General features: G+C 64.3%; 38 protein-coding genes. 19 read left to right on the top strand and 19 right to left on the bottom strand.

The window, feature by feature from the left end; genetic code table 11:
- Positions 1 to 544: 544 nt before the first annotated feature.
- The 5 genes from BM172_RS19430 to BM172_RS19415 all read left to right on the top strand — a co-directional run bounded on the left by BM172_RS19430 (position 545) and on the right by BM172_RS19415 (position 3,276).
- A complete protein-coding gene (locus BM172_RS19430; RefSeq protein ID WP_026634863.1) occupies positions 545 to 1,198 on the top strand; it encodes a DUF998 domain-containing protein in 654 nt (217 codons plus the stop codon).
- Between the two features lie 191 nt (positions 1,199 to 1,389).
- Positions 1,390 to 1,848, top strand: a complete 459-nt coding sequence (locus tag BM172_RS22310) for a hypothetical protein (protein ID WP_143096558.1) — start codon at positions 1,390 to 1,392, stop codon at positions 1,846 to 1,848.
- A 91-nt stretch (positions 1,849 to 1,939) separates the two neighbouring features.
- Positions 1,940 to 2,227, top strand: coding sequence for a DUF3144 domain-containing protein (locus tag BM172_RS19425; protein WP_197022856.1), 288 nt, complete (start codon positions 1,940 to 1,942; stop codon positions 2,225 to 2,227).
- A gap of 65 nt (positions 2,228 to 2,292) precedes the next feature.
- Positions 2,293 to 2,853 carry a hypothetical protein gene (locus BM172_RS19420; RefSeq protein WP_026634861.1) on the top strand — a complete coding sequence of 187 codons (561 nt, stop codon included), beginning with the start codon at positions 2,293 to 2,295 and terminating at the stop codon, positions 2,851 to 2,853.
- 54 nt (positions 2,854 to 2,907) lie between these two features.
- Positions 2,908 to 3,276, top strand: a complete 369-nt coding sequence (locus tag BM172_RS19415; protein ID WP_026634860.1) for a VOC family protein — start codon at positions 2,908 to 2,910, stop codon at positions 3,274 to 3,276.
- Positions 3,277 to 3,444: 168 nt separating this feature from the next.
- Here BM172_RS19415 and BM172_RS19410 read toward each other — a convergent pair whose 3' ends face one another.
- On the bottom strand, positions 3,445 to 3,999 hold the full coding sequence (locus BM172_RS19410) for a YaeQ family protein (RefSeq protein WP_026634859.1): 555 nt from the start codon (positions 3,997 to 3,999) through the stop codon (positions 3,445 to 3,447).
- A 1,500-nt stretch (positions 4,000 to 5,499) separates the two neighbouring features.
- On the opposite strand from BM172_RS19410, the gene BM172_RS19395 reads away from it, so the two are divergent.
- The 4 genes from BM172_RS19395 to BM172_RS19380 all read left to right on the top strand — a co-directional run bounded on the left by BM172_RS19395 (position 5,500) and on the right by BM172_RS19380 (position 10,611).
- On the top strand, positions 5,500 to 6,138 hold the full coding sequence (locus BM172_RS19395) for a DUF5671 domain-containing protein (protein WP_026634856.1): 639 nt from the start codon (positions 5,500 to 5,502) through the stop codon (positions 6,136 to 6,138).
- Between the two features lie 1,424 nt (positions 6,139 to 7,562).
- On the top strand, positions 7,563 to 9,128 hold the full coding sequence (locus tag BM172_RS19390) for an alpha/beta hydrolase (RefSeq protein WP_051548545.1): 1,566 nt from the start codon (positions 7,563 to 7,565) through the stop codon (positions 9,126 to 9,128).
- Positions 9,129 to 9,375: 247 nt separating this feature from the next.
- On the top strand, positions 9,376 to 10,029 hold the full coding sequence (locus tag BM172_RS19385; RefSeq protein ID WP_026634855.1) for a hypothetical protein: 654 nt from the start codon (positions 9,376 to 9,378) through the stop codon (positions 10,027 to 10,029).
- A 102-nt stretch (positions 10,030 to 10,131) separates the two neighbouring features.
- Entirely contained in the window at positions 10,132 to 10,611 is a 480-nt protein-coding gene (locus BM172_RS19380; protein ID WP_143096557.1) for a hypothetical protein, read from the top strand.
- Between the two features lie 132 nt (positions 10,612 to 10,743).
- Here BM172_RS19380 and BM172_RS19375 read toward each other — a convergent pair whose 3' ends face one another.
- The 3 genes from BM172_RS19375 to BM172_RS19365 all read right to left on the bottom strand — a co-directional run bounded on the left by BM172_RS19375 (position 10,744) and on the right by BM172_RS19365 (position 13,585).
- On the bottom strand, positions 10,744 to 11,883 hold the full coding sequence (locus BM172_RS19375; RefSeq protein ID WP_218154630.1) for an NAD(P)/FAD-dependent oxidoreductase: 1,140 nt from the start codon (positions 11,881 to 11,883) through the stop codon (positions 10,744 to 10,746).
- A gap of 98 nt (positions 11,884 to 11,981) precedes the next feature.
- Positions 11,982 to 12,788: a pirin family protein gene (locus BM172_RS19370; RefSeq protein ID WP_245778727.1), complete on the bottom strand. Its 807-nt coding sequence runs from the start codon at positions 12,786 to 12,788 to the stop codon at positions 11,982 to 11,984.
- Positions 12,789 to 12,976: 188 nt separating this feature from the next.
- A complete protein-coding gene (locus tag BM172_RS19365) occupies positions 12,977 to 13,585 on the bottom strand; it encodes an FMN-dependent NADH-azoreductase (RefSeq protein WP_026634851.1) in 609 nt (202 codons plus the stop codon).
- 94 nt (positions 13,586 to 13,679) lie between these two features.
- Here BM172_RS19365 and BM172_RS19360 point away from each other — a divergent pair, with 94 nt between their 5' ends.
- Entirely contained in the window at positions 13,680 to 14,054 is a 375-nt protein-coding gene (locus BM172_RS19360) for a winged helix-turn-helix transcriptional regulator (protein WP_026634850.1), read from the top strand.
- Positions 14,055 to 14,081: 27 nt separating this feature from the next.
- On the opposite strand, the gene BM172_RS19355 is transcribed toward BM172_RS19360, so the two are convergent.
- Both BM172_RS19355 and BM172_RS19350 read right to left on the bottom strand, forming a co-directional pair.
- Positions 14,082 to 14,363: a YkgJ family cysteine cluster protein gene (locus BM172_RS19355; protein WP_231504179.1), complete on the bottom strand. Its 282-nt coding sequence runs from the start codon at positions 14,361 to 14,363 to the stop codon at positions 14,082 to 14,084.
- A 240-nt stretch (positions 14,364 to 14,603) separates the two neighbouring features.
- Positions 14,604 to 14,798 (bottom strand): hypothetical protein, encoded by a 195-nt coding sequence (locus BM172_RS19350; RefSeq protein WP_026634849.1) that lies wholly within the window; start codon positions 14,796 to 14,798, stop codon positions 14,604 to 14,606.
- A 262-nt stretch (positions 14,799 to 15,060) separates the two neighbouring features.
- On the opposite strand from BM172_RS19350, the gene BM172_RS19345 reads away from it, so the two are divergent.
- Positions 15,061 to 15,411, top strand: a complete 351-nt coding sequence (locus BM172_RS19345) for a YkgJ family cysteine cluster protein (protein WP_051548543.1) — start codon at positions 15,061 to 15,063, stop codon at positions 15,409 to 15,411.
- A gap of 38 nt (positions 15,412 to 15,449) precedes the next feature.
- Complete coding sequence (locus BM172_RS22595; protein WP_177218843.1) at positions 15,450 to 15,602, top strand: hypothetical protein; 153 nt, start codon at positions 15,450 to 15,452, stop codon at positions 15,600 to 15,602.
- 56 nt (positions 15,603 to 15,658) lie between these two features.
- On the opposite strand, the gene BM172_RS19340 is transcribed toward BM172_RS22595, so the two are convergent.
- The 8 genes from BM172_RS19340 to BM172_RS19305 form a co-directional block, all read right to left on the bottom strand.
- A complete protein-coding gene (locus BM172_RS19340) occupies positions 15,659 to 15,871 on the bottom strand; it encodes a cold-shock protein (protein ID WP_026634848.1) in 213 nt (70 codons plus the stop codon).
- Positions 15,872 to 16,109: 238 nt separating this feature from the next.
- Positions 16,110 to 16,598 carry a PhzA/PhzB family protein gene (locus BM172_RS19335; protein ID WP_026634847.1) on the bottom strand — a complete coding sequence of 163 codons (489 nt, stop codon included), beginning with the start codon at positions 16,596 to 16,598 and terminating at the stop codon, positions 16,110 to 16,112.
- Between the two features lie 161 nt (positions 16,599 to 16,759).
- Positions 16,760 to 17,608 (bottom strand): PhzF family phenazine biosynthesis protein, encoded by an 849-nt coding sequence (locus BM172_RS19330; RefSeq protein WP_026634846.1) that lies wholly within the window; start codon positions 17,606 to 17,608, stop codon positions 16,760 to 16,762.
- 5 nt (positions 17,609 to 17,613) lie between these two features.
- Complete coding sequence (locus BM172_RS19325) at positions 17,614 to 18,243, bottom strand: pyridoxal 5'-phosphate synthase (protein WP_051548541.1); 630 nt, start codon at positions 18,241 to 18,243, stop codon at positions 17,614 to 17,616.
- A gap of 3 nt (positions 18,244 to 18,246) precedes the next feature.
- On the bottom strand, positions 18,247 to 18,612 hold the full coding sequence (locus BM172_RS19320) for a hypothetical protein (protein ID WP_177218842.1): 366 nt from the start codon (positions 18,610 to 18,612) through the stop codon (positions 18,247 to 18,249).
- On the bottom strand, positions 18,609 to 20,468 hold the full coding sequence (locus tag BM172_RS19315) for an anthranilate synthase family protein (RefSeq protein WP_026634844.1): 1,860 nt from the start codon (positions 20,466 to 20,468) through the stop codon (positions 18,609 to 18,611). The genes BM172_RS19320 and BM172_RS19315 overlap by 4 nt, the downstream gene beginning before the upstream one ends.
- Positions 20,465 to 21,091, bottom strand: coding sequence for an isochorismatase family protein (locus tag BM172_RS19310; protein ID WP_026634843.1), 627 nt, complete (start codon positions 21,089 to 21,091; stop codon positions 20,465 to 20,467). The genes BM172_RS19315 and BM172_RS19310 overlap by 4 nt, the downstream gene beginning before the upstream one ends.
- A 37-nt stretch (positions 21,092 to 21,128) precedes the next feature.
- Positions 21,129 to 22,547 (bottom strand): class II 3-deoxy-7-phosphoheptulonate synthase, encoded by a 1,419-nt coding sequence (locus tag BM172_RS19305; RefSeq protein ID WP_051548539.1) that lies wholly within the window; start codon positions 22,545 to 22,547, stop codon positions 21,129 to 21,131.
- A 201-nt stretch (positions 22,548 to 22,748) separates the two neighbouring features.
- Here BM172_RS19305 and BM172_RS19300 point away from each other — a divergent pair, with 201 nt between their 5' ends.
- The 5 genes from BM172_RS19300 to BM172_RS19280 all read left to right on the top strand — a co-directional run bounded on the left by BM172_RS19300 (position 22,749) and on the right by BM172_RS19280 (position 28,822).
- Entirely contained in the window at positions 22,749 to 23,795 is a 1,047-nt protein-coding gene (locus tag BM172_RS19300) for a methyltransferase (protein WP_051548536.1), read from the top strand.
- Between the two features lie 205 nt (positions 23,796 to 24,000).
- The gene (locus tag BM172_RS19295) at positions 24,001 to 24,330 is read left to right on the top strand and encodes an antibiotic biosynthesis monooxygenase family protein (protein WP_035323086.1); all 330 of its coding nucleotides are present in this window, start codon (positions 24,001 to 24,003) and stop codon (positions 24,328 to 24,330) included.
- Positions 24,331 to 24,424: 94 nt separating this feature from the next.
- The gene (locus BM172_RS19290; protein ID WP_026634840.1) at positions 24,425 to 25,651 is read left to right on the top strand and encodes an FAD-dependent monooxygenase; all 1,227 of its coding nucleotides are present in this window, start codon (positions 24,425 to 24,427) and stop codon (positions 25,649 to 25,651) included.
- Between the two features lie 56 nt (positions 25,652 to 25,707).
- A complete protein-coding gene (locus BM172_RS19285; protein ID WP_051548534.1) occupies positions 25,708 to 27,375 on the top strand; it encodes a flavin-containing monooxygenase in 1,668 nt (555 codons plus the stop codon).
- A gap of 640 nt (positions 27,376 to 28,015) precedes the next feature.
- Positions 28,016 to 28,822, top strand: coding sequence for a PAS and helix-turn-helix domain-containing protein (locus BM172_RS19280; protein ID WP_026634839.1), 807 nt, complete (start codon positions 28,016 to 28,018; stop codon positions 28,820 to 28,822).
- On the opposite strand, the gene BM172_RS19275 is transcribed toward BM172_RS19280, so the two are convergent.
- Together BM172_RS19275 and BM172_RS19270 are read right to left on the bottom strand one after the other, a co-directional pair.
- Positions 28,819 to 30,339: a glycoside hydrolase family 30 protein gene (locus tag BM172_RS19275; RefSeq protein WP_231504178.1), complete on the bottom strand. Its 1,521-nt coding sequence runs from the start codon at positions 30,337 to 30,339 to the stop codon at positions 28,819 to 28,821. The genes BM172_RS19280 and BM172_RS19275 overlap by 4 nt on opposite strands.
- Before the next feature lie 76 nt (positions 30,340 to 30,415).
- Entirely contained in the window at positions 30,416 to 32,806 is a 2,391-nt protein-coding gene (locus BM172_RS19270) for a winged helix-turn-helix domain-containing protein (RefSeq protein ID WP_026634838.1), read from the bottom strand.
- 146 nt (positions 32,807 to 32,952) lie between these two features.
- Here BM172_RS19270 and BM172_RS19265 point away from each other — a divergent pair, with 146 nt between their 5' ends.
- Positions 32,953 to 34,131, top strand: coding sequence for a Vgb family protein (locus tag BM172_RS19265; RefSeq protein ID WP_051548532.1), 1,179 nt, complete (start codon positions 32,953 to 32,955; stop codon positions 34,129 to 34,131).
- 387 nt (positions 34,132 to 34,518) lie between these two features.
- The gene (locus BM172_RS19260) at positions 34,519 to 34,971 is read left to right on the top strand and encodes an RICIN domain-containing protein (RefSeq protein WP_026634837.1); all 453 of its coding nucleotides are present in this window, start codon (positions 34,519 to 34,521) and stop codon (positions 34,969 to 34,971) included.
- A 143-nt stretch (positions 34,972 to 35,114) separates the two neighbouring features.
- Here the strand turns inward: BM172_RS19260 and BM172_RS19255 are convergent, their stop codons facing one another.
- The 3 genes from BM172_RS19255 to BM172_RS19245 form a co-directional block, all read right to left on the bottom strand.
- Entirely contained in the window at positions 35,115 to 35,999 is an 885-nt protein-coding gene (locus tag BM172_RS19255; protein WP_026634836.1) for an EamA family transporter, read from the bottom strand.
- 283 nt (positions 36,000 to 36,282) lie between these two features.
- Positions 36,283 to 38,730, bottom strand: coding sequence for a TonB-dependent receptor (locus tag BM172_RS19250; protein WP_026634835.1), 2,448 nt, complete (start codon positions 38,728 to 38,730; stop codon positions 36,283 to 36,285).
- Positions 38,731 to 39,012: 282 nt separating this feature from the next.
- On the bottom strand, positions 39,013 to 41,529 hold the full coding sequence (locus BM172_RS19245; protein WP_428844772.1) for a glycoside hydrolase family 3 protein: 2,517 nt from the start codon (positions 41,527 to 41,529) through the stop codon (positions 39,013 to 39,015).
- Positions 41,530 to 41,953: the final 424 nt, after the last annotated feature.

Raw genomic sequence — 41,953 nt, 5'->3', positions numbered from 1 at the left:
CTTCCACGTCGCTCTCCGAACTTGGCGTTGGCCGCTTATCCCATACAGGAAGGCAGGGTTTGTCCACTCCCTCGTAGGTTGGGGTGAGCCAGAGGCGAACCCCAACATCGCCACCTCCAAGCGCCCCGCACCGTTGGGGTTCGCCCTTGGCTCACCCCAACCTACGGTTGCGTTCGAGTATGCTCCGCCGACGGTAGCCGAACGGGCAGCATGTGGCGACGGCGACCGGTTCGCCGCTCGTGCAACACCAGCAACCCGACAGCCGCGCCTGGAACGGCGACCTGGCCCCGGAGATCAATCCGACGCTCGCACGCATCACCGCTTCGCCGGGGGGAGGAGGGGGTCGAGGGTGTTTCGTTGCATTGGGATTATGAGGTGGTGGTGGGAGTATCCGGAGAGTGTGAAGGGGTAGATCTTTGAAAGCGTCGGGCGCAGAGAAGAAGAGCATGCGCAGGAACGCCATGTCGTCGAAAGCAGAGCGCTGAAAGCGACAGCAGGTCGAAGAGAAGTTTCCCAGAAAACGCAAAAGCCAGGAGATTCGACTATGGCTACAGAGAATGCCGGGAAAGCGCCACGCTCAACGTCTAGCGTCTTTGCAACCACCGCTATGGCCTTTTTCGGCTACGCCGCGATAGCTCTTTTGACACTGCACTTTCTGCGGCCCGATTACGCCCCGGCAACCAATTTCATCAGCAACTACGCTGTGGGTCGGTATGGCTGGATCATGACAAGCTGGTTCATTGCGATGAGCTGCGGTTTGTTAATGCTTGCAGCGGGGCTCTATACCAATGGCTTGCGCTCCATTATCGCCCGCTTGGGGATATTTCTGCTCGTCATCGCGGCGATTGGGCTGGTCGTCTCGGCCATATTTCCCACGGATGCACCCGGCGCGCCTTCTACTCCAACGGGAGCCATCCACGACATGAGCTTCCTTGTGAATGTGGGAAGTATCTTCCTCGCAAGCGTCCTGCTATCCGTGAGTTTTGGCGCGCACCCAGCGTGGCGCTCCTATCGGCGAACCGCTTGGATACTGACTTCTCTGATATTGCTCGGATTCGTCGTCCAGTTCCTCACCCTCCACAAGGGGATGCCATACGGCCTCGCGAACCGGTTTTTTGTCGTGGTGCTATTCGCGTGGCTGTTCGCCGTGTCGTTTCGATTGCGAGCGTCACCGCGAGAGCTCCCAGTCAATCAGTAGTGGGCCACGAGCGGGGCATCAAATGAATCTCCTGAGATGTCCGCTTCCGACCCGTAGCGGACACTCCCGACGAGGCCGGAAAGGAGGAGGGATGGAACTGAAGGCAGATGGGGCCATGTCATGGAGTTCGCGATCCTCCTCGTGAACGAAGGTCAGGCTGAGCGATACCTTTCGGGAGACTGGTGAGGCCAATGCAGAAGGCGGGTATCGAGGAATCCGGCGCCACTCTGAGAGTGATTACGATTGGACGCTGGATTGCGTTTCTTCCGGCTGCCTGGCTGGCCGGATATGTACACCATTGGATACTGCGAGCCTTTGGCGTGTCGTTGAGCAGCAATATCGTTGCTGTCAGCGACAGTGATCTTCTTGCCTTCGGAATTGCCGGGTTTCTCACGCCAATTTGTGTGATTGCCGCCGGGACATTCGTCTGCCCGATCAAGAACAAGGCCTTGCCCGTGCTGGCTCTCTGTGCGGCATTTCTTGTGGCTGGAGCAAGGGACCTGAGTCGATCGATTGCCTCAGGGCAACTCTGGCACCCGCTTGGCCTGCAAACACTTTTTATTGTGGCTGTGCCGGCCCTGATCGCCGTCATCTACGTAGTGGTGTTGTGGCGATCAAGCCGATCTCACAGTCGTCGCAGTGATGAGTGAACATCTAAGGTCGGCTTCCGGCCCCGAGCGGACACTTTCGGTAGAGTCCGTCCCGTATGATTTATCGTCCGTCGAAGGAGATCGTTTGGCTATGGATACCGATAATGACTTTTACAATCGCGCAGATGCTGTAATTCGCTTAGCGAATGATCAGCTCGCGGAGGTTTCGCGCGGAAAGGTCAGTGCCTCGTGCATGTATGCCTCGTCCCGCTTCAGCGCTTGGTTGAGCGCTTGCGGTTTCGAGTCGGGTGAGGACATGGCGGCCGCAAAGCAGGAAACGATTGAGTACTTCGTCAAACAATTCCGATCCATGTTGGAAGAGAACCTGGATGACTACATCGATAACTTTAAGACCTACATGGACCGGAAGGTTGGCTGACATTCGCTTGATTTCGTAGCGTCCGCTTTCGACCCACGGCGGACATTTCGGAAACGGGGAGATCCATGAGTATTGAGGATGTTATAAGCGCCGAACGACAGCGCTACGTGAACTTCTACGTCGAAGCCAAGGCGGGGCTCTCCGCAAGCCGGGAGGACGTCGTTGGAGAGTTGCTGATTTCAATCAACAACGACCAGATCCCTTATCCGTATCGCTACGTTCGTGCCGACTTTGTGTCAAAGGGCGACAATGGCCAGCCACAGGTGAGTGAAGTCCGGATCGATGCCGACCCCGCATTTGAAGCACGCGGCTACAACTTCGGAGCTTTTCAGGTGGAGGTTCGTCCATTCACTTGGTCAAGTGTTCAGGTTGTATTCGATAAGCCTCCTCAAAACCTCCAGCAGATCGAAGGTTGGATCACCCGCTGGCTGGATGTTGAAGACTGCGGAGCCATGAGCCAGGACGGACTTAGCGGCGCTGTTCACTCGTTCAGTCAAATTGAGTCGAACGGACGATTGTGGTTCCTAACGGGCGACTTCGGAACGGCACCAGCCGATGCCTTGATTCAGTTCATCGAGCTGATCGCGTCACAGGGGATGTCCCGTATCGCGCTGAAAGCGGGGTAAGGGAATGTCCGCTTCCGATCCAAAGCGGACGCCATGGGAGAGAGGAGAAGAGCTATGTTTGATCATGTCGTGTTCGGAGTCAGTGACTACGAAGCGAGCAAGGCATTCTTCATTAAGGCTCTCGAGCCCCTCGGCGTCGAGATCGTCAGTGAGCGACCCGGTGGTATCGAGCTCAGTTCGGACGGTAAGGTGTCGTTGTGCTTACTTCAAAGCGATGAGAAGCCAGCGCATCTCCACCTGGCGTTCGTAGCCAGTCATCGCGATCAGGTCGACGCTTTCCACCGTGCGGCTATAAATGCAGGTGGTAAGGACAATGGCGCGCCTGGTCTCCGGCCGAACTACAGTGGCAAGTACTACGCGGCTTTCGTTATCGGTCCGGACGGGCACAACATCGAAGTGGTTTGCCACGAATCGGAGAGCTGATGCGTGCAAATTCGGAGAGGGGGGCGGAATAAACGGGTTGGGTTCTTGAGGGTTATCTTTGCGCCTCTGATGTGGTGATCTAAGCGAGAGGGCAGTTACTCCGCTGGAACCTGTAAGGTCCGCTTTCAACCCACGGCGGACGTTTCAAAACGGGGCAGGGGCACTTTCTCAAGCGACAGCGTACTCACCCTTGCGGATAGCCGGACGGATCGGCAGCGTGAGGTCGCCGGCGATGAGCTGCAGTTCGCCGTCCTGGATCAGGCATTGCAGGCGCATGCTGCGCTCGCACAGGGCAGCCAGTTGCTGCATGTCGGCGTGGTCGATGGCGAGCACGCTGAGGTTGTCGTGGCGGGTGAGCGTGCTGGCGATCTTGTTCCACCAGACGTCGACGGCATGGCCGCCATAGGCCAGCACCACGACGTGCCGCGACTGGTTGCAGGCTTTGCGCAAGCGTGTTTCATCAGGCAGGCCGACGTCGATCCACAGCTCGATCTCGTCGGTATAGGCCTTGCGCCACAGGGCCGGTTCGTCGGTGTCGCTGAGCCCCTTGCCGAACTCCAGCCGTTCGTCGGCATACAGCGTGAACGCGAGCAAGCGCGCCATCAATCGCTCCTCGGTTTCCGACGGATGCCGGGCGAGGGTCAATGCGTGGGTGGCGTAGTAGTGCCGGTCCATGTCGCTGATCGACAGTTCGGCCTTGTGGATGGTGGCGGTGAGGGCCATGGGGGCACTTGAGTGGGCGTAAAGCGACCATTTTACGCGGCTTTGCCCCGGGCGCGGAAAGGCACCGGGGGCCATGCTTGGGCCGCCCGTCTTGCGGCCATGCCAGGAGATTGGCCGTAGTCGTCCGTGGAATGCAGAGTCGGGCTTACGCCGTTGTCTGTGTCGCCAATTTCGCCCGCTGTTCCGATCAACCCGCCGGCGTGGGATAACGAGCTAGCATTGGTCCGCTTCCGACCCATAGCGGACATTCGCGAACTGAGAGAGAGGGGCCTATGGCTGGACCTGACTATCTAGTTGCCCATGCCTGCTTCAGGTGCTGCAAGAGCTTCAAGACACATCCTCGGAGGGATGGCAACCCGACATGCCCTCAATGCGGCGGACCGATTCACATTATGGGTCGATCATTTCGTGCCCCGAAGCAGCGCGACAGAGAGCAGTGGGAGAAAGTGCGACGCCTTCATCAGGCCGGCTTTCGGTTCTTCAGTTACCGCAGCACATCTGGCCCTGCATTGCCGTCCAGGCTCGCAGACGTTGAAGCGTTCATAGCTGAGAATCCGTCGCACCCATTGCGGGTCGCAGTGGCAAGGTAATTCGATAGGTCCGCTTTCGACCCGAAGCGGTCATATGTGCCTCCATGGGGATCGCGCGTCATGCCCGAGAGTAACGATAAGCGGACGTTGGGAGTCTTCGAGATTCTGGCTGCTGGACTCGCGCCAAGCGAAGCATTCCGCAAGCTTTTCGAACGCGGTTACGTGAGCACCGCCCCAGCCCTTGTGCACTTGTTATACGCAGAGCTCCCTGATCTTTCAGAGTCGGTGATGCCCGCCGTAATGGCCTGGAACAGGGGGACGCGAGCGGACCGAGCCGGAATCGGACTCACGGATGATCGTCTTGATCAGATCATCGGTGACTTCATAGCTTCGGCAGTGCACCGCAGGGAAGCGACAAACCGCTTAGCGGACAGGGAATGATCGCTTGTGGCCGAGAGCGGACATTTTGCGCAAGAGGCGGCCTGCGGTACTCATGTCCGCTTTCGACCCAAAGCGGACCTAACCATGAACCTTTTGGCCAGCATGAGAATGGAAATTCGCATGAAGTGGAATGTGGTACTGGCGGACGTTCTGATAGTGGTTGCGCTTTGCGGGCCGCTGTATGGGTTTGCCTTAGAGCGCAGCTACCAGATGTCACTTCCTCGATCACCGGAACTAAAGACCGGGCACGTAATCCCTCGAAACAACCATGGCGTGGTCGTTTACTACTCCGAGGACGAGGTGTCCAAGCTACGAGCGCTTTGGGTGGGTGGAGCACTCGTTGGTATCGTGGCTGGACTGATACACAAGTACAGCAAGTGACCGCTTTCGACCCAGCGGGGACATTACACGGGCGGTGCGCCAGCCGAGGAAAAAGAAGCCAGACATCCGCCACAATAGTCGCCGCGTATCGCTCGAATTGCAGTTCAGATTTAGCTCGATATCACTCAACCACGGAAGAGGAATGCGCATGCCTAGCGGCACTCAGGACTTGGAGCGATTTGTACGCAGCTCGCTGATGCGTGGATGTACTCGGAAAAGCGTCGAAACCGTGCTCCTGGATGCAGGCTGGACACCGGAACAGGTGCGCGGCGCCCTCTCAGGCTTCGCTGATGTGGAATTCACGGTACCGGTTCCCAAGCCACGACCCTACCTGTCAGCGCGCGATACCTTTATCTATCTCGTGCTGTTCACAACGCTCTACCTGAGCGCTTATCACTTCGGAAGTCTGCTGTTTCAGCTGATCAACCGTACCTTTCCGGATGCCGCGATGCCCTACAACAATGGGGTATCGCAAAGCATGCGGTGGTCCGTTTCCTCCATCGTCATCGCTTTCCCCGTTTTCCTCTGGATCTCCGGCAGGATCCGCGGCGAGATCGCACGAGAACCCATCAAACGGCAATCCGCGGCGCGCCGCTGGCTGACCTACCTGACGCTGTTCGTTGCTGCGGTCGTGGTCATCTGCGATCTGATCACCTTGGTAGATGGTGTGCTCGGCGGCGAAATCACGGTGCGCTTTGTGCTTAAGGTGCTGGTTGCCGCGGTGATAGCTTGTACCGTGTTCGGTTACTACCTTTGGGATCTGCGCAGCGACGAGCGTGTCGCATGATGCCCCGCCATGGAGTGCGATGGTTGGCGATCGCGGCATCGGTTGGCATGGCTGCGGCCGTGGCGGCCGGCCTGTTTGTGGTGGGCTCTCCCATGCACCAGCGTGCGCTTCGATTGGATGGGCGCAGGGTATCGGACCTGAGCCGCATCTCGTTGCAGGTCATGAGCTATTGGTCGCAACATAAGTCCTTGCCGCCTGACTTGACGGTGGTCGATGCGGGGGGCGGCCACATCGGCGATCCAGTCAGCGGCGCAGCCTACGGCTACGTGGTGACTGGCCCAGAAACCTATCGGCTATGCGCCGATTTCGATGTGCCATCCGAGTCGGAGGATAGGGGGCATGAGGGTTACATCCCTCCGTCTAGCGAGCAACGCTGGCACCATCCACCTGGAAGGCATTGTTTTGACATGGATAGAAAGTCCGTCGGGACACCTACGTTCTGAATTTGGTGCGCCGACAAGAAAGGCTTGGTTCCGGGGCTAACCAGCGAGCTTTGCGCCATTCATTGCTACCCGACATGTCTGCTTCCGATCCGGAACGGGCATCGCCGCCGATAAGATCGATACTTCAAAGGAAGGGGATATGGGGTTTCCGCTGCAATCGAAGAACCTTCGTCGCCTGAATCAGGTGAGGTCCATTCTGTACATTCTGATGGTCGTGATTGGCTTTGTGGTCTTGGGTATTAGCTTGTTGAGGGACCGCTAGGGCGACGTCGGGCTTGGATAGCTTGCTGTCCATGGACAAGCCAATGACGAGGCTCACTTTCGACCCAGAGTGGCCGTCGCCAGGCATGCCGTATTGTTCAATTCTGGAGAGGGAATGCTTCCGTACTTGCCGTTGATACTGGGGGCCTTGGCATGGTCAGCAGGCGGAAGCGTGATCTTTGCGAGGCTGGCGAAGCGGAACGGCCGTCGCTGGCCGATGCTTCCTCCGCTGTCTAGCCTCTCCATGTTGAGCCTTTCAGAAACACTGCTACTGACAGCCTTCTTGCTGATGGCATTCGGCGGTTTTGCGCTGACCGTGGTTCTGACAACACCATGAGCTTACGTCTGTTGCCGCGTACACACATGTCGTCATCGAGACATCTGGGGATACTGGAGCGCCTTAGACGAAGAATGTCCGCGTCCGGCTGAAGTCGCAACCCAAAAGCAGACATCAAAGAGCGAATGAACGCAGAAGGTCATAGATGAACCTAACTGCAGCCATGACGTTGGGTTTCACGGCGATCGTCAGTCGCTGGTACTTGATGCTATTAGCAGGGAAGGCCTGGAGCCGATGGGCGGCTGACGGACATCCGCCTGCGCACCAACGAAACTCGCCATCGTGGACAGGCTGCCATCGACGACTGCCCCTCCGTGACAAAAGTGCCTTGACACGAAGAAATCCCCTCTGGAAGCTGCGCTATCGCCATGGGAGGCTTACGTATGCTGCGCAGGTATCCGCTTGGGTCGCTCGCCACTACGCTGTCGTTATGGCTGGTGTGCATCGCGTTTTCGCCTCTCAGTCTCGCCGCCTCGCCGAAAGCTGGTGACATCGTGGTCCAGACTGGTGTCGCAAAGGCCGCGGATGGAACCTCCGTTCCGTATGAAGTAGGCACGCTCTACGTGCCGGAAAATCGTCAATCGCCAACCAGCCGGCTCATTGGCGTAGGCTTCGCGCGTTTGAAGGCGAAGACGCCTACCGGTGCGCCCCCGGTGTTCTGGCTTCCCGGTGGTCCTGGCCTGAGCGTGCTGGATGCATTGGACAGCCAGGATCCGTCCGCCCGTGCGCGACTGGCCTCATGGCTGACCTATGCCAGCGTCGGCGACCTGGTCGTGATCGAGCAGCGCGGCTATACCGTGCGCGGCGAGAAGCTTGAGATCACGGCCCCTGCCCAGCCGCTGGACCGCCCAAGCAGCACCGAAGCGGACATCGCGAACATGGTCGCCCTGGCAAAGGCTGCGGTGGCCGCAAACCCGGGCAAGGATCTCGCCGGCTACACCATCGCGGCCTGCGCCGAGGACGTGAACGATTTGCGGCGCGCGCTGGGCTACGACCGCATCAGCCTGTTCGGCGGCAGCTTCGGTTCCCAGTGGAGCTTCGCGGTGATGCGCCTGCATCCGGAGATCGTGGCGCGCGCCGTACTGTCCGCAGTCGAGCCGCTGGACTTCGGCTATGACATGCCCTCGCAGGTGTTCGCCTCCATGCAGCGGATCGCCTTCGATGCAGACAAGGACGCCGGGTTGGCGCCGTATCTCCCCAAAGGCGGCCTGATGGAGGCGATCCGCACGCTGGAACAGCGTTTGGCCAAGGCGCCCGTGCGGGTGGAAGTAAGCGGTGCGGATGGTAGCCGGCAATCCGTTGTGCTCGGGCTGTTGGACTTCCAGGGAGCGCTGCTGGAGGAAGCCAGCGACGCGGAAAACTGGCCGGCCTTCGTCCTGTCGCAGTATTACGGCCACCACGAGGAGTGGGCGCGCGAAGCCATCGAAAACCGCAAGTCGCAACCCGTCAAGCTGATCGGTCCGCTGATCGATACCAGCCTGGGCGCAACGCCCCAGCGCGAATACCTGCTGCGCAACGATGCCGGTGTCGCCATGCTGGGCACCTATGGCTTCGCCAGCTACATGGCTTCGGCGAAGGACTGGCCCACGCCGGACATGGGCGATGCGTTCCGCGCGTTCGCGCGCAGCGATATTCCCGTGTTGCTGGTGCATGGCGATTGGGACACCTCCACGCCCATCGAAAACATGCTGACGCAACTGGCGTACTTTCCCCGTGGCCACGGCGTCGTGGTGCATCGAGGCGGCCACGACGGCACGTTCTACCAGTTGCGCAATGAGCCTGCGGCCAAGAATGCGGTGTATGCGTTTCTTCGGACGGGCGATTTGGATGGCCTGCCGTCGGAAATCACTTTGCCTGCGCCGACATTCAAAGTCCCGGCATTTCCAGCCCCAGCGCGGATCGATGCTCGTCGCAGTGCCGATCATGCGGTTGATGGTGCGCATCTTTGATTGGGATCCGTGGGCTGGCCGGTGGTGTCGAGCTGAAAGAGGCGTCGCTCGTTCTTCATTCGCCAACGGGTGTCGATGAAACGCTGAAGCGAGGCAGGAGTTACTGGCAGTGAAGGTTTGATGGAGGTTGGCCTCCGAACCGAAGCGGACGCTTGCTCTCGAACATGGCGTTCGACGTCAGGTGGAAATCCATTTCCGAACCAAAGCAGACATCGCGCCCTTTAGATTTCCCACATGGAGACTTGGCATGAGCTGGATCGACCGGCTGAAATCGTCGCTTGGAGCTAAGGACGGGAAAGTCGCGCACAAGACCATGGATACCGGCTCGATCCGCTATTCGATGCCGACGATTGCCGCCGACGACATAGCCTTCGTTGTTCCCACAGAGGCCGCATTCCAGGGGGCGCCGCAGTTTCATGAAGATGAGTGGTGTCAGATTGAATTCTTGCCGGCGGGTGCCCTGGACGAACTTCAAACCACCCTCGCCGCGTACAAGGTCTTTGAACAAGCCCATCGGCTGCAGCATGGCTGGTCCGAAATATTTGTCCGCAAGCTGGAAAGAACCCCGCTTATCGAGGGGGCCGACGCTGTCCGCAAACTGGCCGATTTGTTCGGGACCACGCCGATCAACTCACCTATCCTGACGACGACGTCTCGGCCGCTTGGGCAAGTCGATGGCGGTTTTGCCTTGAGGCCGTCGTCTGATGTGCTGCTCTACGGTTTGGCGGATGAGCGCGGCATCCCGGCGCTTGGAGCTATGGTCGATGGAGACGACATGCAGCTGTCGCAGGTTTTCTCGCAACTGCATTCCTCTTTCAGGCTCATCCTGGTCGACTGGCGACAGCAGCTTGCGCTTTGCTCGGTCGAAGCCGACGGCAACTTTGGCGTCTGGAGGCCATGAGCCATAAGTCTGCTTTGCATCCAGAATGAACACTGAGAATGTTGTCTACGCAGCAAGGAACGGGCCGGACGTCTCGGCCACCGGTCAATGAAGGAATGCCTGATGAGTGCTGGAGATGCCGTACCTGACGGTGGAAATGTGGGCGTCGAGAAGGGATACCGCGCCTTTGTTCCGATGCTCATGTTTATTTGCTTGAGCGTTTTGGCCCTGGTTACGTGCGTGCAGAGGATTTCGGACACATTTCTGTTCTCGGCCGACTTTACGGTCGAAGACTCGTATCGAGTCTGTCAGCAACCGCTCAACAACCGCTGCGTCACTCACTATCGCATTAAGAGATTGGATGGAAGTACGGGCGACTTCGTTCCGTTCGGAGACCAGTTTGGCGAGGGGATGCTCGACCCCGATGTTCACGTAGCGAAGCGGCAATACAGCTTCTCTTACGAGATCGACGGCATGGGCAGGCGGTGGCCGTATCTATGGACACACATCCTGGCCTTTTTGGCAGGAACTGCTGGCGTAGTCTTATGGTTCCGACTCAAGGGCCCTTGCTATCTGGCTGCCTGGTGGAGAAGGGAGACTTGATTGCGGCGTGAAGTGCCCGACCCATAGCGGACGGTCGAACTTTAGGTGGCTCGGGGAGATAAGACGCGAGAATTACGGTCGACCCGGTTATCGGCGAGTACGCCTTCATCCCCTCATAGACCGCAACCCCACTTACACCCCCAACACCTTCCTGTACTGCGGCACCAACATATGCGCCGACTTGGCCATGCGCACGAACGCTGGCCAACGCACGACACCCACACCGGGAAGGTGGACGACGCCATGGCGGCTGCCCAGCGTCACGGCCATTTTCGGATTGCCCGTCTGCGGCTCGTACGCCTTGAGCTTGCGCGCTCCGCTGGATTGAGCCAGTACGGCACCTATGTTGTGCGTAGCAACTTTGACGTGGCCGTTGATATGCCAGGCCATCTTGTTCTCATCCAGATCGGTGATGTCACCCAGCGCGAACACGTTGGCGTGGCCGACGACCTGCAGCTCGGGCGTCACGCGGATGCGGCCGCCTGCGTTCAGCACGGAAGAGAAATGTGCCTGCATGTAGCCGGTGTTCGGCTTGCCGCCGATGCACCAGATCAGCAGGTCGTAGGCGATGCTGCGGCCGGTGTGCGTAAGGGCTTCGCCGCTGGCGCCGAAGACGTCTGTGCTGCCGCTGCCGGCCTTGTCCAGGCGCTCGTTGGTCAGGATGGTTACGCCCCGCTCCCGCAGGAATCGGGCAGCGTGTTCCGCGGCCGCTTCCGACGTACCCGCCAGCAGGCGTGGGCCAGCTTCCAGCACGGTGAGGGTTTTCTGCGGATGGTTCTCGATGATCTCGCCAGCCACCTCGACACCGATAGGACCGCCGCCAACGATAAGAATGCGCTGCGACTCGGCGATACGGTCGCGGTAGCTCCGATAAAAAGCCTTGCGCTCATCGATCGACGAACCCTCGATGGCTCGCATCAGCGGATTGGAAAACACGCTGCCCGTCGCCAGCACGGTCACCTGGCCGCTGACCAGCTGCTCACGGCCGTCCTGCAAGCTGACGATGCCGCCATCGGCGCGTAGCTCGGTGAGCCTGCCGCGAAGGTGGCTGACGCCGGGCAAGGCGGCCTTGAAGGGAATGATCGCGCCGTCGGCAAACCCGGGTTGCACCAGGCTGCGCGGCGCCGACATCGGCACCTCGAAATATTCGTTGGGGTCGACCAGGGTGACCTGGTGCTTCGGCGACAAGGCCTTGGCCAACAGGGCGCCCGCCATGCCGCCGCCATAAATGACGACCTGTGAAACGGTGAGAGCGTTAGTCATGGAAAACATCCGGAAAGCGGGTGCGGATTGCCGGCCCTGTGGACTTCGGCATGTCACGTGTGAGTGGTGATTCGAAAGTTGGACAGCTGCACCGAAGTGCCGCTGCCTCAACGAAAGACGGGGATCGTTCCCGACTCGGTGCGCCGATCTCCGGCTTCCTGCAGCTTCCGCGCAAGCTCGGCGATGCGGCGCTCGCCGTTTGCCAACGCTTGCGCCGAGGTGTGGACCGAGTAATAGCCCAGATGCAACGGATGCGGGTGCGGCACGGCCGAACCCAGCACGAATACGGCATCCGTCGCGCCCGACGCTTCGAGCTCGATCGCTGCATCGCCGGATTCGAATACGACCATCTCGCCTGCTTCGATGCGGCCATCGGCCAGCAGCGATCCCTTGGCCAGCGCCAGCCATCCGACGGCGTGGCCCTTGGGCGGCTGGTAGGTCCAGCGCTCGCCGGCACGCAAGGTGACCAACAGATAGTTGATGCCTTCCGGCGCGGGAACCGGGCTGTGCACGCCAGCATGCTGGCCAACGATCACATGCGCGGGGCCGGCCTGGGGCATGTCCTTCGCCTCGATATAGCGGCTGACCGGTTCGCCGTTCTCCAGCTCGGCCGGCAGGGACAGCCAGAGCTGGAAGCCCTGAATGCGCGGCACCTCGTCCGGCGTCATTTCCTTGCCGTGCCACACGCCACCGCCGGCACGCATCCACTCGACGCCGCCGTAGCCGATGGTGCCGGTGCCATTCGCCGGGTCGTTGAAGCGCATGCGGCCTTCGGTGAAGACCGTGACAGTGGCGATGCCCGAGTGCGGATGCAGCGGCATCTCTTCCATCATCCGCAGCGTGGCGCCGCCGGCGCTGAAAATGTCGAGGAAGACGAAAGGCTTCAGCAGCTGCCCAAGGTCAGAGGGGCTCATCAAGCGCGTGATGGGGCCGCCCGAGTCATGGCCGCGCGTGCGGCGCGCGATGCGCCGCGGTGCCGTCGTGGATGCATTAGAAGTAGTCATGATGGTCGTACTCGCGGATGGCAGGGCGCGCCGCCGCAGCGGCGAAGTGGTCGTATGAAGGCCGATGCGGCATGCGCGCCCTGGATACGTTCGCTGCGTCAGGCGGCGAGCTTGGCCACGTCCGCCACGGCCGCATCGATGGCAGCGCTGCGGCTTTCCGGTCCGAACGCCAGGCCTTCGGCGCGGATAAAGCTGACGTCGGTGATACCGAGGAAACCGAAGAATCCACGCAGGTAGGTTTCCTGGTGATCCAGCGCAGCCATGGGCGAACCCTCGCCATACATGCCGCCGCGCGAGGAGGCCACGATCACCCGCTTGCCGCCGGCCAGTCCTTCGGCGCCGCTGGCCGTGTAGCGGAAGCTCTTGCCGGCGACGGCCAGCCGGTCCAGCCAGGCGCGCAGCTGCGTGGGCAGCGAGAAGTTGTACATGGGCGCGCCGACGACGATGACATCGGCGGCCAGGAAGTCGTCCAGCCACTGGGCGTTGCGGGCGGCATCCTGCCGCGTCGCGTCGTCCTGGGGCTCGACACCCTGGAACGCCATGAACTCGGCGGCGGACAGGTGGCCGGCCGGCTCAGCGGCAAGATCCTGATGAATGACCTCGGCGGCGGGTTCGGCCGCGAGCAGTTGCTTGACGATGGCGGCCGTCAGCTGGCGGCTCACCGACTGTTCGCCCAGGATGCTGGCGTCGATATGAAGAAGCTTCATGGCATGTCCTCGGTATAGAATTGTTACCAGGACTACCAATGTAACTATCATCAAAAACGTGCACAATACGGCACATCAGAGGTACCGAAGTATCATGGATGTGACTAATCACCCCCACGACCTCCAAACCACCGACTGTCAGAAGGTCAGCCAGGTGCTCGCCCGGATCGGCGAGAAGTGGAGCGTGCTGATCATCATGTTCCTCGCGGAGAAGCCCCGGCGCTTCAGCGAGATCAAGCGCGCCATCAATGGCATTTCGCAGCGCATGCTGACGCTGTGCCTGCGTGGCCTGGAGCGCGACGGGCTGGTCAAGCGGACGGTTTTCGCCGCGATGCCGCCGCATGTGCAGTACGAACTGACGCCACTGGGGATCTCGCTGACGACGCCGGTGGTCGCGCTTGGCAGCTGGGCGTTCGAGCACATGGCGGATATCGATGCGGCGAGAGCTGCGTTCGATGCGGAGAATTGAAGAGTCGCGCGTGGCTCTCCGCGCGGATCAGCGCTCGAATCGCTCGCGATACTCCGCGCGCACCGACTTGCAGTACGGCCCTCCCATCACGAATCGCCGGCACTCCCCCGGACGGCTTTCGTAGATACCGCAATTCATGCGGTTGCCGTTGAGGGCTACGCACCACCCCTCTTCATCGCGCTGCATGACGCGCATGCCATTCGCCAGGTGCGTCGTCAGGTGGGGAGGAACGTTGTCCTCCGGTTGCAGCACCACCGTAAGGCGGCAGCACACCGCGTCGCATGACGAGCATCGCGCTGCGTCGCTCACGAGGCGTCGCGCCGGAAGATCGCAGGCTGGTGCCGGCTTGAACGAGTCGCAGCGGTCTTGAGGGGAGAATCTTGGGTCACTTTTTTCCTTGAAGCGAGGCATCCAGGTCGCGGCTCGCGCGCATGACCAGTACCCCATGGGCCTTGTTGCCTCATCGGGTGTGGTCACAGCGACAGGTGAGCGTGCAAAGACCTTCGTGCTGCGTAGCCCTGGAGGGGCTCGCGGATACTAGACCGCCGCTTACTTCTGGCGCGGTCCGCGGCTGGAGGTCGGCATGTTGGGGGACTTGCCGGAGTGCGCGGGATCGCGCTTGAAATGAGCCGACTTGACGTACTTGGAGGCCCCGCTCCGCTCCGTGGTGTCCTTGGGTGCGGGCACGCTGGCGTAGGCCGAGTGGATATCGGCCACAGTAAAGGGCTTGGTGGGTTGGGTCATGGCGCTCTCTGAGCAGAAGGAATGGCCGGCATCGCGTGGCATGCCGGAATACAGATCGCCGAGCCAGAATGGCTACTCGGGGTTACCGGGCGATGTCTGCTTCTCGGAGAGCGGCTTGCTTCGCGCACGATCGGCGATGCAAGTATCTCTGACAGGCGGAGTAGCGCTTGCACCGCAGCATAGCTTATCGGCCATGTTGCCGTAGAACCGCTTGCCGCCGCCAAGCCTGCTACCCTGCGTCCGAAGCCGGGAGGCACTACGCATGAGTTCGCCAGCCAGGCCCGCCAGCACCGCAGCACACTGTTCCGCATGCCAGGCCGTCTGTTGCCGCCTCACGGTCGTGCTGCAGCCGGAAGAGCCCATGCCGGGGCATCTCACCGCCATCTCGCCCGAAGGCCTGCGTGTGATGAAGCATGCCGAAGACGGCTGGTGCGTGGCCCTGGACAGGACCCGCATGAATTGCGGCATCTATGAGAACCGGCCTTCCGAGTGCCGCCGGTTCGTGATGAACGGTCCGTATTGCAGGTCCATCCGCGCCGAGTTCTATGCCGCCGGCGCACGGCACGAGCCTTCCGCCCAGGTTTTACGGCCTTTCGACCCTGCCAGCGGGTAAAGTCGACCACCGATCCCTCACCACCACGGAACCATCCCTTGGCAAAGACCAACTATTCCTTCGAAAAACGCCAGCGCGAACTTGCCAAGAAGAAGAAGCAGGACAGCAAGCAGGCCAAGAAGATGGCGTCGCGCGACGAGGCCAAGCCTGAGCCCGCCAACGCAAAAACAGCGCCCGACGAACAGGCCTGAAAAGAAAAAGCCCGGCGCAAGGCCGGGCTTTTCTACGTACTGACTGGCAAAGGCGATCAGATCGCCTGCACCTGGTCGGCCTGCAGGCCCTTCTGGCCCTGGGTCACGACGAAGGACACCTTCTGGCCCTCGACCAGGCTCTTGAAGCCATTGGACTGGATGGCGCGGAAGTGCACGAACACGTCGTCACCGCCCTGGTCGCGGCTGATGAAGCCAAAACCCTTGGCGTCGTTGAACCACTTCACGGTACCGGTTTCTGCCTGGGACATCTTTTTTCTCCTTGGAACGAATAAAGCCGCATGGGGCGGCGGAAGAGCTGGTCGCAAGGAGGAAGGGGTACCACGGTGTAGTAAAGCTTCTATCTAACATCGGGCCACAATTCATGCTGACCCTTGAAACTCAGCCCGCGTACGATAGAGAGCATTGCGCCAAAGTGCAAATCGCGGGCGCCCGGCCCGTTCAGGACCGGCGCCGCTCAGGACCCCTTGCGGCCCTGCCGGCGGGCTCTCAGGCTGGGATTCCCTCCCGCTTGATGGCCGGAAACGGGATCCCCAGGGCCCGCATCTGCTCGTAGGGGTTCATGAACTCGCGGCCCTGCTTGATCCTGCCGTTTTCCATCAGGAACGAATGGATGAAGTGGTTGCGGTAGATGCCCGGCGGGTAGCCGGGGAACAGGATCTGGCCCTCGCCGTCGCATTCGACCCAGAAACGGTTCGGGTCCTGGGTTTCGAAGATCTCCACGTTGAGCCATTGCCAGTCGGGGAAGCATTGGAGCGACCAGGCGCCGTGGGCTTTCAGGGCGTCGTGGCCGTGGGCGGCGATCGGGCCGCCGGTGTCGTTGGTCCACAGGCCGCCGGAGCCGTCTTCGGTGAACAGCTGGTAGCGGGTGAGGCGAGATTCGCCGCGGCGGCTGAAGTAGTCCTCGATGACGCGGCGGTGGAGGATGCGCAGTTCGTGGTCAGTGGTGAAGGGTGGAGCCTGGTTGGTGTGGGGCATGGGACCTCCTCTCATCAATGCATCTACTTCCGAAAAAGAATCCTTCTCCCTCCGGGAGAAGGTGCCGGCAGGCGGATGAGGGTCCGGGCGAAGCGGTGCACGCCGCCCTTGCGCTCCGCCCGCACCCTCACCCCAACCCCTCTCCCGGAGGGAGAGGGGCTCTATTGAGCCTTCCAGCGCAGCAGCTCCCCGCGTGCCACCACCGTGGCCGAACCGGAGACCTCGATCGGCCCGATCGCATCGATCGACCCTTGGACCGTCGCCCGCATCAGCGAAGGCCGGCCCATCTCGACGCCCTGCAGAATGTCGATGCCGGTGCCGAAGCGCAGCAGCCCGTGGCGGATCAGGTGCAATGCCAAGGGCCCCGCCGCGGAGCCGGTCGCCGCATCTTCGGCAACGCCATAGGCGGGCGAGAACATCCGCATCCGCCAATGCCGCCCTTCGCCGGCGAAGCAGTTGACCGCCACGTCGGGCAGCGTCGCCAGCACCCGCAGGTCCGGCTTCACCGCCGACAGCGCCGCGATCGTCGGCAGGCCGACGAATACATGCCGGGGCCCGTTGCGATACACCTCGACCGGCAAGGTCGAGCGTTCGAGGCCGAGCCCGTCGATCAGCACCTCGGCATGCTCGTACGGCGACCAGGTCGGCACCGGCTGCCGCATCGAGGCCGCGCGCACCACGCCTTCGCGGTCGCGCTCCAGCTCGAACGGGATCGTCCCCATCGCCGTCGCCATGCGCAGCGTGCCGCGGTGCCCGCGCTGGCCCAGCACGATGGCCGTGCCCAGCGTCGGATGCCCGGCAAACGGCAGCTCGTTGACCGGCGTGAAGATGCGCACGTGCACGTCGGCATCGGCCGGCGGAGGAAACACGAACGTGGTCTCCGACAGGTTGAGTTCCCGCGCGATCCGCTGCATGTCCTGCGCTTCCAGGCCCTGCGCATCGAAAAACACGGCGACCGGATTCCCTTCCAGCGGGTTCTCGGTGAACACATCCGCCACGGCATAAGGCATCGCTTTCAAGGCTGCAGCCTCCGCCACTGCCAGCCCTGCCCGGCGCGGTCGTAGCGCAGGCGCTGGTGCAGGCGATCCGCTGCGGCGTGCCAGAACTCGATGTTCTCCGGATAGATGGCGTAGCCGACCCAGCCATCGGGCCGCGGCAGGCCCAGCGAGGCGGCCAGCAGCGCATTCGCTTCGTCGCGCAGCGCGGCCTCGTCGTCCAGCGCGGCGCTCTGCCGCGACACGAACGACATCGCATTGGTGGTGAGCGGCCGCCGGCCCCACAGCGCATCGGAGACCTCGGCCGACACCAGCCGCGTGGGACCGGCCACCGTGATCTGCTGCTTGGTCTCGCGCCAATACAGCACGCCGGAGGACCAATGCGTCTCGTCGATCTCGCGTCCCTTCTGGCTATGCCGGTGCGTGGTGAAGATCAGCGCATCCGGCCGCACCTCGATCACGTGCACCATGCGCGCCGACGAGCGACCCTGCGCGTCGGCCGTGGCCAGCGCCATCGCGCCGCACTCCGGCACGCCCAGCTCGCGCGCCTCGTCGAACCAGGCACGGATGGCGCCCATCGGATCGGCCGGCGGCGCACCGAAGAGGCTCGACTCGCGCACCGCCACCGTGGCGACTTCATACTCGGCCATGGCTCACGGCCCTCCCTGCGGAAAGCCGACCGGCGCATGGCCCGGCGCCGGCGCGCCGATGCCGAACCATGCTGTCGGCAGCCCTTGGTCGATCAGCGCCTCGACATCGAAACTGGAGCGCCAGGTCGGCGGATAGCCGATCAGCTCGGTCGCGCGATTGGGCGGCAGCGACTGGCTCATCGCCTCGTGGTGTTCCCACAGCACCACCGCGCCCCACAGGTTGTTGGCCGGATCGGACATCCAGAATTTCATCCGCATGCCGGCGATCGTCTCCCACGGCGCGACACCTTCGCCGTGCAGATAGCTGCGCAGCGATTCGATCGTCTGCGCCGAGCGTTCGAGATTCCACCAACTAATCGTAGCGATCATGACGAGAGCACTCTCTTGACGTTGGACGCGATGATGTCCACGCCGCGCCGCGTCAGCAGCGATTCGGCGTGGAACTGGATGGAGGCGAAGCGGTCGCCGCGCAGGGCGTGCACTTCGTTGGATGCCAGGTCACGGCTGACCTCGACATGGCCAGTGCCGTTGACGGTGATCGCGCTCGCCTCGCACTTGGCCACGAACGAGTTGTAGAAGCCGACCCACTCGCGGCTGCCGAACAGGTCGATCTCGCGCTGCACGCCCTGGTTCGGCTCGGCGCGCGGCACCAGGTCCAGGCCCAGCTCCAGGCACAGGATCTGGTGGCTGAGGCACACCGCGAGGAAAGCCTTGCGGCGCGCGAGCAGCTCGCTCATCGCCTGGCGCAGGCTGGCCACCCGCCGGTCGCGGTGGTCGCGCGGATCGCCGGGCCCGGGCCCCAGCACCGCGACATCGCAGTCGCTGTCGAACAGATCCGGATCCGTGCAGCTCTTGATCGTCACCTCGAGCCCGATGGCCTCCAGCTGCTGGGCCAGCATCGCGGTGAACGCATCTTCGGCATCGATGATCAGCGCCCGTCGCCCGCGCAGCGACGGGTCGACGCAGATCCGCTTGCTGCTGTCGGTCAACCAGAAGTTGGCCACGTCACTGTTGCGCCTGCCCAGCGCCGCCTGCACCGCCGGCACGCCGGCGAAGCTCCGCGTGGCCTGCACGCCGAGCGCCGCCAGCAAGGCCCTGGCCTTGGCGCGTGTCTCCTCCGCTTCGGCATGCGGCTGCGAATGCCGCACGATGGTCGAGCCGACGCCGATCTTCATCGCGCCATCGGCCGCGATCTCCGCGGTACGGATCAGGATGGCGGAGTCGAGCCGTTCGCCGCCCGCGGCGTCGTTGCCGATCAGGGCGATGACACCGGCATAGAAACCGCGCCCCTCGCGCTCCTGCCGCGCGATCACCCGGCAGGCGTTCTCGATCGGGCTGCCGGTCACCGTCGGCGCGAACAATGTCTGCCGCAGCACGATGCGCGCCTCGGCCTGGGTGCGTCCCTCGATGTAGTACTCGGTATGCGCCAGCCGCGACATCTCTCGCAGGTACGGCCCGCGCACGGTGCCGCCGGCGGGGCAGAAGTGCGCCATCATCTTGAGCTCTTCGTCGACCACCATGTAGAGCTCGTCGACTTCCTTCTCGTTGGTGAGGAAGTCCAGCACGCCGTCGAGGGTGGGCCCGGTCGACGGATAGCGATAGGTGCCGCTGATGGGGTTCATGGTGGCGACGCCGTCCTCGACGCTGACATGCCGCTCCGGGCTGGCGCCGATAAAGCTGCGCTGGCCGGTATGCACCAGGAAGGTCCAGTAGGCACCGGATTCCTGCACGGCCAGGCGGCGGAAGCCAGCCAACGCCGTGGTCAGCGAGTAGTCGTGCAGCCGCGCCCGATAGGTCCGCTTCAGCACGAAGTTCGCCCCTTCGCCGCTGCCGATCTCGTCGGCGATGACGCGGCGGACGGCCTCCTCGTAGGCTTCGTCCTCCATGTCGAACGCACCTTCGCAGAGGTGCAGCGCGGCCTCGGGCAAGCTGGCGAGTACATCGTCCAGCACGTGCGTCTCGCGCTCCTGGATCTCGATCGCGCACAGCCGCTCGCCGTCGTCGATGCAGGCGAAGCCACGCTCGCGCAGCTGCGCATAGGGGATGAGCACCAGCACGCCTTCCCCGGCACTGCCGGTATCCGGCAGGTCGACGAAGGACTCGCACCGGCGCGCCTTGCCGGCGAAGACCTCCAGCAGGCGCGGGCCGCTGCCGTGATCGCGCACGATCAGCGCAAAGGCGGCGTCCTGCAGCTGGCCGCTGACGATCCGCTCGAGCAGGCTCATTGCACGATCTCCGCGGTGGTGAGGACCACGGCGCAGCAGCGCGCCGCGTGCTCCAGCGCCATCAGGTGCCGCTCCAGCGAGAAGTCGGCGGTGGCGTCGGCCACGACGAAGGTCTCGATGTCGTGCGAGAACGATTCCAGTGCGGTGGTCAGGATGCCGATATGCGCATAGACGCCGCCGATGACCAGCTGGTCGCGCCCGTGCGCACGCATGCGCGCCTGCAGATCGGAGCGCCAGAACGCGCTGTAGCGCCACTTCTTGAACACCCAGTCACGGTCTTCCGGCGCAAGCTCCTCGATCACGGCGCGATCCTCCGGCGCCACCTGCATGCCATCGCCCCAGAAGTCGCGCAGCAGGCCGCGCTCGTCGCGGCTCATGCCGCCCGGCTGCGCCGTATAGGCCACCTGCATGTCGTGGTCGAGCGCGTAGTCGCGGATGGCGCGCAGGTTGTCGATCAGCGGCGCATCCAGCCCGGCCTCGCGCAACGGCCGCAGGAAATAGCGCTGCATGTCGTGGATCAGGAACACCGCGCGCGCCGGATCGATGGTCCAGCGCGGGATGTTCCGCGGCAGCTGCCCGGACGCGGGCAGGGTATAGGCGCTGATCGCGGGAATCCCGGTCATGGCGTGTGCAAACCTCAAGTGGATGGGATGGGCCGGTTCAGATGACAGCGACGGGCCGGGGGCCGGCAGCGGCGCGCCCGGTCACTTTCGGCGCCGCGCGGGCGACCTTGGTGATCAGCATCGCCAGCTCCATTGCCTGCTCGTAGTTGAGGCGCGGATCGACCGTGGTCTTGTAGGCACGCGACAGATCCTGCTCCTGCAGGCTGCGCGCACCGCCGAGACATTCGGTGACATCCTCGCCGGTCATTTCCAGGTGCACGCCGCCAAGCCGCGTGCCCTCGGCGCCATGGATCTGGAACGCGGCTTCGAGCTCGGAGCGGATATTGTCGAAGTGCCGGGTCTTGATGCCGGTCGGCGTGGTCTCGGTATTGCCGTGCATCGGGTCGACCACCCACAGCACATGCCGGCCGGCGCGGCGCACCGCGGCGAGCAAGGGCGGCAGCGCTTCAGCGATGTGCTTGCAACCCATGCGGGTGATCAGCGTCATGCGGCCCGGCTCTTCGTGCGGGTTGAGCACTTCGATCAGGCGCAGCAGATCCGCCGGCCTGGTCGAAGGACCCACCTTCATTGCGACGGGATTCTGCAGGCCGCGGAAGTACTCGATATGCGCGCCGTCGATGTCGCTGGTGCGCATGCCGATCCACGGCAGATGCGTGGAGAGATTGAACCAGCCGCGGCGATGCGGCACGCGGCGCGTCACCGCCTCTTCGAACGGCAGCAGCAAGGCCTCGTGCGAGGTGTAGAACCCGGCGCTGACGCGCTCGGTGCCGACCTGTCCGCCCAGCGTATGCAGGAACCGCCACGAGTTGGCGATCTCCTCGACTTCCCTGCGGTACTCGATCGCACGCGGCGACTGGTCGATCCAGTCGAGCTGCCAGTACTCCGGATGGCGCAGATCGCCGAAGCCGCCTTCGAACAGCGCGCGCGTGAAATTGAGCGTCAGCGCGGAGAACGCATAGGCCTGGAACATCCGCTCGGGATCCGGCCGGCGCGCCGCCGCATCGAACGCAGCCGCATTGACGATATCGCCGCGGAAGCTCGGCAGCGTCTCGCCGCCCACGGTTTCCCGGTCGCTCGAACGCGGCTTGGCGTACTGCCCCGCGAAGCGGCCCACGCGGATCACCGGCTGCTTGAGTCCATGGCCGAGGATCAGGCTCATCTGGAACAGCACCTTCAGGCGATTGACGATGGTGTCCGCATCGCAGTCGCCGAAGCTCTCCGCGCAATCGCCGCCGTGCAGGAGAAAACGGCGCCCTTCCTGCGCATCCGCCAAGGCGCGCTTGAGTTCCTGGATCTCGCCGGAGGTTACCAGCGGCGGAAGCTTGCCAATCCGGCGCGCGACGTTTTCCAACTGCGCGCGATCGTCATAGCACGGCTGCTGCTGCGCCTCGCGCAAACGCCATGAAGCCGGCGTCCAGCTTCCGTTCTCGCGCATGCTGCCTTGTGGACTGTTCATCTCACCGACCTCCGTGTTCGACGGGCATGGACTTGCGGCGTGGTGAAGCCTTGCATCAGCGAGCGGGCAAGCTAACAAAACCCATCCGCGCAAAGAACCGTAGAAAACCCGTAACCGCAGCGGCGCCATGTGCATTACGTTGCGCCCGCCAGCTGTCGCAGCTGGCTCACGCCATCGCCCATTCAAAACAAGGAGCGCCACATGTCCACGCAAGCCGAAGCCGTGCGCGACGAACACGCTGTCGCCGAGGTTCCGCCGCATTACCAGCTGCTGCAGATGATCACCGGATACTGGTTGACGCAGTCCATCTACGTCGCCGCCAAGCTCGGCATCGCGGACCTCGTCGCCGACGGCCCGCGGCATGTCGATGAACTGGCGCGCGCCTCGGGCAGCCAGCCGGACCTGCTCAACCGTGTGTTGCGCGCGCTGTGCAGCGTCGGCATCTTCACCACGCACGGCAAGGACAGCTACGGCCTGACGCCGCTGGCCGACCTGCTGCGCTCGGACCTGCCCAACAGCATGCGACCGCAGGCGATCATGCACGGCGAAGAGCAGTACCGCGCCTGGTCCGATGTGCTGCACAACGTCAAGACCGGCGAGATCGCCTTCGAGAAGGAATTCGGCAAGACCTACTTCGGCTACCTGGCCGAGCATCCGGAAGCGGACCGCGTCTTCAACGAAGCGCAGGCCGGCTACACCAAGGAAGTGGCCGGTGCCGTGGTCGACGCCTACGACTTCACCCCGTTCGGCACGGTGATCGATGTCGGCGCCGGCTACGGCCCGATGCTGCTGAAGCTGCTGGCCCGCTATCCGCACCTGCGCGGCATCCTGTTCGACCAGCCGCATGTGGCGGAGGCGGCGAAGGCGCGCATCCAGGCGGCGGGGCTCGGCGGCCGTTGTCTTGCCGAGGGTGGCGATTTCTTCGTCTCCGTGCCGTCCGGCGGCGATGCCTACATCCTGTCGCTGCTGCTGCACGACTGGGACGAGGAGCGCAGCGTGACAATCCTGAAAAACATCCGCCGCGGCATCGCGCCGAACGGCCGCCTGCTGGTGGTCGAGCTGGTGCTGCCGGAAGGTGAGGCGCCGTTCTTCGGCAAGTGGCTGGACCTGCACATGGCGGTGCTGCTCGGTGCGCGCGAGCGTACGGCCAACGAGTTCCGCGAGCTGTTCGCCGCGTCCGGCTTCAAGCTGCAGCGGATCGTCCCGACGTCCACCGGCATGAGCATCGTCGAAGCGGTGCCGGTCTGATCGCTCCTTCGCAACTCACAGGCGATGTCGTCGTGCCGTCAACGCGCCGGTGCAGTGATTGCGCCGGACAAATTCGGCGACACGACGAGTCCGTAGAAATTACCGATGTGCTTCGCGCCACCGATCGCTACCGTCGCTGACGCCCGGCATCGAACGACCTGCCGGGCTCCCTCGCTGCATCCAACCGTTCCTCAAGGAATCCATCATGAGCAAGAAGCAAGCCGTCATTCGCGCCGACGAGACCGTCACCTTCATCAGCGTCTTCGACGTGGAGCCGGAGAAGCAGCAGCAGCTGATCGACGTGCTGAACGAAGGCGCCGAGAAGGTGATCAGCAAGCGCCCGGGCTTCATCTCCGCCAGCATCCTGGCCAGCAAGGACGGCACCCGCGTCGTCAACTACGCGCAGTGGAAGTCGCTGGACGACGTCAAGGCCACCCGCGAAGACCCCAACGCGGCGCCGTTCGCCAAGCGCATGGCGGAACTGGCCAAGGCCACGCCGAACGTGTTCACCGTGTCGTCCATCCACACGGCCTGACCGCGCTGCCGGCGGACACCGAAGCGCCGTCCTGCTTCGGTGTCCGCCGGACCGGTGCGCCGCCTCCCGCCCCTTGCCATCGAAGAGAGTCCGCATGAACTCATCCGGGTATCAACCGAGGATCCTCATCGCCGGGGCGGGCATCGGCGGCCTCGCCTGTGCGCTGGCCCTGCACGCGAATGGCTTTCGCAACGTGGTGCTGCTGGAATCCGCGCCGGCCATCGAGCGCGTCGGGGTCGGCATCAATGTGCAACCGGCGGCGGTGGCGGAACTCAGCCTGGTCGGGCTGGGCGAGGACTTCGAGCGCAGCGGCATCCGCACGAGCGCCATCGCCTACCTCGACGAGGCCGGGCGGCAACATCGCAGCGAGCCGCGCGGTACCGCGGCGGGGCATCGCTTCCCGCAGTACTCGCTGCATCGCGGCGACCTGCAGGCGATGCTGTTGTATGCGGTAAGGGACCGCCTCGGTCCGGAAAGCGTGATCGGCGGAGCACGCGTGATCGCGTTTCACGACTGGGGCAGCGGCGTGACGGTGCGGCTGGCGTCCGCGCTGAGCACTGGGGTCGAAGAGATCTCCGGCGACATCCTGATCGGCGCGGATGGCATCCATTCGAACGTGCGCCGGCAGCTGCACCCGGGCGCCATGGATGTGCGCTCCGGCGGCCTGCAGATGTTCCGCGGAGTGACGGAGCTGCCGTCCTTCTTCGATGGCGAAACCATGATCGTCGCTAACGACCCAAGCAAGCGACGGCTGATCGCCTATCCCATCTCGGCGCGGCATGCCCGGCAAGGCCGCGCGCTGGTCAACTGGGTCTGCATGATTCCCGACGAGCTGCTGCCGCCGTCGCCGAGCACGGCATCGCTCGAACCTGCTTCGCCGCGCGAGATTCGTGCCCAGTACGCCGGCTGGAGCATGGGCGCGTTCGACCTGCAGGCGCTGCTGGCCGGCAGCGCCAAGGTGATGCGGCAGACCATGGTGGATCGCCCGCCCCTGCCATGGTGGGGCCAGGGCCGGGTGACCCTGCTCGGCGATGCCGCGCATCTGATGTATCCGGTCGGTGCGCACGGCGGTTCGCAGGCCATCGTCGACGGCTTCGTGCTGGCGGAAACGCTGGCCGCCAGTGCCAGCCTGGTCGACGCCTTGCGCGACTACGAGACCCGTCGCCAACCGGCCACCGGCAACATCGCCCAGGCCAATCGCGACCGCGATGCCGCGGAACGGTCGCTGGCGTCGACGGCGGGCGCCGACAAGGCCGCGGAAATCGAGCGCATCACGCGCACCTACAACGCAGTTGCCGAGCAGTCCTCTCGCAGCGGCTAGGCAACCCTCTCCCGTGCTGCACGCAAGGCCAAAGCCTTTTCCAAGGAGGTAGTGTCGTGGACATTCGTCAGAAATCTGCAGTGGACGCCATCGTGATCGGCGCCGGCATTGCCGGCATCTATGCGCTGCACAAGCTGCGCAATGAATTGAAGCTGGAGGTGCGCGGCTTCGAGAAGGGCGCGGGCGTAGGCGGCACCTGGTTCTGGAACCGCTATCCCGGCGCCCGCTCGGATACGGAAAGCTACGTCTATCGCTATTCGTTCGACCCGGAAACGTTCGAGGGCTGGCCGTGGACGCAGAAGTATGCGTCGCAGGAGCAGATGCTCGCCTATTTGAATGCCGTGGTGGACCGGCACGGATTGCGCCCGTCGATCCAGTTCGATACGCGGGTCACCGCGGCGACGTTCGACGAGCAGCGCGGCGTGTGGTCCGTGCAGACCAGTGACGGTGCCGTGGTGGAAGCGCGTTACCTGATTGCCTCCGTCGGCGTGCTGTCGAAGTTGAACGCGCCGGCCATCGCGGGGATCGATCGTTTCGAAGGACGCCAGGTGCACACGGGTGCGTGGCCGCACGACCTGTCGCTGGAGGGCAAGAAGGTCGGCGTGATCGGGACGGGCTCGACCGGCGTCCAGTTCATTCCCGCCGCCGCGGCCGTCGCCAGTCGCCTGACCGTGTTCCAGCGCTCCGCGCAGTATTGCGTGCCGGCGGGCAGCGATCAGGTACCGGCGGAATTCATCCAGGATTACCGCGCGAACTTCGACGGCTACTGGGATCGCCTGCGCCAGACGCGGATCGCCTGCGGTTTCGCCGAGGCCGCGATCCCCGCCATGTCTGTCTCCGCCGAGGAACGCCACCGCGTGTTCGAGGAGCATTGGCAGGCCGGCAACGGCTTCCGCTTCATGTTCGGGACGTTCTGCGATATCGCCATCGATCCGGCTGCCAACGAAGCGGCCTGCGATTTCATCCGCGGCAAGATCGCCGGCATCGTCAAGGACCCGGCGACGGCGGCCAGGCTTTCGCCGACGCAGGCCTATGCCAAGCGCCCGGTCTGCGCCGACGGCTACTACGAGACCTTCAATCGCCCGAATGTCGCGCTGGTCGACCTGAAGGCCAATCCCATCGTCGAGGCGACCGCACGCGGCGTCCGTACCGCGGACGGACGGGAGCATGAACTCGATGTGCTGGTCTACGCCACCGGCTTCGAGTGCGTCGAAGGCAGTTATCGCGAGATGGCCATCCGCGGCCGCGACGGCGCCCTGCTGGTCGATCATTGGGGCTCGCGCCCGTGCAGCTATCTCGGCATCAGCGTGCATGGCTTCCCCAACCTGTTCATGGTGCTGGGGCCGAACAGCGTGTTCAGCAACCTGGCGCCGGCGATCGAGACGCAGGTGGACTGGATCGCCCACCTGATCGATCGCTCCGAACAGCTCGGCCAGGTCGTCATCGATACGGACTCGGCGGCGGAACAGGACTGGACCGGCCAGTGCGAACAGATGGCGGCCTACACGCTGTTCCCGCAGGTGAAGTCGTGGATCTTCGGCGCCAATATCGACGGCCGGCCGAACCGTGTGCTGTTCTTCTTCGGCGGGCTGGCGGCTTATCGGGAACGTCTGGCCGAGATCGCGGCCAACGGGTATGCCGGTTATGCGTTCGCGCCCGCCGAGGCGACTATCCTGGCCGCGTCGAACGATGCGGTGCTGTCGCCTTCGCCCTGGCTGGCCTGATCGTTCCCTAGCCGCACGGCAGACCTCGAAGGCCATCGCGACCGTGCGTCGCGATGGCCTTTTTCTTTGCGCGTAGCTTGCGCGGCAGCGCCCCGATCGACGCATGCCGGCGAGCGCTGCGCGAGCTGGATCGATTCGAATCCGGAACGATGAAGTCGATCACTTCGTTACACGCCACTTTCACACCGCCATTAGTCATAGTCGCCCAATTCATTAGCGGCCCAAGCCGTTATTCACTGGTAAACGCGCGCTCGTGAAGAGTGCGTCGAGGAGAAGGCTGCACGCGTATAAAAATCAGGCGGGCGCTTATTTTTGCAACAAGGCAACGGTTAATCGCGTCACGAAACCGAAACTGGTTTCGTGTTTACTTCCGGATCCCAACCGTGGCGTAAATACATCGATGTCCGTACTCGCGATTGCGCACGGCAGTCCGCGGGCAAACGGCTTCGCGCAAAGCTCGGGCGGCCGCGTGCTGGTGCATTTGGCCGTAATACAAATGACAGATAGGCGCAGGCTTTCCTGACGCGTATAACCGCTGCGCCATGAAAAGGAAGATCACGACCGGCAGGTATTTTATTCCGAATAAAATGCAGGCCGCGGCGATTATCTAATTACGCCATCGATACGGAAGGAGCCACCCATGCCGCAGGCCATCAGCAGCAATTTAGCGTCCATTATCGACCAGATCCCGGGCGCATGCGGCTGCAAGGACGAGCAGTCGACGTTCCTTCATGCGAACCAGGAGTTCAAGGCCATTGCCGGCCTGCGTCCGGAAGACTCCATCGCGGGGCTGACCGATTTCGACCTGCCGGGCGAAATGGCGGTGCATGCGCAGACTTTCCGCGAGCAGGACCAGTATGTCCTGCAGCGCAAGACCGCGATGACCACCTTCAACGTGTATCGGATGAAGTGCGCGCGGATCAACGCCTTCCTGGTGACCAAGAAACCGTTCCTGGACCAGGAGACGCAGACCAGCGGCGTGCTGTTCCACCTGACCGACATGTCCGCCCTCAACACCGGCCTGCTCGGCCCGTACCGCAGCAACGCCCCGCGCATCTTCAACGACCTGAGCCATCCCGGCGGGGTGAGCTATGTGATCGCCGGCGGCGACACGGACCTGGACATCACGCGGCGCGAGTACGAAGTCCTGTTCTACATGCTCCGCGGTGCCACCGCGAAACGCATCGGCGATTTCCTGTCGATCTCCTCGCGCACCGTCGAGCAGTACGTGACCTTCCTCAAGGAGAAGTTCAACGTGGTCACCAAGCAGGACCTGATCGAGAAGGCGATCCAGCTGGGGTATTACTACGTGATGCCGGAGTCGGTGTTTCGCACGGTGACACGCCCTGCGACCGTGCATTATCCACGGCACGAATCCATCGGCAGTCTTCATGCATTGCGGGGCGGCGACGCGGGCGATTCCCGGCGTGCATCGCGGCAGGGCTAGCCGCCTTTCAGCCAGCGGAAGGCCTGCCTGATCAACGAACCTGCCCGATCCGGATACCACACGAAGGTGCCCACGCTACGCCCCGGCATCGCGTATTCGAATCGCGTCTGCCCCTCGGCCACCGAAATGGTGCGCGGCGTGGCGTGCGTGTTGACCACGATCAGCACCAGCGTCCCGTTGGCCTCGTTGAGGAACGCCACATTGGCAAAGCCCTTCTCGGCGTCGGTGTCGGTGGACTTCACCCGCACGGCGCCGGGCGGGACGAAGCGGCTGAAGTGCGCCAGTGCGTAGTATTCGTCGTTGCGCGTTACCGCGCCGGTTCTGGAATCGATCGTCACCACGCCCTTGCACAGGTCGCAACCGCCGAAATGCGGCCCGTGGGCTTCGTCCAGCGCCAGGTTCCAATAGATCACGCCGCGCGCCCATTGCTTGGTGCCCAGCACCAGCAGGTTGCGCGTGAACCAGATCAGCTCGCCGTTGACGCTGGAGGCCCAGTCGCCGCCGGAGCACTCGGTGAGATAGACGTCCTTCTGCGGAAACGCGCGATGCACCTCGCCCTGCGCGTACTGGCTGCCCTCATAGCAATGCCAGGCCACGCCGTCGATGTAGCGCGCCGCATCGGGATTGCCCAGCACCGCCAGCGGCTGCTCGGGATGGCTCCAGTTATGGTCCCACTCCAGGATGTGCGTGCGCGGCTTGCGGCTGGCCAGCTTCGGGCCCAGGTACTGTGCGATGACCCGCGCGCGCGTCTGTGCGTCCATCTCCATGCCCGGATAAGTGACCGGCGTGAAGCCGGGTTCGTTCTGCAGGGTGAGGGCGAAGATCGGGATGCCGAAGCCGCGGAAGGCGTCGAGATATCGGACCAGATAATCCGCATAGGTGCTCTCGTACTGCTCCAGCAGCTCGCCACCGATCAGGTTCTCGCTGGTCTTCATCCATGCCGGCGCACTCCACGACGAAGCGACGATCAGCAGGCCGGGATTGACGGCCAGCGCCTCGCGCACGGCCGGGATCACTTCCTGCTGCAGGTTCGGCGTGACATTGAAATGCGCCAGGCCCGGATCGGTCGCACCAAATGGCACATCGTCGAGCGTATAGGGCTGCAAGGAGAAATCGGATGCGCCGATGGTCAGGCGCAGCATGTTGAAATTGAGATTGGGCGGCGGCCCGAACAGCTCGTGCATCAGCGCCGCGCGCTGCAGCACGCTGAGCTTGTTCTGCAGCAGCCACGCCGACGCATCCGTCATCGCGGCGCCGAAGCCGGCCATGACCTGGTAGGTGGTCTTGCTGTCGATGATGATGTCCGCGTCCTGCTGCTCGCGGAAACTCATCGCGATATCGGGCTGCTGCTTCAGCTGCAGCCGGCGGTCCTCGGTGCTCAGCCAGAGCTCGACGGCCGGCATGACCGGGCGCGCCGACGTGACCACCCTGGACCTTACCGGCGCCTGCTCGAAGCGCGGAATGTACAGCGCACCCAGGCTGAGCAGGGCGATCAAAGCGATGAAGACGGCGGCCATCAACCGGCCGGATTCCGATCCCCGCTCATCCATGGTGCGTGAAAACCCTGTCGCCTGCGCTACCCATCATTCCGGATCACTGAGCTCCCCTGCCTGTGCCCCGCATCATAGCCGCCGCGGGCGCCCCTGCCTCAAGCGCGGGATGTGGCGCCGGCAAGATGCGATCTCCCGCAAGTTCCCTGGCCTTGCGCTGGTACTGTGCCGCCGATGCCGCCTGGCCCATGGCCCGGTACACGCAGGCCTGCGCCCAGGCCACGCGCCAGTCCAGCTGCCCCCAGGCCGAGAGCTGGCCGGAGATGGCAAAAGCCTCGCCGGTCTTGCCGCTCTCCAGCAGGGCCTGGCTGTAGGCGAGGCCGGTGTCGGCGATCAGCTCGGGGACGCCGTAGCGACTGGCCATGGTCATGGCCTGCCGCAGTGACTGCAGCACCTGCTCGCGGCGGCCTTCCGCCTGCGCCTGCACGGCTTGTGCACGCAACAGCTGGATGGCGACCCAGTCGTCCTGGTCGGCGAGCAACAGCTTGGCGGCCCAGGCCTGCATGGCGGGAACGGCACGCTGGATCTCCTTCACGTCGCCGGCCTGCTGTGCAATGAGCACGTCGAGCAGCCAGGCGTCGGCGGTGTCGCGCTCATCGCTGTCCCATTCCAGCAGCCGGCCCGCCAGCGCCTTGCCGATCCAGCTGCGCGCCGCGGCGGTCTCGCCGCGCTGCCAGGCCAGCCTGGCCAGCAGGGTATAGACCGTGCCTTGCAGGCCCGGCTCGCCATGGGGATCGGCCTGGATCTGCGCCAGTACTTGTTCCAGCAACGCGCTGGCTTCGGCGCTGCGGCCGATCCCGCCCAGGGCATCGGCGCGCTGGAACATCAAGATGTGCCGGCTCACGGTCTCGGTGAACTCGGGGAATTTCTGCTCCATCGGCCAATACGACTCCGTACTGGCAAACGCATCGGCGTGCTGCAGCAACAGCTTCTGCGCAACCACCAGGTGCACCAGCAGCTGCGGCATGTACTGGCGCATGCCCATGCGCTCGTATTGGTCATAGGCGCGCTGGATCACCGGAATCGCCTGCGCGAAGTGCCCGCGCTGCATGCTCAGCTCCGCCAGCGACTCGTCGATGCCCAGCGCGCCGGCCGTATCGCCGGCCAGGGCGTAGTTGACGCGTGACTGGCCGAAGTCCGCTTCCGCCTCCTCGTACCTTCCCACCATGTTGAGCAACTCGGCGCGCTGCGCATAGGCATACGCCAGGTAGCCGGTGTTGTTCTGCTGCTTCAGCAGCCGGATCGCCTCGCCCAGCACCTGGGCGCCCTCGTCGTACTTGTGCTCGCGGGAATAGACGTACCACCGCTGCGCCAGCGCGCGGCCGCGCAGCACCGGCCGGGTCTTTTCCGGCAACCGCGCCAGCAGTTCGTCCAGTTCGCTCTTGCAGGCGTCGTACTCGCCCTGGCTGCAATGGAACGCAGCCCTGGCGTAGGCGAATTCCGGCGATTGGCGCAGGCCGGGCGGCGCCTTCTCGACCAGCTCGCGCAGCACCGCGAACGTGCCGGTGTGCGAAGCAGCCTCCATGCGCAGCAGGTATTGCTCCTTGGCATCCTCGGTCGCCACATGGTCGGAATCGCCCGCGCCGATCTGCGCGAGCAGATAGGCATTGGCTTGATGCGCGGCCTTGAGCATGTTGTCGGAGAAGGCCTCGGCGTGCAGCGTGCTGCCATCGGCAGCCCTGGCCTCGAGCTGGATCTGCCAACGCCCATGGTCCAGCGTCACCTGCGGCTGGATCACCAGGGCGTACGACTCGAACGCCTCTTTTTCATGCTCGCCGGACTGCTCCAGCAGATGGACCACCGCCCGGCTGCCCTCGACCGGCACCTTGGCGCCGCGCAGGTCGCCGACAATCAGCTCCATCAGACCCAGGCGCAGCCACGACCAGTCGTCCGACGCATGGATCTGCGCAGGCAGCACGACGGCGGTGCCCTGGCGGAAAGCCTTGATGGCGCGCAGATGCATCCGCCATGCGCCATAGCCGGCGATGGCGATCAACAGCAACAGCGGCACGCCCCACCACCATCGGCGATGCCAGGGCGATGGCAGCTGACGCGTGACATCGGCGACGGCGGCCCCGGTTTCGCCACCCTGTGCCGCCACCGGATGGGGCTGGTCGGACACGGTCACCGTGGCCATCACCCAGCGGTAACCCACCCGCGGCAAGGTCTTGATGCAACGCTGCTCGTCGGCCGTATCGCCGAACACGCGGCGCAGGCGCACGATGGTCTGCGCCAGCAGGTTGTCGCTGATCTCGGTGCTGCCCCATACCGCGGCGATCAGCTCGTCCTTGCCCACCGGGCGTTGGCGATGCTCGACCAGGTAGACCAGGCAATCGAACGCGCTGCTGGCCAGGTCGACGAGCACCCCGTCCTGCTTCAGTGCCCGCGCCTGCGGGTCGAGTTCGAATTCACCGAAGCGGTAGCTGGTCGTCATGGGCGCCATTATGGCCATCGGCTTCGCGGTTGCTATCCGTCCGGCGCCGTGCACGCGCCTTCACGAGGCCCCGTGCTAGCGTCCCGCGCGGTCCGGGCAGCCGCCCGGATCGCGGGCATTCCCGCCCATTCATAAGGAGATGAGTGATGCATCGCATGCTCTATCTGGCAGCGCCGGCCATGCTCGGCGCCGTTGCCCTCCTGCTTCCCGCTGCATCCACGGCCGCTACCGGCACAGTCCCCGCCAGGTCCGGCTTCACCGCGTTCGCCACACCAACCCAGGCCAGCACGCCGCAGGGCGTCGACGTCGCCGCCGACGGCAACGTGTGGTACTCGGAAACCAGCGCCGGCAAGATCGCCGTGCTGCGCCCGGATCGCAGCTCGGCGGAGTATCCGCTTCCCGATGGCGGCCAGCCCTTCATTCTCAAGGCGGGCAAGGATGGCATCTGGTTCACCGACCAGGTCCATCGCGCGATCGGGCACCTCGATCCGCGCAGCGGCGCTGTCGTCGAGTACGCGATTCCGTCCCGCGAGAAACCGTATTTCATCCAGCTCGCGCCGGATGGCAGCCAATGGTTTACCGTCACCGCCGGCATCGGCCGCCTGGCGCCGGACGGCAGCATCACCGAATGGACCGTGCGGCTGGAGCATCCGGACGACCACCTCGAGCAGCTCAGTCTCGACCGGCACGGCAACGTGTGGTTCGTGGAACGCAACTACGCCGGCGCCGGCCCGAAGGGCACCAACAAGGTTCGCCGGCTGAATCCGGGCACGAACGTGATCACCACGTACCTGGTGCCAACGGCGGGAGGCACGCCCTCTGGCGTGATCGCGAACGCCGACGGCACGGTGTGGGTATCCGAGTACTACGGCAACGCCTTGGCCCTGCTCGATCCGGGCGTGGCGCCGCATACCGACGAGACCACCGCGCCGGCGACGCACGCTGCGAAACAGCAGGCCGCGACGGTCGCGCGCACCGTCACGGCGCGCACATCGGCGACGCGCACGCCGGCGACGCCCAGTACCAGCGAGGTCAAGCCGTCGGTAACGCGCGGCTGGATCGAATATCCCCTGCCCGTCGCCAACGCCAATGCGGAAGACATGCGCGTGGACAGCCAAGGGCGAGTGTGGTTCGAGCAGGACGCGGGCTTCATCGGCATACTGGATCCGAAGACTCGCCTGATCACCGAATATACGATCGCCCCGCCCAACAGCGGCTACTACAACATCGCGCTGCAACAGCGCGCCGGCCTGCTGTGGTTCACCGAGGCCGGCGGGTCCGGCGCGACGACGACCAGTATCGCCAACCTGGATATCGGGCACTGATGAAAGATGCAAGGGGCTCGCGGCGATGCGAGCCCCTTCGGCACAGGGATGAGCGCTCCCGGTACGGATGGACACCGTGGTCCGCCGCCGAATACATGGCATAGCCGCCGTTTTCACTGTGTTTTGACGCAGTTTGACTGTGCGTCTCAATTTCCCGGCGCATACGCTTTATCGGCGCGATGGCGACCTAGACTCCGCCGCAGTCATCACTGCATGGCCTGTGCACCGCCCTCGTCACGGAAGCCCACGCTTTTTTTCGCGGGCCGCTTTTTTCCTACTCCGCGCCGACAGGATGACTTTCGCGACATGCGTTCCGTTGTCACGCCACCGGCCCCGCACACCAGGGCCGGCCCAAGCTTCGCTTGCCATTTTTTGAGGAGAGCTGCAATGAATCAGGGGACTTACGTCGTATTCCTGGGCACCTCGACCGAGACGAAACTGCTTTGTCTCGGCACGAAGAAGCATCGAGGCACGGAGACCGTCTGCTGCGTCAAGAAGTTCGACGCCAAAAACCCGGACATCGTCTGGACGCTGGTTCCAGTGCCGGGAACGAAGGACATCCAGGGTTTCTATCTGAAGCACGAGCAGACAGGGCTGTGCGCCCGGTTCGGCGACAGCGAAGGCATCATGGTGGATAAGTTCGGGCCCGAAGACACCGAATACTTCATGCGGCTCGACAGCGTGGGCGATGGCTTCATGGCCATCAACAACCACAGCGCCGACCTCGTGATGGACGCATCGGGCGACGACCCGCAACCGGAGGCGACGGTGGCGCCGCATAAATGGAACCGCGGCGGGAATCAGCGGTGGCGCTTCGTTTCCACGTCGCTGCTGGCCTGAGCCGCCGCTGGAGGGCACGCTCGATGGGTCTGTGAGCAGGACTTCGAGACGCGCCTGCCGGCCAATAACTGCCGGATCATTCGGCAACTGCGCAGCCCGGCGCTGCGCAGTCCATCGTCGCAATCACAGGTGGATGCGCTTGCTCAATTCGCCAGCGACTCGCCTGACATCGGCCGCTGCACACTCAACGCCGTCCCCGCCGACGCCACGATGATCGCCCCGATCGCCAGCCACTGCAGCGTGGTGAGGTGTTCGCCGAGCAGCAGCACGCCGGCCATCGCCGCCACCGCGGGTTCCAGGCTGAGCAAGGTGCTGAAGGTGCGCGCGGGCAGGCGCGTCATCGAGATCATCTCCAGCGAGTACGGCAGCGCCGAGCTGAGGAAGGCCACGCCGAGCGCGTAAGGCAACAGCGTGGGCGACAGCAGCGCGCTGCCGGCGTGCGCCACGCCGAACGGAATCGCCAGCATGGCGCCGATCGTGGTGCCCAGCGTCACCGCATCCGCACCGTAGGCCGCGCCGGTGCGCTTGCCGAGCACGATGTACAGTACCCAGCCGACGCCGGCCAGCAGCGCATACATCACGCCGACCGGATCCAGCGATTGCACTTGTCCATGCAGCGGCAGCAGCAGGACCAGGCCGCCGATCACCAGCGCGATCCACACGAAGTCGATCAGGCGGCGCGAGCCGGCCATCGCCAGCGCGAGCGGGCCGGTGAACTCCAGCGCCACCGCGATGCCCAGCGGGATCGTGCGCAGCGACAGATAGAACACCAGGTTCATCGCGCCCATGGCGAGCCCGTAGCCCCACAGTGCGCGCCAGTCCTTGCCGCTGTGCGCGCGCCGCCATGGACGGCGCCACAGCAGCAGGATCAGTGCGCTCAGGCCCAATCGATAGGCCGTGGCGCCTTGCGCACCGACCTGCGGGAACAGGTGCTTGGCCAGCGAGGCGCCGCACTGGTACGACACCATGGCGATCAGCAGGACCCCGACCGCGAGTGCGACCTGGGCGGCGTTGGTGCGGGACGACATGAGCGGGACCGTGGCGAGGGGGACGGTTCGCACATGATGCCAGCAGTGATGGCGCCTGCGGCCAGGCAGGCGCCCCATTGCTGACATCACCTGTCAGCAACGTCCGACGTAGGTTGGGGTGAGCACAGCGAACCCCAACGGTGCGGCCAGGTGTGAGGCTCGTTGGGGTTTGCCTACGGCTCACCCCAACCTACGCGCTAAAGAAAAAGGCCGGGTCGCACGGACCCGGCCAAGGGGAGTACGCCGGCGGCCTCGCTGCGCCGGCGGGTGGAACAGACTCAACTCAGAACCACACGCCCAACTGCACCCCGAACGTCCGCGGCGGCAGATACTGCGACACGTACTGGAAGCTTCCGTCCGGCATCGCGAACCGCCCCGCGCTGGTGCGCACGCGCCCGTCGGTGAAGTTCTGCACGAACGCCGCCGCCCACCAGCGGTCCTGCGGCTCGGTGTAGCGCAGTGCCAGGTCGCCGCGGAAATACGCCTTCTGCTTGTCGCCATCGCCCAGGTTGAACGTGCTCAGCCACTGGTCGCTCTGGTACTGCCCGCTGATGCGCGGGGTCAGGCGGCCGCCGTTGCCCAGATGAAAGTCGTGCTCATAGATCGCCGTGAGCGATACGTTCGGCGCGTGCGGCAGATCGTTGCCGGTGATGTCCATGCAGGCCGAGATGCCGGACTGCGGCGCACACGCCGGCAGGCCCTGGTAATCGTTGCTGCCGGCGTACTGCAAGGTGCCAAGCTTCTTCTTCGGGATGAACGACAACACCAGGTTGGCGCGATCGTCCTGCTCCTGATACGCCAGCTCCGACTCCAGGCCCGCCACCTTGGTGCTGCCCTTGACGTTGTTGAAGCCCAGGCCGCGGTTGCCGTCCGGATAAGTGATCGGCGCGGACAACTGGAAGTCCTTGAAGTCCTCGTAGTACGCCGCGGTATTCCAGGTCAGCTTGCCGTCGAGGAAGACGAACTTGCTGCCGATCTCGTAGTTGGTCAGCGTCTCCGGCTTGTACAGCGTGCCGGCGTCCTGCGTGCCGCCGGACTTGTAGCCGGTGGAGACGCTGGCGTAGAGCAGGCCGTGCTCGCCGACATCGGTGTCCAGGCGCGCCAGCCAGGTCACGCGGTCGTCGCTGTAACGGGCGTCGTTGCGCGTGGAGATGTTGAAGCCGTTCGCTGGGCTCGGATACGTGCTCGGCGCGATCGGCACCTGCGGCACGGTCGGGTCATAAGCCCAGCCCCAGCCGCGGCCGTCGATGTTCTTCTTGACGTCATCGGACCAGCGCAGGCCACCGGTCAGGCGCCAGTGGTCGGACATATGCCAGGTCGCCTGGCCGAACGCCGCGGTGGACTTCACCGTCTCCTTCGGCTGGATGAAGGAGCCCTGCCACGCCACCGACTCCGACACCATCGTGCCGTTCATGATCGGGATGTCGAAGCGGATGTTGTTGTCTTCGTAGCCGTAGTACGCGCCGACGATCCAGTCGACGGTCTGCTGCCCCACCGACTTCAGGTCGAACTCGTGGCTGTAGCTTTTGTAATTGGACGAGTTGGTGCGGTCGTTCTGCGAAGAGGCGCCGGTGGCGAAGCTGGTCGGCACCTGCACGCCGGAATCCTGGTCGAACTGGCTCTTGCCGGAGAAATGGTTGTAGCCGGCGATATAGCTCAGCTGCATGCCATCGCTGATGTTCCAGTCCATGCGGCTGCGCAGCGTGCCGGAGTTGCGGTGCAGGTAGGGCGCGGTGTCGATCAGCGCGGACCAGAACTCCTGTCCCTGCCGCGGCTGCTGCATCAGGCTCATGTTGAGCGTGCCGCGATCGATGAAGTACTCGTACGAGAGGTTCCACTTGAACGCCTCGCTCGGTTGCCACAGCGCGCTGACGCGTGCGGCGGACTGGTCCTGCGCGCCGTACTTGTCGCCGCCCTGCACGAACAGGCTGGGGTCGATCGGACGGAACTTGGCCGGATTGCCGCCGGCGGCGAGATACGCGGTCTGCTGCTGCGCCACGCTGGGCAACTGGCTGGACGGATTCTGGTAGTCGACGTAGCCGTCGTGCTGGGCGTGCACCACCGCCACGCGCATGGCGAAGGTGTTGCTCACCGGCAGGTTCACCGCGGCGCGCGCGCTCATCAGGTTGTAATTGCCCGCCTCGACCTGCGCATTGCCGTAGAAGCCGGCGTTGATGTCCGGCTTGGCGGTCTGGAAGCTGATCGCGCCGGCGGTGGAGTTGCGACCCCACAATGTGCCCTGCGGGCCGCGCAGCACTTCGACGCCGTCCATGTCCAGCAGCAGGCCGGCGGCGGCTTCCGCGCGCGGCGAATACACGCCGTCGACGAAGGTGGCCACTTCCGGGTCCGCGTATTCGGTCTTGGCGCTGTCGTTGCCGATGCCGCGCATGGTCAGCGTCACCACGCCGTGGTCGCCCTGCGCGGTGGCCTGCAGGCCCGGTACCAGGCGGGTGAGATCCTGCACCGTCATCACGCGCTCCTTGTCGAGCGTGTCGGGCGTGATGGCGCTGACGGCGACCGGCGTCTTCTGCAGCGGGGTCTCGCGCTTGGTCGCGCTGACCTCGATGGCATCGAGCTGCTTGATCTTCTTGTCCGGTGCCTGGCTGCCCTGCGCCGGTATGTTCTGCGCCGGCGTACCCGGCGCGTTCTGCGGATCGTCCGCCGCGAAGGCCGCGGGCGAGGCGAGCGCCAGGGCCAAGGCGACATGCAAAGCTGAGTAGCGCAACTTCATGAAAGTCTCCCCTACGTCTTAGCGATGGGCGCCACCGTCTCCCCGACGGCGGCGTGATGGCTCGATCTCAAAATGACAGCGCTGTCATTCGGCGATGATAGACCGCCTGCGCCGTGGAAGCTTGACGCGTGGCAGCACGCGTGAAATCCACGTCAAACCGTTGCTGTGACTGGTTCTGCGAGGCGACGCCGCCAATGCCGGCGGCGTCCATGCTGCGGAGCGGAGAGAAGGTCCGGGTCTAGCGCCGGACTTTTGTCTGCGCTCTCCGCGCCGCGGACCGCATTACCTGGGGCAATCGACGACCTGGTCCGCATCCGTGCCCAGGGCGACGCGCGCCAGCGCCAGCGACGACCCCGCGCCCGCGCCCCACACGAACGGCTGGTCGATGCGATGCATGTCGGCGCCCGCGGTGCGGAAGCATTTCAGCGGCACGCCGACGCGCGTCCACGTACCGGCCGGCAGGCTGGTCAGCGTCGGGCCGAGATTGACGCGGCCCTTGCAGCCGGCGCCGCAGCCCATGCCGATCCAGGCGTCCTTGCCGGGCAGCGCATCGACGCGCAGCGTGGTCACCAGCAGCACGTCGCCGTTGGTCTGGCGATCGAGATCGAATGGCGCGCGCGACTGGATCGCGAGTTCCGCGCCGTTCTTCTTCCATTCGAAGCGGCGCGCGTCTTCCTGCGCCTTGTAGTCGAGCGCGCTCATGCGCAGGCTGCCGTCGGCCGTGCCGGACTTCGACGTATCGCCGGCCACCGCCACGCCATCGGCCCCCAGCAGGCGGAAGGTGTAGCCGCGCACCGACTTGCCGCGCTCCAGGTAATTGCCGACCGGGATCTGCTCGCCGGTGATGCCGGAGGCCTCGGGCAGGTCGAGCGCTTCCGCATGATCGGCGTAGCGCAGGCCATAACCGAACGGGAAGCGCGATTCGCCCTGGCCATGCACGCCACTGCCGGGCCACGCATAGGCGAGCTTGCCGTGGAAATCGTTGGCGATCTTGCCGTCGCGCTTGCGCAGCAGCACGTCGGCCACGCCGCCACCTTCACTGCCCGGCAGCCAGGCGGCGACGAAGGCGTCGGCCACATTGATCTCGCGGTTCACCCACAGCGGGCGGCCGCTGAGGAACACCGCCACCACCGGAATGCCGTCGCCATGCAGGCGGCGCAGCAGCTCCAGGTCGTGCTCGTCGCCGGGGCGATAAAGCAGGTTGGGCAAGTCGCCCTGGAACTCCGCGTAAGGGTCTTCGCCGAACACCACTACCGCGACGTCGGGCTTGTTCGTGTAGCGGCCGTCGGCGGCGATCTCCACCTGCCCGCCCGCCGCCTTCACCTGCTCGGCGATGCCGGCGCCGATCGATTGCGCGCCCGGGAAGTCCTTGTTGCCGAGCCCCGTGCCCTGCCAGGTCAGCGTCCAGCCGCCGCTCTGCCGCGAGATGTTGTCCGCCGCGTCGCCCGCCACCAGGATGTGCTTGCGCGGATCCAGCGGCAGCACGCCGTGGTTGTTCTTCAGCAGCACCAGCGATTCGCGCACGGCGCGGCGCGCCAGCGCGCGATGCGCGGCGCTGCCGATCACCTCGGCGGATTTCGTCGCCAACGGCTGCGTCGACGGCGCGCCGGCCTCGAACAACCCCAGGCGGAACTTCACGCGCAGGATGCGCGCGACCGCGTCGTCCAACCGCGCCGCAGGGATCGCGCCCGACTTCGCCTCGGCCAGCGTGTGCTCGTACAGGCCGCGCCAGCTGTCCGGCGCCATCAGCATGTCGACGCCGGCATTGATCGAGGCCGGGCAGTCCGTATTGCTGCAGCCGGGCACCTGGCCATGGCCGTTCCAGTCGCCGACCACGAAGCCCTGGAAATCCATGCGGCCCTTGAGCACGTCGGTGAGCAGGGCCTTGTTGCCGTGCATCTTCTGGCCGTTCCAGCTGGAGAACGAGGCCATCACCGTCTGCACGCCGGCATCGATCGCCGGCGGATAGCCGGCGGCATGCACCTCGCGCAGTTCGGTTTCGCTGACCTGTGCGTCGCCCTGGTCCTTGCCGTCCTTGGTGCCGCCATCGGCGAGGAAGTGCTTGGCCGAGGCGATCACGTGCGAGGCGTCGAGGAATTTCGGCGTGCCGGCCTTGCCCTGCAGGCCCTCGATCATCGCGCTGGCGTATTGCGCTACGACTTTCGGGTCCTGCGAATAGCCTTCGTACGAACGGCCCCAGCGCAGATCCTGCGGCACCGCCAAGGTCGGCGCGAAGGTCCAGTTGATGCCGGTGGCGCGCACTTCCGCCGCGGTGGCCGCGCCGATCTCGCGGATCAGCTGCGGATCGCGCGTGGCGCCGAGCGCCGAGTTCTGCGGGAACAGCGTGGCGCCGACGGTGTTGTTGTGGCCGTGCACGGCATCGATGCCGATCAACAGCGGGATCGCCTGATGGCCGCCGCTGGTATCCATCGCGGCGCGATGAAAGGCATCGGCCAGCGCTTTCCATTGCTCGGCGGTAGCGGTGGTCTTGCCCTCCGGCTTGGAGTTGCCGCCGGCGAGGATCGAGCCGAGGCGGTACTTGCGCACGTCCTCCGGCGTCACCGCGGAGATATCGGCCTGGATCAGCTGGCCGACTTTTTCCTCCACGCTCATCTTCGCCATCAGCTCGGCGACGCGCTGTTCGAGCGCGGCATTGCGCGGCAGCGGCCATTTCGCCGCGGGCCATTGCTCGGGATGGACGGCCGTATCGGCGGCCGGTGCGGCGCCTAGCGGCAGGCAAGCCAAGGCGATGGCCAAGGCGATCGGTGCGATACGCAAACGACGGACAAACGCCAGCACGCTGTTCTCCCCTTCACGATAAAAATCATCGGCACTCCCCAGGAGCTGCCCCGAAGCCGTGAGCCTGCCAGAAATGACAGCGCTGTCAATTGGCGATGCACCAAGCGATAAAGAAGCGTCCACGTAGGTTGGGGTGAGCCGCAGGCGACTGCGAAGGCAGGATGCCGTAGCGAACATCCGCGTAGCGGATGGCCCGAAGGGCGGGCTGCTGAGGCAGCCCGTAACCCCAACAAACCTTCCCAAGACCTTGCGCCCCTCATGCCCCAGCGTCCGTTGGGGTTACGGGCTGCCTCAGCAGCCCGTAACCCCAACCTACGCGGATGCTGTCATGCCGGCTTGGCGGTCGACTCGCGCAACTGCAATGTGTAGGGCACCTGCAGCAACAACCCCGTACCACGCCCACGCAGCTTGTCCATCAACTGCA

The organism is Dyella marensis, from assembly GCF_900112865.1.
GTDB lineage: Bacteria > Pseudomonadota > Gammaproteobacteria > Xanthomonadales > Rhodanobacteraceae > Dyella_D > Dyella_D marensis_A.
This window is presented reverse-complemented; position numbering and strand designations above follow the sequence as displayed.

Excerpts from the sequence above, each read along its gene's own strand:
- BM172_RS19350 (WP_026634849.1), bottom strand. The coding sequence starts at position 14,798 with ATGACCCAACCCACCAAGCCCTTTACTGTGGCCGATATCCACTCGGCC.
- BM172_RS22310 (WP_143096558.1), top strand. The coding sequence starts at position 1,390 with ATGCAGAAGGCGGGTATCGAGGAATCCGGCGCCACTCTGAGAGTGATT.
- BM172_RS19395 (WP_026634856.1), top strand. The coding sequence starts at position 5,500 with ATGCCTAGCGGCACTCAGGACTTGGAGCGATTTGTACGCAGCTCGCTG.
- BM172_RS19260 (WP_026634837.1), top strand. The coding sequence starts at position 34,519 with ATGAATCAGGGGACTTACGTCGTATTCCTGGGCACCTCGACCGAGACG.
- BM172_RS19255 (WP_026634836.1), bottom strand. The coding sequence starts at position 35,999 with ATGTCGTCCCGCACCAACGCCGCCCAGGTCGCACTCGCGGTCGGGGTC.
- BM172_RS19385 (WP_026634855.1), top strand. The coding sequence starts at position 9,376 with ATGAGCTGGATCGACCGGCTGAAATCGTCGCTTGGAGCTAAGGACGGG.
- BM172_RS19315 (WP_026634844.1), bottom strand. The coding sequence starts at position 20,468 with ATGAGCCTGCTCGAGCGGATCGTCAGCGGCCAGCTGCAGGACGCCGCC.
- BM172_RS19295 (WP_035323086.1), top strand. The coding sequence starts at position 24,001 with ATGAGCAAGAAGCAAGCCGTCATTCGCGCCGACGAGACCGTCACCTTC.
- BM172_RS19275 (WP_231504178.1), bottom strand. The coding sequence starts at position 30,339 with ATGGCCGCCGTCTTCATCGCTTTGATCGCCCTGCTCAGCCTGGGTGCG.
- BM172_RS19310 (WP_026634843.1), bottom strand. The coding sequence starts at position 21,091 with ATGACCGGGATTCCCGCGATCAGCGCCTATACCCTGCCCGCGTCCGGG.
- BM172_RS19340 (WP_026634848.1), bottom strand. The coding sequence starts at position 15,871 with ATGTCCCAGGCAGAAACCGGTACCGTGAAGTGGTTCAACGACGCCAAG.
- BM172_RS19280 (WP_026634839.1), top strand. The coding sequence starts at position 28,016 with ATGCCGCAGGCCATCAGCAGCAATTTAGCGTCCATTATCGACCAGATC.
- BM172_RS19300 (WP_051548536.1), top strand. The coding sequence starts at position 22,749 with ATGTCCACGCAAGCCGAAGCCGTGCGCGACGAACACGCTGTCGCCGAG.
- BM172_RS19265 (WP_051548532.1), top strand. The coding sequence starts at position 32,953 with ATGCATCGCATGCTCTATCTGGCAGCGCCGGCCATGCTCGGCGCCGTT.
- BM172_RS19370 (WP_245778727.1), bottom strand. The coding sequence starts at position 12,788 with ATGAGCCCCTCTGACCTTGGGCAGCTGCTGAAGCCTTTCGTCTTCCTC.
- BM172_RS19270 (WP_026634838.1), bottom strand. The coding sequence starts at position 32,806 with ATGACGACCAGCTACCGCTTCGGTGAATTCGAACTCGACCCGCAGGCG.
- BM172_RS19305 (WP_051548539.1), bottom strand. The coding sequence starts at position 22,547 with ATGAACAGTCCACAAGGCAGCATGCGCGAGAACGGAAGCTGGACGCCG.
- BM172_RS19380 (WP_143096557.1), top strand. The coding sequence starts at position 10,132 with ATGAGTGCTGGAGATGCCGTACCTGACGGTGGAAATGTGGGCGTCGAG.
- BM172_RS19375 (WP_218154630.1), bottom strand. The coding sequence starts at position 11,883 with ATGTTTTCCATGACTAACGCTCTCACCGTTTCACAGGTCGTCATTTAT.
- BM172_RS19415 (WP_026634860.1), top strand. The coding sequence starts at position 2,908 with ATGTTTGATCATGTCGTGTTCGGAGTCAGTGACTACGAAGCGAGCAAG.
- BM172_RS19410 (WP_026634859.1), bottom strand. The coding sequence starts at position 3,999 with ATGGCCCTCACCGCCACCATCCACAAGGCCGAACTGTCGATCAGCGAC.
- BM172_RS19360 (WP_026634850.1), top strand. The coding sequence starts at position 13,680 with ATGGATGTGACTAATCACCCCCACGACCTCCAAACCACCGACTGTCAG.
- BM172_RS19290 (WP_026634840.1), top strand. The coding sequence starts at position 24,425 with ATGAACTCATCCGGGTATCAACCGAGGATCCTCATCGCCGGGGCGGGC.
- BM172_RS19325 (WP_051548541.1), bottom strand. The coding sequence starts at position 18,243 with ATGGCCGAGTATGAAGTCGCCACGGTGGCGGTGCGCGAGTCGAGCCTC.
- BM172_RS19365 (WP_026634851.1), bottom strand. The coding sequence starts at position 13,585 with ATGAAGCTTCTTCATATCGACGCCAGCATCCTGGGCGAACAGTCGGTG.
- BM172_RS19390 (WP_051548545.1), top strand. The coding sequence starts at position 7,563 with ATGCTGCGCAGGTATCCGCTTGGGTCGCTCGCCACTACGCTGTCGTTA.
- BM172_RS19425 (WP_197022856.1), top strand. The coding sequence starts at position 1,940 with ATGGATACCGATAATGACTTTTACAATCGCGCAGATGCTGTAATTCGC.
- BM172_RS19335 (WP_026634847.1), bottom strand. The coding sequence starts at position 16,598 with ATGCCCCACACCAACCAGGCTCCACCCTTCACCACTGACCACGAACTG.
- BM172_RS19330 (WP_026634846.1), bottom strand. The coding sequence starts at position 17,608 with ATGCCTTATGCCGTGGCGGATGTGTTCACCGAGAACCCGCTGGAAGGG.
- BM172_RS19430 (WP_026634863.1), top strand. The coding sequence starts at position 545 with ATGGCTACAGAGAATGCCGGGAAAGCGCCACGCTCAACGTCTAGCGTC.
- BM172_RS19420 (WP_026634861.1), top strand. The coding sequence starts at position 2,293 with ATGAGTATTGAGGATGTTATAAGCGCCGAACGACAGCGCTACGTGAAC.
- BM172_RS19320 (WP_177218842.1), bottom strand. The coding sequence starts at position 18,612 with ATGATCGCTACGATTAGTTGGTGGAATCTCGAACGCTCGGCGCAGACG.
- BM172_RS19345 (WP_051548543.1), top strand. The coding sequence starts at position 15,061 with ATGAGTTCGCCAGCCAGGCCCGCCAGCACCGCAGCACACTGTTCCGCA.
- BM172_RS19250 (WP_026634835.1), bottom strand. The coding sequence starts at position 38,730 with ATGAAGTTGCGCTACTCAGCTTTGCATGTCGCCTTGGCCCTGGCGCTC.